Source organism: Pseudomonas sp. FME51 (genome assembly GCF_014897305.1).
The window spans coordinates 286084-343754 of sequence record NZ_JABUYN010000003.1; the positions used below are offsets into that span (position 1 = coordinate 286084).

52 protein-coding genes and 1 pseudogene (1 of these 53 running past the window's edge) are annotated in these 57671 nt (G+C 57.2%); 23 read left to right on the top strand and 30 right to left on the bottom strand.

The window, feature by feature from the left end; genetic code table 11:
* From INT39_RS07900 to INT39_RS07940, 9 genes are all read right to left on the bottom strand, one after another.
* A protein-coding gene (locus tag INT39_RS07900) for an acyl-CoA dehydrogenase family protein (RefSeq protein WP_090274780.1) crosses the window boundary here: on the bottom strand, positions 1-1002 show its 5' portion. The gene continues 150 nt to the left of window position 1, outside the view; 1002 of the gene's 1152 nt are visible here — the first part of the coding sequence; it begins with the start codon at positions 1000-1002; the stop codon falls past the left edge of the window.
* A gap of 110 nt (positions 1003-1112) precedes the next feature.
* Positions 1113-2420, bottom strand: a complete 1308-nt coding sequence (locus INT39_RS07905; RefSeq protein WP_090274782.1) for an amidohydrolase family protein — start codon at positions 2418-2420, stop codon at positions 1113-1115.
* 217 nt (positions 2421-2637) lie between these two features.
* Positions 2638-3912, bottom strand: coding sequence for a cytochrome P450 (locus INT39_RS07910; RefSeq protein WP_090274785.1), 1275 nt, complete (start codon positions 3910-3912; stop codon positions 2638-2640).
* 229 nt (positions 3913-4141) lie between these two features.
* Positions 4142-4651, bottom strand: coding sequence for a carboxymuconolactone decarboxylase family protein (locus INT39_RS07915; protein WP_090274787.1), 510 nt, complete (start codon positions 4649-4651; stop codon positions 4142-4144).
* Between the two features lie 40 nt (positions 4652-4691).
* Positions 4692-5867, bottom strand: a complete 1176-nt coding sequence (locus INT39_RS07920; RefSeq protein WP_090274789.1) for a thiolase family protein — start codon at positions 5865-5867, stop codon at positions 4692-4694.
* Positions 5864-6769, bottom strand: coding sequence for a 3-hydroxyacyl-CoA dehydrogenase (locus INT39_RS07925; RefSeq protein WP_090274791.1), 906 nt, complete (start codon positions 6767-6769; stop codon positions 5864-5866). The genes INT39_RS07920 and INT39_RS07925 overlap by 4 nt, the downstream gene beginning before the upstream one ends.
* A 13-nt stretch (positions 6770-6782) precedes the next feature.
* Positions 6783-7634: a fumarylacetoacetate hydrolase family protein gene (locus INT39_RS07930; RefSeq protein WP_090274793.1), complete on the bottom strand. Its 852-nt coding sequence runs from the start codon at positions 7632-7634 to the stop codon at positions 6783-6785.
* Complete coding sequence (locus INT39_RS07935; protein WP_090274795.1) at positions 7634-8740, bottom strand: amidohydrolase family protein; 1107 nt, start codon at positions 8738-8740, stop codon at positions 7634-7636. The genes INT39_RS07930 and INT39_RS07935 overlap by 1 nt, the downstream gene beginning before the upstream one ends.
* Positions 8741-9176: 436 nt before the next feature.
* Complete coding sequence (locus INT39_RS07940; RefSeq protein WP_090274797.1) at positions 9177-9917, bottom strand: TetR/AcrR family transcriptional regulator; 741 nt, start codon at positions 9915-9917, stop codon at positions 9177-9179.
* Between the two features lie 179 nt (positions 9918-10096).
* On the opposite strand from INT39_RS07940, the gene INT39_RS07945 reads away from it, so the two are divergent.
* A complete protein-coding gene (locus tag INT39_RS07945) occupies positions 10097-11728 on the top strand; it encodes an ATP-dependent acyl-CoA ligase (protein ID WP_090274799.1) in 1632 nt (543 codons plus the stop codon).
* Positions 11729-11930: 202 nt separating this feature from the next.
* Here the strand turns inward: INT39_RS07945 and INT39_RS07950 are convergent, their stop codons facing one another.
* Positions 11931-12731: an SDR family NAD(P)-dependent oxidoreductase gene (locus tag INT39_RS07950; protein WP_090274802.1), complete on the bottom strand. Its 801-nt coding sequence runs from the start codon at positions 12729-12731 to the stop codon at positions 11931-11933.
* A gap of 96 nt (positions 12732-12827) precedes the next feature.
* Here INT39_RS07950 and INT39_RS07955 point away from each other — a divergent pair, with 96 nt between their 5' ends.
* Entirely contained in the window at positions 12828-13580 is a 753-nt protein-coding gene (locus tag INT39_RS07955; protein WP_090274804.1) for a DUF2889 domain-containing protein, read from the top strand.
* Between the two features lie 118 nt (positions 13581-13698).
* Here the strand turns inward: INT39_RS07955 and INT39_RS07960 are convergent, their stop codons facing one another.
* The 4 genes from INT39_RS07960 to INT39_RS07975 all read right to left on the bottom strand — a co-directional run bounded on the left by INT39_RS07960 (position 13699) and on the right by INT39_RS07975 (position 17604).
* On the bottom strand, positions 13699-14259 hold the full coding sequence (locus tag INT39_RS07960) for an aromatic-ring-hydroxylating dioxygenase subunit beta (RefSeq protein ID WP_090274806.1): 561 nt from the start codon (positions 14257-14259) through the stop codon (positions 13699-13701).
* A gap of 34 nt (positions 14260-14293) precedes the next feature.
* On the bottom strand, positions 14294-15700 hold the full coding sequence (locus tag INT39_RS07965; protein ID WP_090274808.1) for an aromatic ring-hydroxylating dioxygenase subunit alpha: 1407 nt from the start codon (positions 15698-15700) through the stop codon (positions 14294-14296).
* A gap of 175 nt (positions 15701-15875) precedes the next feature.
* Complete coding sequence (locus tag INT39_RS07970; RefSeq protein ID WP_193073404.1) at positions 15876-16874, bottom strand: fumarylacetoacetate hydrolase family protein; 999 nt, start codon at positions 16872-16874, stop codon at positions 15876-15878.
* A 28-nt stretch (positions 16875-16902) separates the two neighbouring features.
* Complete coding sequence (locus tag INT39_RS07975; protein ID WP_193073405.1) at positions 16903-17604, bottom strand: SDR family NAD(P)-dependent oxidoreductase; 702 nt, start codon at positions 17602-17604, stop codon at positions 16903-16905.
* A 135-nt stretch (positions 17605-17739) separates the two neighbouring features.
* Here INT39_RS07975 and INT39_RS07980 point away from each other — a divergent pair, with 135 nt between their 5' ends.
* The gene (locus tag INT39_RS07980; RefSeq protein ID WP_193073406.1) at positions 17740-18135 is read left to right on the top strand and encodes a Zn-ribbon domain-containing OB-fold protein; all 396 of its coding nucleotides are present in this window, start codon (positions 17740-17742) and stop codon (positions 18133-18135) included.
* 2 nt (positions 18136-18137) lie between these two features.
* Positions 18138-19328, top strand: coding sequence for a thiolase family protein (locus INT39_RS07985; RefSeq protein WP_090274817.1), 1191 nt, complete (start codon positions 18138-18140; stop codon positions 19326-19328).
* A gap of 3 nt (positions 19329-19331) precedes the next feature.
* Here the strand turns inward: INT39_RS07985 and INT39_RS07990 are convergent, their stop codons facing one another.
* From INT39_RS07990 to INT39_RS08040, 11 genes are all read right to left on the bottom strand, one after another.
* On the bottom strand, positions 19332-20123 hold the full coding sequence (locus INT39_RS07990; RefSeq protein ID WP_090274819.1) for an IclR family transcriptional regulator: 792 nt from the start codon (positions 20121-20123) through the stop codon (positions 19332-19334).
* 106 nt (positions 20124-20229) lie between these two features.
* Positions 20230-21819, bottom strand: a complete 1590-nt coding sequence (locus tag INT39_RS07995) for an MFS transporter (protein ID WP_090274821.1) — start codon at positions 21817-21819, stop codon at positions 20230-20232.
* 33 nt (positions 21820-21852) lie between these two features.
* Positions 21853-22737, bottom strand: coding sequence for a fumarylacetoacetate hydrolase family protein (locus INT39_RS08000; RefSeq protein ID WP_090274823.1), 885 nt, complete (start codon positions 22735-22737; stop codon positions 21853-21855).
* Between the two features lie 2 nt (positions 22738-22739).
* Complete coding sequence (locus INT39_RS08005; protein ID WP_090274825.1) at positions 22740-23681, bottom strand: VOC family protein; 942 nt, start codon at positions 23679-23681, stop codon at positions 22740-22742.
* A gap of 37 nt (positions 23682-23718) precedes the next feature.
* Positions 23719-24477 carry an SDR family NAD(P)-dependent oxidoreductase gene (locus tag INT39_RS08010; protein WP_193073407.1) on the bottom strand — a complete coding sequence of 253 codons (759 nt, stop codon included), beginning with the start codon at positions 24475-24477 and terminating at the stop codon, positions 23719-23721.
* A 50-nt stretch (positions 24478-24527) separates the two neighbouring features.
* Complete coding sequence (locus INT39_RS08015) at positions 24528-24749, bottom strand: ferredoxin (protein WP_090276560.1); 222 nt, start codon at positions 24747-24749, stop codon at positions 24528-24530.
* Between the two features lie 277 nt (positions 24750-25026).
* Positions 25027-26487, bottom strand: coding sequence for an alpha/beta hydrolase domain-containing protein (locus INT39_RS08020; protein WP_197674208.1), 1461 nt, complete (start codon positions 26485-26487; stop codon positions 25027-25029).
* Positions 26488-26593: 106 nt separating this feature from the next.
* Positions 26594-28084, bottom strand: a complete 1491-nt coding sequence (locus INT39_RS08025; protein WP_090274830.1) for an aldehyde dehydrogenase family protein — start codon at positions 28082-28084, stop codon at positions 26594-26596.
* Positions 28081-29709: a GMC family oxidoreductase gene (locus tag INT39_RS08030; RefSeq protein WP_226944611.1), complete on the bottom strand. Its 1629-nt coding sequence runs from the start codon at positions 29707-29709 to the stop codon at positions 28081-28083. Before INT39_RS08030 ends, INT39_RS08025 begins: the two co-directional genes overlap by 4 nt.
* Positions 29710-29721: 12 nt before the next feature.
* Complete coding sequence (locus INT39_RS08035; protein ID WP_193073408.1) at positions 29722-29946, bottom strand: ferredoxin; 225 nt, start codon at positions 29944-29946, stop codon at positions 29722-29724.
* On the bottom strand, positions 29943-31187 hold the full coding sequence (locus INT39_RS08040; RefSeq protein ID WP_193073409.1) for a cytochrome P450: 1245 nt from the start codon (positions 31185-31187) through the stop codon (positions 29943-29945). The genes INT39_RS08035 and INT39_RS08040 overlap by 4 nt, the downstream gene beginning before the upstream one ends.
* A 210-nt stretch (positions 31188-31397) precedes the next feature.
* On the opposite strand from INT39_RS08040, the gene INT39_RS08045 reads away from it, so the two are divergent.
* From INT39_RS08045 to INT39_RS08060, 4 genes are all read left to right on the top strand, one after another.
* A complete protein-coding gene (locus tag INT39_RS08045) occupies positions 31398-32027 on the top strand; it encodes a TetR/AcrR family transcriptional regulator (protein WP_226944612.1) in 630 nt (209 codons plus the stop codon).
* A 224-nt stretch (positions 32028-32251) separates the two neighbouring features.
* Positions 32252-33874 carry a methyl-accepting chemotaxis protein gene (locus INT39_RS08050; protein WP_193073410.1) on the top strand — a complete coding sequence of 541 codons (1623 nt, stop codon included), beginning with the start codon at positions 32252-32254 and terminating at the stop codon, positions 33872-33874.
* A 25-nt stretch (positions 33875-33899) separates the two neighbouring features.
* The gene (locus INT39_RS08055) at positions 33900-34958 is read left to right on the top strand and encodes a porin (RefSeq protein WP_193073411.1); all 1059 of its coding nucleotides are present in this window, start codon (positions 33900-33902) and stop codon (positions 34956-34958) included.
* Between the two features lie 23 nt (positions 34959-34981).
* Positions 34982-35377, top strand: a complete 396-nt coding sequence (locus INT39_RS08060; protein WP_193073412.1) for a phosphate ABC transporter substrate-binding protein — start codon at positions 34982-34984, stop codon at positions 35375-35377.
* A 75-nt stretch (positions 35378-35452) separates the two neighbouring features.
* Here INT39_RS08060 and INT39_RS08065 read toward each other — a convergent pair whose 3' ends face one another.
* Positions 35453-37102, bottom strand: a complete 1650-nt coding sequence (locus INT39_RS08065) for a methyl-accepting chemotaxis protein (RefSeq protein ID WP_193073413.1) — start codon at positions 37100-37102, stop codon at positions 35453-35455.
* Positions 37103-37303: 201 nt separating this feature from the next.
* Between INT39_RS08065 and INT39_RS08070 the strand changes: the two genes are divergently transcribed.
* The 13 genes and pseudogenes from INT39_RS08070 (at position 37304) to INT39_RS08125 (ending at position 50326) form a co-directional block, all read left to right on the top strand.
* Positions 37304-38578, top strand: a complete 1275-nt coding sequence (locus INT39_RS08070) for an MFS transporter (RefSeq protein ID WP_193073414.1) — start codon at positions 37304-37306, stop codon at positions 38576-38578.
* Positions 38579-38601: 23 nt separating this feature from the next.
* Positions 38602-38922 carry a 2Fe-2S iron-sulfur cluster-binding protein gene (locus tag INT39_RS08075; RefSeq protein WP_193073415.1) on the top strand — a complete coding sequence of 107 codons (321 nt, stop codon included), beginning with the start codon at positions 38602-38604 and terminating at the stop codon, positions 38920-38922.
* Positions 38923-38937: 15 nt separating this feature from the next.
* Positions 38938-40173, top strand: coding sequence for an NAD(P)/FAD-dependent oxidoreductase (locus INT39_RS08080; protein ID WP_193073416.1), 1236 nt, complete (start codon positions 38938-38940; stop codon positions 40171-40173).
* 68 nt (positions 40174-40241) lie between these two features.
* On the top strand, positions 40242-41477 hold the full coding sequence (locus INT39_RS08085) for an MFS transporter (RefSeq protein WP_264299094.1): 1236 nt from the start codon (positions 40242-40244) through the stop codon (positions 41475-41477).
* A 267-nt stretch (positions 41478-41744) separates the two neighbouring features.
* On the top strand, positions 41745-42983 hold the full coding sequence (locus tag INT39_RS08090; RefSeq protein WP_193073417.1) for a multidrug effflux MFS transporter: 1239 nt from the start codon (positions 41745-41747) through the stop codon (positions 42981-42983).
* Positions 42984-43207: 224 nt separating this feature from the next.
* Positions 43208-43657, top strand: coding sequence for a CoA transferase (locus INT39_RS08095; RefSeq protein WP_226944613.1), 450 nt, complete (start codon positions 43208-43210; stop codon positions 43655-43657).
* A pseudogene (locus INT39_RS22470) lies at positions 43629-43943 on the top strand (phosphotransferase); the annotation flags it as partial. The gene INT39_RS08095 and the pseudogene INT39_RS22470, both read left to right, overlap by 29 nt.
* A gap of 41 nt (positions 43944-43984) precedes the next feature.
* Positions 43985-44263 (top strand): hypothetical protein, encoded by a 279-nt coding sequence (locus INT39_RS22475; protein ID WP_226944627.1) that lies wholly within the window; start codon positions 43985-43987, stop codon positions 44261-44263.
* A 59-nt stretch (positions 44264-44322) separates the two neighbouring features.
* Positions 44323-45081: an SDR family NAD(P)-dependent oxidoreductase gene (locus tag INT39_RS08105; protein WP_193073418.1), complete on the top strand. Its 759-nt coding sequence runs from the start codon at positions 44323-44325 to the stop codon at positions 45079-45081.
* 616 nt (positions 45082-45697) lie between these two features.
* Positions 45698-47062: a DUF1329 domain-containing protein gene (locus INT39_RS08110; protein WP_193073419.1), complete on the top strand. Its 1365-nt coding sequence runs from the start codon at positions 45698-45700 to the stop codon at positions 47060-47062.
* 35 nt (positions 47063-47097) lie between these two features.
* Positions 47098-48129: a hypothetical protein gene (locus tag INT39_RS08115; protein ID WP_193073420.1), complete on the top strand. Its 1032-nt coding sequence runs from the start codon at positions 47098-47100 to the stop codon at positions 48127-48129.
* 63 nt (positions 48130-48192) lie between these two features.
* Positions 48193-48981, top strand: coding sequence for an SDR family NAD(P)-dependent oxidoreductase (locus INT39_RS08120; protein WP_193073421.1), 789 nt, complete (start codon positions 48193-48195; stop codon positions 48979-48981).
* 61 nt (positions 48982-49042) lie between these two features.
* The gene (locus tag INT39_RS08125; protein ID WP_193073422.1) at positions 49043-50326 is read left to right on the top strand and encodes an MFS transporter; all 1284 of its coding nucleotides are present in this window, start codon (positions 49043-49045) and stop codon (positions 50324-50326) included.
* Positions 50327-50402: 76 nt separating this feature from the next.
* On the opposite strand, the gene INT39_RS08130 is transcribed toward INT39_RS08125, so the two are convergent.
* From INT39_RS08130 to INT39_RS08145, 4 genes are all read right to left on the bottom strand, one after another.
* A complete protein-coding gene (locus INT39_RS08130; protein ID WP_193073423.1) occupies positions 50403-51209 on the bottom strand; it encodes an FkbM family methyltransferase in 807 nt (268 codons plus the stop codon).
* A gap of 208 nt (positions 51210-51417) precedes the next feature.
* A complete protein-coding gene (locus tag INT39_RS08135) occupies positions 51418-51771 on the bottom strand; it encodes a nuclear transport factor 2 family protein (protein WP_193073424.1) in 354 nt (117 codons plus the stop codon).
* 50 nt (positions 51772-51821) lie between these two features.
* Entirely contained in the window at positions 51822-53099 is a 1278-nt protein-coding gene (locus INT39_RS08140; RefSeq protein WP_193073425.1) for a cytochrome P450, read from the bottom strand.
* 41 nt (positions 53100-53140) lie between these two features.
* Positions 53141-54730, bottom strand: a complete 1590-nt coding sequence (locus INT39_RS08145; protein WP_193073426.1) for a phytoene desaturase family protein — start codon at positions 54728-54730, stop codon at positions 53141-53143.
* Positions 54731-55292: 562 nt separating this feature from the next.
* Between INT39_RS08145 and INT39_RS08150 the strand changes: the two genes are divergently transcribed.
* Together INT39_RS08150 and INT39_RS08155 are read left to right on the top strand one after the other, a co-directional pair.
* Positions 55293-56651 carry a DUF1329 domain-containing protein gene (locus tag INT39_RS08150; protein ID WP_193073427.1) on the top strand — a complete coding sequence of 453 codons (1359 nt, stop codon included), beginning with the start codon at positions 55293-55295 and terminating at the stop codon, positions 56649-56651.
* A gap of 71 nt (positions 56652-56722) precedes the next feature.
* Positions 56723-57631 carry an alpha/beta hydrolase gene (locus INT39_RS08155; RefSeq protein ID WP_193073428.1) on the top strand — a complete coding sequence of 303 codons (909 nt, stop codon included), beginning with the start codon at positions 56723-56725 and terminating at the stop codon, positions 57629-57631.
* Positions 57632-57671: the final 40 nt, after the last annotated feature.

Consider the following 57671-nt stretch of genomic DNA (forward strand, 5'->3'; position numbering starts at 1 on the left):
CAATTGCAGCACTTCCGGGAGCTCTTGCTCGAAAACATTGCCCAGATCTTTCACGCAGGAGGCAGCCCATGCCGGGTTCTCACCGTCGCTCAATTGCTTGGTTACCGCCAGCGACATATTGCGCAGCGTCAGCAACCGGGCGGTAATGCGGCCTATTTCCCGAGCCTGGAACGCGTCAGGATCAGGGCCGATAGCCTTGATCGCCGTATGCAGCAAGGCGATGCTGCTGAGAAAACGCTCCGGGCCGCTGCGCTCGAAGGCCAGCTCGGCAGTGACCTGCCCCCAGCCGTTACCCTCTTCACCCACCAGGGCGTCTGCGTCCAGGCGTACGTTATCCAGAAACACTTCATTGAAATGCTCGCCGCCGGCCAGATCGGCGATTGGCCGAATGGTGACGCCGGGCAGACTCAGATCGATGATGAACTGCGACATGCCGCCATGGCGTCCACTTTCTTCCTTCTCACCGGTGCGCAGCAACGCAATCATGTAATGAGAATGCTGGGCATTGGTAGTCCAGACCTTCTGGCCATTGACCAGCCAGCCATTGTCGACGCGCCGAGCGTTCGATTTTATGGATGCCAGGTCGGAGCCGGAATTAGGTTCGCTCATCCCGATACAGAAGTAGCTTTCGCCGCGGCAGATCGGCGGCAGGTATTTTTCTTTCTGAGCTTCGGTGCCAAACCGCAGGATCAGCGGCGCGCTCTGCCGATCGGCGAACCAGTGAGCCGATACCGGAGCACCCGCAGCGAGCAGCTCTTCAATGATCACGTAGCGTGCAAAGGGCGATGCCTCTGCCCCGCCGTACCGTTTCGGTAGCGCCATACCCAGCCAGCCCTTCTGCCCAAGCAGGCGACTGAACTCGGCGTCGAACCCCATCCACGAATAAGCTCGTTTGGCCGCAGGATAATCCTGCAGGGCCTGGTCGATAAAAGCCCTGACGTCAGCACGTAGTGCTTCGGCTTCTGACGGTATGGTGCTGTAGTTAAATTGGGAAATACTCATCAACAAGACACCCTCAACTGCTCGAAGCAATGCAGAAAGCAGGTTTGTTGGTTGGCCCTCGCCTCACCACCGGCGGCAACCGATGGTGAGGCGAGGCGTTAGGTCAAGCGTCAGATAGCCGTTTTGGCGTCTGCACTTTCAAACATCGCGGCGATGTCGCCCGAGGTGATGGGCTTGCCATCTTTACGCGTGACTTCGGCACCGCCAAGACCCAGGGCCGGCTCGGTACTGACATGCGTCGCCTGAGCGCGCAATGCGCCGACGGTGCAGTTCTCACGACCAAAGATCGAGATCGGATCGTAGGAGAACTCACGCATGGCGTTGAGATGCGTCACTTTGTTGATCTGCGTGTCAGTCAGGTTTTTCAGATGTGCCCAGGTCGTTTCCGGAGAATGCGGCCAGGTGCAATCGGAATGCGGATAGTCGCTTTCCCAGGTAACCATGTCTTCGTTCATGAACTTGAGATTCTGCAATCCGAAGTTGTCTTCGATAAAGCAGGTAACGAAGTGCTTGAAGAAGATGTCACTCGGCATTTTTCCGCCGAAATCAGCATTGGTCCATGCGTGGTGATGACGGTGGGTGAAGTCAGCCCGCTCTAGGAGATAAGGTACCCAGCCGATGCTGCCTTCTGAAAGAGCCATGCGCAGGGTCGGAAACTTTTTCCACATGGGAGCCCAGATCCAGTCGGCCGCCGCGTTGGCGATCGAAATCGGCATGGTAGTGATCCAGGCATCGATAGGCGACATGTCAGAAGCGTGTTCTGCCTTACCGCCCGAACCGATATGGCAACAGATCACTACGTTGTTATCGGCGCAAGCCTTCCACATTGGGTCCCAGTATTCGTCGTGAATAGACGGATAGCCCAGGCGGGCCGGGTTGTCCGAAAATGACAACGCGTGCACACCTTGGGCAGATAGACGCTTGATCTCGGCGACTGCAGCCTTCATGTCCCAGTACGGCACCAGCATCAACGGGATAAAACGACCCGGCATGGCGTTACACCAGTCGTACAGGTGCCAGTCGTTGTAGGCCTGGATCGCCGCCAGCGCGATTTCCCGGTTGGCATGGGTCTGGAAGCGCTGGCCGGCAAAGCCAGGGAAGGTCGGGAAGCACAGCGAGCCCAGCACGCCGTTGGCGTTCATGTCATCGACACGCGCCTTCACATCCCAGGTCCCACGACGCATCTGGTCGTAGCCCAGCGGCTCCATCCCGTACTCTTCCTTCGGACGGCCCACTACAGAGTTGAGGCCCATGTAGCCGGTGGCCTCTTCTTCGAATACCCATACATCACGCTCTCCACGCTTTTCAACGTGAGGCTCGCGACCTTTGAATTTTTCAGGCATGTGGTGTTTGAAAGCGTCCGGCGGCTCGATCGCATGGTCGTCCACACTGACGAGAATGAGGTCTTCAAGATTCATGGTGTATTCCCCTTCGCTGTTCGCGGGTTGTGTTTGTTCTATGATATTAGTTCAGAACAGAAGGAATATAAACACATTTATGATTTGTGTTTATATTTTTTTGAATAATCGCGGAAGATCTAACCTGGATTTTTCCCGCTGGCTCGCTGAAGGCAAGGAAACAAGCAGGCCTGCGGCCATTATCCGGCAAGACCTGCTTGATAGTGGTGCGACTAATTCAGTCCCAAAGGACGTGCAGTTTGTGCGGACCTCGCAGCTGCGCGCCGGTAATTTCCGGAGCCGGTTTGGAAGGATCGAGACGGATGTTCGGCAACATGTCCAACACCGCGTTGACGGCGCAATTTATTTCAGTCTTGGCGACGAACTGTCCAATGCACATGTGCGGCCCGAAACCGAAACCGAAGGACGGACGCTGGCGACGGTCGATATCAAAGGTATCGGCGTTATCAAAGAATTCTTCGTCCCGGTTGGCTGAGCTGACGATGCACGACACCATCGCCCCCTTGGGGATCTTGACCCCGCGAATTTCGGTTTCCTCAGCCGTCTGGCGCACCTTGAACGTCGCAACAGGCTCGAAACGAATCGATTCGTCAATCGCCTTATTCACCAGGCTGCGGTCGTTGCGCACGCGATCAAGAAGTTCCGGATTCTCCAGCAGCAGCGTCATCAGCGTGCCGAATGTCCGGGTGGTGGTTTCACCGGCTGCGGGCAGCAACGAGCGCACGAACGTGGTGATTTCATGATCATCAAGCGAGCGGCCTTCATACTCGGCCTTGATCAGACGACTAATCAAATCATCGCCATCCCCACCTTCCGCGCGGCGCTCGGCGACCACTATCTTGATCGCATCATAGAGCGCGACTACCGCTTCCATGGCGGCTTTCTTCGCCGCCTGGGCCTTGGCCGGATCGACCTGGGGACCAGCGAGAATGGCCAGCGCCCAGGCAGCGTACTGCTTGATTTTTTCAGGCTGGTCGTTGGGAAAGCCAATCAATGAATAGATGACGCGGATCGGGAAATACAAGGCAAAATCCATCAGGTCCGCGCCCTTCTGCGGCGCCATCGGAACCAGAAATTCCTCACGAATGACCTTGTCGATGCGATCTTCCTTCCAGCGATTGACCGTGTCCGGCATGAATACCGGTTGCAACAGATTACGCATGTTCTTGTGCTGATCACCGTCCATTGCGGTAAGAATCAACCCATCAAAGAAAGCACCCAGTCCTTCTGCGATGAACCCGCTGGTAAACTGGGTAGCGTCACGCATGACACGCATAACGTCGTCGTATTTGAACAGAGTGAAACAAGGTCGATCAGGGTCGACACCCGCTATCGACGGGACGCCCAGGCGTTCCATGAAATTCCCTTCCAGTACCGGGCTGTTTTTGCGCATCTCTGCATAGGCTGCATGCAAATCAATATCGTTGCCCTGATAATTGCTCGCCACATCGGCGAACACCTGCTCAAGGTTACTTTTGTTTTGTTCAGACATGACGCTATCCTTTTGTTGTTCCTGATATAGCTTCTCAGCTTATGCGTGAACGAGCGAAATTTGAACCCTTTTGGGTTTATTGCTCAATAACCGTCTTCTTAACTTAGCCAACCCCTCGTCGGCAGGCGCCTGCCCTTGGGGCTTGCTCATGTACAGTTCTGGGTCAAGCGCACCATTAGCTGACCGATGCGGTTCAGTAGAAACTTATCGCGATTCCAAGTGTTCATAATCAGGTTTCATAAGCCTGCTGGACATAAGTCATGCGGCCGCCAGCCAGCATAAGCGCGCAATACATGTTGAGCTCGGTGATTTCTGCCAGGCTGAAGAATTCCATCAAGGCGCCATAGTGCTGGTCACCCAATTCCATATAGTCACCGGCAAAAAGCTCGGCGTAGCGCAGGGCAGCCTGCTCGGGCGGAGAAAAGCGGTCGCTGTCTGTTGCCAGGCAGGCGATATCGTCTTCGCTCACTTCATCCGACTTTCTCGCCAACTGACAGGCTTTGCAGGTAGTAATGCTTGCGATCTTCAGGCGAACCAGCTCTTTGAGTCGCTCACCCAGCAAACTCTGTGTATGGAACTGCTCGAGCAACGAAAGCCACACTTGCGCTATCGCTGGGCGATGCGCCCAGACCTGGACAGGCACGCTCGAACTGAGCATTCCTGAAGCCAGGCCTCGATCCAGAGCAGTCGCCAGGCTCTCGGGCAAAGCCGAAAGCGGAACCGGTGTAATCCTAGACATACAAGACCACCCTGCACCGACCTTGATCGACGCTGTCAGGTTAAGGAAGGCGCTCAATCAGGGTCGCGGTGCCCATGCCACCGGCGCAGCAGATGGCTTGCAGGGCATAGCGACCGTTCCGACGTTCGAGCTCACTCAACATAGTCGTCATGATCCGCGCACCGCTGGCACCAAGCGGATGCCCCAGCGCTACGGCACCGCCATTCACGTTCAAGCGGTCCGCCGGAGCACCAGTCTCCTTGAGCCAGGCAATCGGCACCGACGCAAACGCCTCATTGATTTCGAACAGGTCGATGTCCGCAAGCTGCAGGCCTGACTTGGCCAGAATTTTGTAAGTAGCTGAAATCGGACCTGTCAGCATCAGTGTCGGGTCAGCGCCCACTGTTGTGATCGATTTGATCCGTGCCCGTGCCCTCAATCCCAGTCTTGAGGCTGTTTCGGCCGACATCAACAGCAGCGCAGCGGCGCCATCGGAAATCTGCGACGAGTTTCCAGCTGTTACCCGCCCGTTTTCCGGACGGAAGCTGGTTTTCAGCGTGGCCAGCTTTTCCAGGGATGTATCGCGACGAATGGTTTCGTCGGCGGCGAACAGGCCGGTGAACCCCTCGTAACCCTTTTCGCAGTACTCGCCCACCGGCACCGGCACGATCTCCCGATCGAAGTGCCCCGCATCGACGGCAGCCGCAGCACGGCGATGGCTTTCCAGAGCGAAAGCATCCAGTTCTTCGCGGCTGATCTGCCACTTTTCAGCGACGCGCTCTGCCGCTTCGCCCTGCGACGTCAGCTCGTAGTGCTCCGTCGCCTTCCAACCGAAGGCTTCCCCATGAAGGTCTCGGTTGCTGCCCATGGGCACCCGGCTCATGTTCTCCGCCCCGCCCGCCACAACGATATCCGCTGCACCGGCAGCAATAGCGCCCATGGCCGCGTGCACCGCTGCCTCGCCGGAACCACATTTGCGATCCAGCGTCAGGCCCGGCACCGAAGCCGGCCAGCCAGCGCCTAGCAACGCAGTACGCGCTATATTGGCCGACTGTTCACCGATCTGCGTCACGCAACCGAAGATCACGTCATCGATCTGCTCGGCGGACAGGCCCGTACGCTGAAGCAGTTCATTGATGACCAGCGATCCAAGGTGATCGGCCCGCACCCCGGCCAGGCTGCCGCGAAAGCGACCAACTGGGGTCCGTACTGCCTCCACAATGACGATGTCATTCATAACGCGCTAGCCTTGAGCCCGGAAGCCGGAACCCGATTGCCGTCTTCGTATTTGTATACGCCGTGGCCCGTCTTGCGACCGAGGCGCCCTGCTCCCACCATCTTGATGATCAGCGGACACGGGCGGAACTTCTCGCCGAGGGTTTCATGCAGATAGCGCAGCACGGAAAGGCGGGTGTCCCAGCCGGTGAGATCGCCGAGCTCCAGCGGGCCCATCGGGTGATTGAAACCCATGCGCAGCGCCGTATCGATATCCTCAGCGGTAGCCGTGCCTTCCTGAAGCATGTACATCGCCTCGTTGCCCAGCAGCGCAGACATGCGGCTGGTAGTCAGCCCGGGAGATTCGTTCACCGTGATCGAGGTCTTGCCGATGGCATCGCAAAGATCCTTGGTTCTGGCCACTGTTTCATCGCTGGTGGCCAGGCCGCGCACCAGTTCGACCAGTTTCATCTTGTGCACAGGGTTGAAGAAATGCATACCAATGAAACGGTCAGGCACCGGAATCGAGGCAGCAATCTCGGTCACACTCAATGCCGAGGTGTTGCTGGCAATGATCGCGTTATGAGCCATTACTGCCGCAGCCTGGGCAACTACTGCCTTTTTCACCGCCAGCTGCTCGGAAACGGTTTCGACCAGCACGTGGGCGCCGGCGGCGGCCTCCGTCAGATCACCATTGATCGACAGTCTGGCAAATGCGGCCTGCGCGGCTTCAGCGGTGACCTTACCCAGGCGCATGCCATCGCCCAGTATTTTCTCGATGCTACTATAGGCTCGCTTGAGTGACTCGGCGTTGGTATCAACCAAAACGGTCTCGAAGCCCGAGCTCGCGAAAGCGTGAGCGATGCCGGTGCCCATCAGGCCAGCACCGACAACCACAACCTTGTTACTTTTATCAGCACTCATTCGAAGAGCCTCTTTAAACGTTTTTTTCACTGACCACGTTGCGCAGGGTGCCGATGCCCTCTACCGAAGCCTCCACAATATCTCCAGCATTAAGGAAGCGGCCTGTCCCCAATCCCACACCTGCGGGTGAGCCAGTAAACAGGATATCTCCGCAGGCAAAGCTCGACCGGGCCTGGACGAAAGCAATCAACTGCCCTACATCCCAGGTCATATCCTCCGTGGTGCCGTCCTGACGAACTTCGCCATTGACCGCCAGCGTCAGACGCAGCTTGGGTGATCCCTGGGGAAATTCGTCCTTGGTGACGATCCAGGGCCCGACGCCAGTGGTGCGATCTTGACTCTTGGCAGCAAACAGATCCATGCCAATGCCCTTGGGACCACTGCGCTGAAGATCACGCGCGCTGACATCATTGCCCACGGTATAACCGAGCACGCATGCGAGCGGATTCTGCAGATCGATCTGACTGCTGCCGATCACCGCGACAAGCTCAACCTCATGATCCAGCTCCTCAGTAAGCGGAGGAAAACGAATAGGATCGTGGGCGCCGATCAAGGCGCCGTAAGCCTTGAGGAAAGCCACCGGCTGGGCCGGCGCCTCAAGGCCGAAGTCATCCTGCAAATGCTTCAGGTAATTGGCGCCCGCCACCACGACCCGGTTGACCGGATCGATTGGCGGCAAGAGCACAACATCGACCAGTGCCAACGGCGCGGAAGCGAGCGACAGCGCGCTGATTCCCGCACCAGCGGCGACCCGTGGAGCCCACTCCTGAAAGTCGCCCTGAATTGCGTTGACTTCATCGTGCTCCAGATCCACGACCGCCCAGAAAGGCTTACCGCCGTTGAGAGAACAGCGCGCCAGTTTCATCAGGCACCTACCTTACCGGCTGCCTTGGCGGGGTCGCCCACCTTACCTATCTTGGCAGGATCAAGGTGCAGCAGCTCGCAGGCGTTCTTCCAGCGAATCCGGTCCATATCTTCTTGGGACAGCTTCAGGTCGGAGGTCAGATCGTGGCGCACCGCGTCACTGCCGCCAAAGTTCGAGCCGTACAGAACGCGATCAGCACCGATCACCTCGACCATAGCCTGACGCATCGGTACCTCATGCAGCTCAACGTCAAAGTAGAAGTTGCGCAGATATTCCAGGAAAGGCTTCTTATTGTAGGACACGTCAAGATTCGGGTTGGTCTGGGCCATGCGACCAAGCTGGTAAGGCACGAAGCCACCGCCATGAGTGATATAGACTTTCAGATTCGGGAAGCGATCAAACACACCACCGTTGATCATGTACCAGAAACACTTGGTTTCATCGTAATTCATGCCGAGGATTGCGGTGGTTTCGTAGCGATCAGTATTGGCCTCTTTGCCCCAGGTCATTGACTGATTGTAGCCATGCACGAACATAGGCACATCCAGGTCGCACAGCGCTTCCCAGACAGGATCCATTTCCGGCGAATCGAACTCCAGGCCACCAAAGTTCGAACCGCCAGCTACCAGACCTTTGGCGCCAAGCTCGGTGACCGCGCGGCGAATCTCTTTCGCTGCCTCGACAGGCACGTTCAACGGTGCATGGGCCCAGAACATCAGGCGATCCGGTGCGCCGGAGCAATATTTAGCCAGCGAATCGTTTACCGTGCGGGCAAAGGGAACGCCGAACTCAGCTTCAGCCCAGTACATGTAGCAATGGCTTGGCACGGATATGACCTGAGCATTCTGACCAGCCGCATCCATCCCCGCGAGGCGATGCTTGGGGTCGGCCCATTTAGCCATGTATTCAGCAACCTGCAGCGTTTCACCGCGAGCGTGGGCTTCACGCAGAGCGACCTTGCGCTCTGGCGCACCCAGGGACAGGATCCATTCACCCACACGTAGTTTTATATCGCCATCGGGCTGCGATTCAAAGGCAGGGCCCCAGTGGGGATGCTGGTCATAGTATTCGGGATGTGGCGCATGAGCATGAAGATCGATAAGCATGATGTAGACCTCGGTTTTGTTCTATTTGAGTAGAGAGCCAGGCGCTTGCAGCCAAAGCGAGCCGCGCCCCTATGCAGCAGCATAATACAAAATGATCATATATCGCAAAACTGTTCAAATTTTTCATCGAATAAAGCCGATTAAAAGCCTAATCTAGCGACCTTTCAGACAGGCGTCCAGGCTGGGAAATATCATCTATGTAATTGAAAAATAAAAGATATTATTAATATCCTGCACCGTTATGCACATTTGGCCAAGGATTTCAGGCTAATTTTTTATTGGACGATTTTCATGATAGCGACTGATTAACAGCCGAAAAAAAGAAATGAGGCGCTGCGAAACAGCGCTCAAGGATGCAGGAAAACGAACAGGATCAATGCCAGAGAGGGTGGCTCGAGGGAACCCTAACCATGGGAGGAAACGTACCTCCCCAGAGTTAGCGTCGTGTTCGTGAAGTGGAGCCGATGGTAAGGGAAGCGACGAGACGCCTGACACGGGCAGGAAGCAAACGCCGCCCGGAATTTTCCGGCACCAGAATTTCACTCAGAACATAACGAATGATCATTTCGCAAATCAGCTCCCGGTCCAGCTTGACCCCGAGCTTTTCATCCCAGTCGTCAAACACGATGTCCAGCGTATCCTGGAAACGCAATATCGAATCGTGGAATATTCGCCTGAAGAATCCGAGAGCATATTCGGGCGCCACCGTTAGCAGACGCTGAGCTCGGCTTTGTTCGAGGTAATTGTCGATAAATGTGATCAAGGCATTGAGTCGTGCTTCAGGGTCTTCAACTGTACCGATGGTATTCATCAGCACCCGATGAAAGTCATCTCGCTTATGTCGCGAGAAGGTATCCAGCAGATCTTCCTGGGAGGAGAAATAACGATAGAAGGTGCCCCGTGACACGCCCGCTGATTTGCACACATCAAGAATGGATATCCTGTCCGCCCCTGATTGGAGCACCACTTCTTCAGTGGATTGCAGAATACTATTGATGGTTTCTTCTGAACGCTTGTTGGGTTTGACCGCCCGAGTCTTGCCCGAACCGGAAGTCAGCCGTGGCGCAGGCGTCTTTACCTTTGAGCGCTGGACTTTTTTGCCACCCGCTTTAGATGCCGCGCTTCCTTGAACTTCATCAATAGACACCGCTGTATCGTCAAGCTCCTCATTGAGCATACTGCACCCCCTTGTCAATTTCCTGTAAGTGCCATCCTAGCAGGTTAAATAGCCACATCCAGCATTTTCTGTTCAACTCTTGATAGAGACAACAGAAAAAATAAGATATAGAATGCCATTCTCTATCAAAAATAAAGCTGTCTGGCTCCCGCCTGGAGCCGCATTGGAAGGAGATGCGTATGAGCGGTACTGGCAATCCCGAAACCTGGTTCGTGGGAGAACAAGACACAGCTATTGCAGCTTTGGATCGTGCAGTTGCAAGGCATCCAGACCGAGTTCTGCTCGATTTCAGTGGAGATTTATACACTTTCCGAGAAGTTGACTCTCTTTCTACCAAACTGGCGCATTCTTTGGCTTCCCTGGGTGTAACACGCGGCGCTACAGTAGTCACCATGTTGGACAACAACATTGACGCTGTCGTGTGCTGGCTCGCCGTCAACAAGCTCCGCGCAGTGAGCGTACCCATCAATACCGCGCTACGCGGTGAGTTCCTGCGGCACCAGATTGCAGATGCGGACACGCAGCTCCTCATATGCGAAGCTGGTTACATGGACCGTGTTGCTGCCATCAGCGGCCAGCTCACCGTATTGAAGCGCGTCCTTCATCGCGGATCATTGGAATCGGCAGTGGATTGCACAGTGCCCGTTGCGCCCCTAGATGAACACCGCGGTACGGACACGACCGTGATCGAAGACAAGCCCGCCCCCTCCGATCTTGCCTGTCTGATCTACACCTCCGGCACTACCGGACCGTCCAAGGGCTGCATGGTCAGTTACAACTTCATGTGCAACCTGGCGCGCCTGCAATTGCGTTCGGGACCAGCCAATGAAAATGATGTGACAATTACTCCCCTGCCCCTGTTCCATATGAATGCCCTGTGCGTGACCATCATCGCAAGCATTCTTGTGGGCGCACGTGCAGCAATACTGCCCCGCTTCTCGGTTTCCAATTTCTGGCCTGAAGTAGAGCGCAGTGGTGCAACCATCGCGTCTATCCTCGGCGGCATGGGCGGTTTGCTCGCCCAGGCCCCTGACAACGAATCCATGAAACGCTGCTTCGGTCAGATTCATACTGCCCGAGGCAACCCTTACACCGAGGAAACCAAGGAAATCTGGCGCACCCGGTTCGGTACTCCCCTGGTGGGCGGCAATGGTTACGGGTTGACTGAAGCGTGTGTAATCACTTCATTGGCCGCTGGTGAATACGCCAAGCCGGGCTCGTCGGGAAAACGTATTTCTGATTTTGACGTGCGCATCGTGGATGACAATGACCAGGAACTGCCGGCCAACGTAGCTGGCGAGATCGTGGTCCGCCCTCTGCGTCCCGACATCATGTTTCAAGGCTACTGGCAGCGACCGGAAGCTACCCTCAAGCTTATGAACAACATGTGGTTTCATACCGGTGACATCGGCAAATTCGATGAGGACGGTTTCTTCTTTTTTGTAGATCGCAAGAAAGATTACCTGCGCCGTCGAGGCGAGAACATTTCAAGCTTCGAGATGGAATCGGCCTTTGCCGTTCACCCAGCGATATCCGAGGTGGCGGTTCATGCGGTGCTGTCGGACAAAGGCGAAGACGATGTAAAAGTCACTGCTATCCTGCACGAAGGCGCGTTACTGACCGAAGAAGAGCTGTTCCACTGGGCAACCGATGCCGTCCCCTACTACGCACTGCCTCGCTATATTGAGTTCCGCGACACGCTTCCCAAAAACCCTCAGGGGCGCGTGCTCAAGTACGAGCTAAGGGATGAAGGCAAGACAGCCAACACCTGGGATCTGGAAGACACCGATATCAGCGTCAAGAAGCGCTGAGTGGGCTAAAGCCATCAATCACCGCGCGCTTGCGGGTGGTTGATGGCTCCTGAGGATACCGCGCTGGCTGGCAGCCCTTGAGTATCGAGCTGATGCTCGACACTCCCAGGAAGAACCCATCTTAGGACCCTACAGCAAAAAGCCCGCCAACAAGTGCTGGTGAGGCTGTGGACCTCGGCTGATTTTCCGTGATGAAACGACTTCAGTATTCCTTTACCAGAATATCGGCAGGCCTGGAGTTGTAGCCGGGCAAATGCAGCCCGCCGTCCACATGGATGGTCTCGCCAGTGATAAAGCGGGACATTTCCGAGCCAAGAAAGGCCACAACCGGACCGATATCCGCTTCAGGCTCGCCGCAGCGACCCAGCGGGCGCATCGATGCAGAGCGTTCGGCGAAACCGGGATTTTCTGCTGCAAGCTTGTGAAAAGTTGCGCCCATCGCAGTGGGGGCAATGGCATTTACCCTGATATTGAAACGGCCCCACTCGGCGGCCGCACTGCGAGTAAGCCCTATGATTGCGGACTTGGCAGTATTGTAATCGGCATGCAGCCAGGCACCGATCTCGGTGTCGATCGAATAGAAGTTGATCACCGAGCCGCCCCCGCGTTTACGCATGTGTGGCAGAGCGGCGCGCATCGCCCACCAGGCGGCCCAGACGGTGGTGTCGAGAGTCTGCTGCAGCATCTCGTCAGTCTTGTCTTCCATCAGAACATTGGGCGTCGGGGCGAAGGCATTGTTGACCAGGATATCGAGCGCCCCGAACTCATCCACTGCAGCCTGAACAGCGGCAGAGATATTTTCTTTGCTCGATACGTCTGTCTTGAAGAAGATGGCCTGACCGCCCTGCGCGCGTATGTCGGCAGCAACGGCTTCGCCCATTGTTTCGTTCAGCTCTGCTACCACCACCGCAGCGGCCTGTTTGGCGAAATAACGGGCCACGCCTTCACCAATACCACCACCAGCACCTGTTATTAGCCCGACTTTGTTTTCAAGCAGTCTCATATCTGCAGCCTTTTTAATAGACACTTTTTTTGTTAATGTTCATATTATAGACGCCTTTCCTACCTAAATCCATCCTGCTTGCTTAAGGCTATCCATATGCTTTTCCGACGACGAGTAGAGATTCATACCCAGAAAGACGGGGAAATTCGCGCAGCGCTGGAGGATGATTTCCATCATTTCAGGGTCAGCATCCGCCATCACCAGGGAATCGTCACGGCTATTCACGGCTACGCAGTCCGCTTTCCCTATACGGCCTGCCCCGGGGCAGCCAAGCCCCTGCAAGACCTGATCGGCATGCAGTTGTCAGAGGTCGCCCACAGTGTAACCAGGGCCACGGATGGCAGGCATCAGTGTACGCACATGCTGGACCTTGCAGGCCTGGCTATTGCCGCTGCGGCGAGGCGGAACGAGCACCGTACCTACGATGTAGAAATCCCGACACGGGTTGACGGACGCACATCGCCCGTCCTTTTGCGCGATGGCCGGCCGTGTCTGCAGTGGCAGATCAAAGGCACCCTCATAGAACAGCCGGCGCCCTATAGCGGTGTCGATTTGAATCAGGGCATGGCGGGCTGGGCGATCAAGACGCTGGATCCAGAGGACGCGGAAGCCGCCCTACTGTTAAGGCGATGCACGACGATTTCCCGTGGGCGTGAATATGATCTGGACGTGATGCAACATGCGAGGGAGACCAGCCTGTGCTATGCCCAGCAGCCGGTTCGAGCCGCGCACGCCCTGCGCATGAAGGGCTCGACGCTAGATTTTACTGATCGCCCCCGCGCCCTGTGCGCCAGCGATCAGGACTGGTTTGCGGGCAAGGAGCCGAATCTTCCGGTTCAGCAGCTTTAAGCAGGGCAATCAGAGATATTACCGCTCAAACTCCACCGTCAGACAGAACAAAGCCCGCCTTTTTCAAGGCGGGCTTCATCCTCCGCATGGCTGGGTGTGACCGCACCCAACCAAACTCTTACAGGAACACGGCCAGGTTGGCGGTTCCCAAAACGGACTGATCCAGCAAAGCTTCACGCTTAGCCAGTTTGAAACTGCCATCCACCTCCCGGCGAATTACGTCCCTGCGCTCGCAACTGATCACATCGACATGGGACTCGCTGAAGCGGCTGCGAGTCATCAGCAAATAGCTGACCACCTCGAACTCATCGCTTTTGGCCGTTTCCCGAACCATTACATTGGTTACCAGTCGACGAGTACGCGACGGCGGATCTTCCGCCCAGGCGCTTTTGCCCGATAGGCGCAGGATCCGACCCATTACCGAGCGATAATCGTCATGAAAGTGCATGACGGTGCGAACAAAGCTTTTCGCATGATCGACGCCCAGCCGGGTGTGACGCAACGGTGCGGTGTAGACCAGATCCGTCGCCAGTCGCGCGCCCCACTCGTTCAGCCGAAGCTGATCGAGCAGGGCCGCTTCTTCATATAGAAAGGTAAGAATGGCGTTGTATTCCGCCGATCCGACCGGAACAGCCTGACCCTGGGGGGCTTCGGCGCTTTTTTCTTGAACCTGCTGCATGAGAAACTCCTGTTCTTATAATCTGGAGAATGGTTTATTCAGCGCTCATCAGCTCGTTCCAGTAGAGCCACCAGTGCCATTGAGTATCGTCCTTGGTAAACCCTTCATTGACGATTCCCGGTCCGGGCCAGCCTTCAGGCTTGCCTGTTTCATACACGGCCTGATACTTCAAGGTCATGTGCTTGCCCATGGCGCCCTTGGCTGACAGCGTCATGTGCGGCCAGGTATCCGAATCGTCCTGCTCGACCATGCCGGAGGTGCCGAACAGTTGGATGGTCTGTTTGAGCATCTTCTCGCGCAGCTCTTCCGGCGCGTCCTTTTCAGCGAAGATCCAGTTGCAGAACTCCAGCTTGTTCGGGCCTCGGGGGATGTAGGTGTGCAACGTCATCGAGCCAACAACCGAACCATCTGGTTGCGGGATATAGACGAAACCAAACAGGATATTCGGGAACATTCCGCCAACCTGCGGGGGCATCGTGGTCAGAACTTTGAGCTGATCCTCCGACAGGTTGCGTGCCAACTGCTCGACCATGTCCTTGGTCATGCCGGCTGGCGGCAATGCATTGAGCTTTTCCTGAATGCTCAGATCGTCAGGCTCCAGACCGGTCAGGCGACGGATCTTGCGCGCTTGGTCAATACAGCGCAGCGCGTGGCCGTGGGGAGAACTTATCTCGACGCCGTACATTTCGGGGGTCAGATCCGGCTCATCGCTCTCTTCCGCAGCGGCGTCGCCCTTCTTGGCGTAGTTACCTACCTCACCAAGCCAGCGGTGCAGCGTCAGCGTGTGGAAACCGTCTGCAGCTGACTGCTCGCCAGCGGTCTTCCAATTGGCATTGACTATGAAACGCTGCGGTGGCCCAAGCACTTCCATGCCTTTGTCGCTGCGCAGGAAGAGAATGTCGTAGTACCACTTGGCATCGCCGAGAAACTCGTCGAACGAAGGACCGTCAATATTCCAGGTCGCGAAGATCAAGCCGCCATAGAGGACTGAGCGGGCTTTTTTCAGGCCAAGCTCGGATTCTGGAAGAATGCTGCCGTGCATGCACTCACGCTTCACAGGGGAGCCGATAAAGTCGCCGTTCGGGCGGAAAGCCCAGCCGTGATAGATGCACTTGTGGATCTGGGCATTACCACAGTCGGTCAGCGCCACGCGCATGCCCCGGTGCGGACAGACATTAAGGGATACGTGAATGTCATTGTTTTTGTCGCGTGTAACAATGACAGAGTCGCCCCCTATATCGCGAACCATGAAATCGTTGACATTGGGAATCTCGGATTCGTGACCTAGCAATACCCAGGTCTTCCCGAAAATCTTTTCCATTTCCATCTGATAGATTTCCGGGTCCGATAGCACGCGCATCTGCACTTCACGAGTGTCAGGATAAATCAGGTCGGAAATCTTGGTGCCATCAGAAAGCACCTGGCTGGTTTTAGTAAGCATGTTCGCCTCCAGTTTTATTAGGGGTCTTATCAGGCCGCGCTAAACATCAATTTATTGAATCTCTGATAAAGTTTCGCTTCATTGCCAAGCAGATCACATTGAAACGAATTTGTGAACAGATTTTATTGATCTGTATCATTTCAATTGTAGTCTTGGCCAGAACTCTGCTGTTCTTTTAGAACGGATTACCCTTCTCTCCCACCTGAGTCCGCAGCATGCCGATTCCGTCGATTTCGAGCTCAACCACATCGCCAGGCTTCAGATAGCGTAACTGCTCCAGACCACAGCCATTCCCCACCGTGCCTGACCCCAGAAACTCCCCGCTGTGCAGCGTCTCGGACTGAGAAACATGGGCTATCACATCTTCGAACTGCCAGCGCATGTCGCGGGTGTTGCCGCGGCCCCACTCCTCTCCGTTTACCCGGGCGATCATATTCAGATCATAGGGATCTTCAAGCTCATCAGCCGTGACCAGACAGGGGCCCATGATATTGGCAGTATCGAAATCCTTCCCCTTCGCCGGCCCCAACATCCCGCTCATCTCCTTGGCCTGAGCATCGCGCGCACTGATGTCGTTGAAGATCGTGTAGCCGAAGATATGTTGTCTGGCGTTTTCGCGTGTGATGTCTTTGCCGCGCCTGCCGATGTAGCAGCCAAATTCAAGCTCGAAATCCAGCGCCTTGCTGTAGGCAGGCCACTCGAACTGATCGTCCACACCTACCACGGCAAAGCGGTTGCACTTGTAGTAGATAGGTTGGCGGTTGAACGTGTCGATGACACGGTCATCGGCACTGGTGTTCATGGCCTTGAGTGTCGCCTCAGGATCTGGCGTACGCATGGCACGAAAGCGCCGAGCAGCAGCAAAGCTCTGACGCAGATGCAACTCAAAACAGGAGAAATCACGCATTTGTGGCGGCGGCTGAATAGGTGCCCGAAGCCGCACCGAGGCTCGCTCCTGCACAGCGGTAGATGGCGCCTTGGCAACCAGATTCCGGGCGAGCTCCATACCATCTTCCCCAGCTTCGGCTAGCGCCAGAACGCTGGCCAGCGGAGCGGCCCGTCCACCGTGGAGCTCGGTGTAAGCCTGTTGCAGGTCGAGCACCGACTGATCCTGCTCGATCAGGGCGCCAGCCAGCTCCAGGCCTTCGCTATTTACAAAAGTGACCAACCTCATGACAGCAATCTCCAGCTCATTAAGTCATTCATACTCGCCCACTCACTGGCAGGCAGGCACCGGTAATGACCTGCCCTTCGGCAGACAGTAAAAAGGCAATAACGACAGATAACGCTTCGGGTGTCACCCAGGCGGTAAAATCCTGATCAGGCATGTCAGCCCGATTGGTCGGGGTATCGATGATGCTTGGCATCACCGCATTGACCGTCACATCGCGCTGTTTCAGCTCTTCGGCGAGCGACTCGGTAAAGCGCGCCACACCCGCCTTGGAAGCTGCATAGGCAGACACGCCCGGTCCGGCTTTGTTGGCAGCCAAAGCGCTGACGTTGACTACTCGACCATTGCCCGCGCTCAGGATATGCGGCAGCGCTGCCTTGGTACTGACGATGGCGGTACGCACGTTCATCTGATACAGCCGATCCCAGGTGTCCAGGGATCCTGATTCAAAGGTTTCCCAGGCGAAGCCGCCGGCGACATTGACGACCGCATCTATATGGCCAAACGTATCGACCACCCGGATCATCGCTTGTTCTGCAGAAGTCGTTTCGGTCAGATTGACCTTGCCCAGGGGGAGAAAATCAGCGGTAGCAACCAACGAGGCAGGCACCTCATTCAGATCCAGGGCCGCTACTTGGGCGCCCCGCTCAAGCAACAATCTGGTCAGCGCGCTACCGAGCACACCAAAGCCGCCTGTGACGATCACAGCGCGGCCTTGCAGGGAAAGAGTCATCGGAGGACCTCCGCAAGCTAGTCTTATTAGGATGAGCCAGTGAGAGGCCCAGTACAATTAAATTAGAACACTTTTTTAATATATGTACAAATGCTAACCTGACGCTACCTAGGTTGTTGAGACAGGATCTATTCGATGCCGAGAAAGCTGCCAGCCCTCACCGGTGACAATCGCGCCTTTTGGCAAGGCGGTGAAAACAACGAGCTGCTTATCCACCGCTGCAGCGCCTGTAGTCGTTATTTCCACCCCCCCAGCCCCGTTTGCCCTGCTTGCAACAGTTTTGAAGTGGGTCCGCAGGCCGTATCGGGCAAGGGCCAGGTGGCCAGCTTCACGATCAACCATCAGCCCTGGACACCCGAACTGCAGGAACCCTTTGTCATTGCCATCGTGGAACTGGAGGAGCAGACCGATCTTCGCTTTGTCAGCAATATCGAAGGAATTCCAGTGACAGACGTCCATATAGGGATGCCCGTTAGAGTGCACTTCCAGCAGGAAGACGATGTGTGGCTTCCACTATTTGTTAAGGATTGAGCATGTTTGACCGTCTGTATGAAAAAGATGTCGCCATCACCGGTATCGGCCAATCCGAAGTTGGCCGCCCTTCGCAGCTGTCGGCTATGCGCCTGACCGCTAATGCCTGCCTTGAAGCCATTGCGGACGCGGGGCTGACCCGGGACGACATCGATGGCGTAGCTTGCTGGCCAGGCGACAACAACAACGGCGACAGCTTTTCTCCCGTCGGGCCCAATGCGCTGAAGAACGCGCTTGGCTTGAACGTGAACTGGTTTGGCGGCGGCTATGAGGGGCCTGGCCCTCTCGCCGGGATGATCAACGGCGTAATGGCGATAGCCAGCGGCATGTGCCGCAATGTGCTGGTTTTCCGTACTATCACAGAATCCTCCACTCGGCAGCACAACAAGCAAGCCTCAGCCCTGACCAACAAAACCCAGGGGCGGGACAGTAGCTTTGCCTGGCAATGGTATACACCCTTCAATGTGCTCTCGGCCGTGAATCTGATGGCGATGTACGCACAGCGGCATTTCCACGATTACGGCACGACCTCGGAACAGCTGGCGCAAATCGCTCTCACCTGCCGGCGCAATGCCCAGCTCAACCCCAAGGCTGTTTATCGAACGCCAATGAGCATGGACAACTATATGGAATCACGGATGATTTCCACGCCGCTGCGCATGTTCGATTGCGATGTACATTGTGATGCTTCGACAGCGATAGTCCTGTCACGGCGTGATGTCGCAAAAGACGGACGCAACCCGCCCATCCGGATCGAAGCCATGGGTGCAGCCCTGAACCAGCCTTGGTCATGGGATCAGATTTCGCTTACCCAGGGCGCTGCGTTCGATGTAGGTCGCATGATGTGGTCGCGTACCGACCTGAAACCCAAGGACGTCGGCTCCGCCCAGCTTTACGATGGCTTCTCCATACTGACCATGATCTGGCTGGAAGCCCTGGGTCTTTGTCCTGTAGGGGAAAGCGGGCGCTTTGTCGAAGGTGGGCAGCGTATCGCGCTGGATGGCGAACTCCCCCTGAACACCAATGGCGGTCAGCTGTCGGGAGGGCGAACCCATGGTCTGGGGTACGTGCATGAGGCTTGTCTGCAGCTGTGGGGTCGCGCCGACAAACGTCAGGTTGCCGACCACAACGTAGCGGTTACAGCCGCCGGGGGCGGCCCGCTTGGCGGCAGTCTGTTGCTGGTGCGCGACTGAGGGTCAGAACAACACGCTTCTCAACTCATCGCACAAGTTGCGAAGCGACTGACCCAGCTCTGCGATTCCTGTCTCATCACGCTGCCCGCGGAACATGACGGCTGAAACCGTGAATTCGATCGTATCGGATGGAGAATAAACCGGTGCTGCCACAGCCAGGATACCAATCGAGAAATTGCCATCGTCGATCGCCCAGCCCCGCTTGGACGCATCCCTCACCTGATCGCGATATTCTTCATAGGACAGCGTGCCGCCCCAGCGAATCTTGTCAAAAATGGCCTTGGACTGCGGCTGATCAAGGTCGAGCTGAGAAGCATACAAGCGCCCGCTGGCACCCATCAGGATCGGTAGCCGCTGGCCCTCGCTCATATCGATCCGCACGTCGGTAGGGCAGGCTGCGGAACTGACAATGACAATTCGGTCGAGACCCATGCGCCGCCACAAGGTGACGGTCACCTTCGAGCGCGCAGCGAAGCTCTCCAGCAGCGGCTTAGCCAACTGAACCTTCTGCCCTTGGGTCACGAACTGCTCAACCAGGCGGGCCAAGCCCAACCCGGCCGAGTAACGCTTTGACATGGGACTGAAATCAACCATATCTTCCGTGACTAGGGTTCTGAGAATGTTGAAACAAGTGCTCGGGTTGATATCCAGCTTCCTTGCGATATCCACGGAGCGCTCTGGAGCAGCAGCCTGGCTGAGAAAACGGAGAATGCGAACAGCATTGACTACCGGCTTCACGGTAACCAAGGACGACTTGGCCGCGTTTTTGTCATTGATATTGACTTCAGCATCCATTTTTAAGGTTCCTCTTCGGCGCAGGGATCACGGGATTCCAGATTTACGCCCTTATAATGGCCTGCCGACCATTCTATATCAAGAATTGCATTTTTTAATCGAATTTTTACTGCCATTCAGGGTTGGCATTTGGCTGGTGGATGTAGCGTCTGGTTGAATCAGACTCGACCACATAGCGCCCCAGCTCTTTGTCCATAGTCTGGTCGGCCTGAGTAATTCGATCCCTTTGCCGAAGATATCCCAACCAGGACTCTACTATAAAGCGTTCCACAAAGCGGTCCGGATCAGCCAGGTCGCGGTAGAGCCGCCAGTTGCGCGCCCCGTTTCGACGTCGCGACTTGCCCACGGCGTAGGCGCACTTGATGAACTCGTGCTGATTACCGGCCGGTACCCGGTAGCTAATTTCGACGGAGACCGGGCCATCGGAGTGACTGATTTCTCTCGCCACCTCGAGTTTGTCTGTCTGCGGAACGCTTCGGTAATCGGCTTCGCTACCCAGTACGAAAATACCGTTGCGCGTGAACCATAATCCCAAAACGATACACGCAGCGGCGAGCAACAGAGCGTTGGTCGTACCCATATAATCCGCGATCAAGCCCCACACCGCCCCACCTACCGCCATCGCTCCCATATACATGAGCAGATACACCGAAGCGACCCTGGCTCTAACCCAGTCCGCCGCACAGGTCTGCACAATGGTAGCGACCGTGGCGTTCACCGCCATCCAGGCAATCCCGGCGATGACCAGAAACAGCCAGACCAACCAGACGACATCGGTCAGCGATACCGCGGCCGTGACCACAGCGAAGGCAATGGCACCCGCTACAACCACTTTGCGCAGTGCAAAGAGACGGTACAGACGGGTCAGATTTACCGCTGCGATGACGGCTCCCGCACCCAGGGCGCCCATCAACAGGCCATACCCGCCAGCATCCATCTGAAGCTGATCCTTGGCGATCAGCGGCAGTAACGCCCAGAGCGCGCTGGCGCAGCTGGTAAAGATGAATACCTGCTTGAGCGAACTGATCAACGACACCGAATGGCGAATATAACGTAGGCCACTGCGCATACCGCCCAAAAAGGTTTCCGGAGGCAGTACGTCGATGACTCGAGAGGAGCGCCAGCCAAGCAGAAACAGGATCACACCCGCGAAACAGCAGGCGATCAAGAGGAACATCGAAGCCTGACCTGCTACGGCGATCAGCAGACCGGCTATGGCAGGGCCCAACGCCCGAGCGACGTTTGTCGAAATCGCATTGAGCGCGACCGCCGCGGGCACAATTTCACGCGGAACCAGTGTGAGGATCACGGCCATCCACGCCGACATGCTGAGCGCACTTCCCGTGCCCAGCAAGAACGTCAGCGACAACAGAGACCAGGCGTTCAGGCCGCCGGTGGAGACCAGCACAAACAGAGCGGTAGCGGCAACCAACATCACCGACTGGGTGAAGAGCAGCCAGTACTTGCGATTCACCAGATCCGCGATCACGCCGCCCGGCAGGCCGAACAGAAACACTGGCAGCGTCATGGCGGTCTGCACCAGCGACACCATCCAGGCAGACTCAGTGAGTCCGGCCATGATCCAGGCCGCACCTACGGTCTGCATCCAGATAGCAAGATTGATGACAGCGCCCGCGCTCCAGAACATACGAAACTGACGGTGCTTCAACGGATACCAGGTTGCCCCTTGATTCATGGTTGCCTCTTGTCAGGGGACTGGGGCGCAAAGCTAAGTAGCGGGATGACCCAGCCGTCCCGATTGTCGTGCTGTGGCAAGGATACGCTGTGGGCCCACTTCATTTCGCAGTATCCCGACGCCTTCGATGTGTGCCTCCAATACATCGCCAGACTGGAGAAAACGTCCGGTCTCCAGCCCAACTCCGTGTGTCGATCCCGTGAACACCAGGTCCCCCGGCCGCAGGGTGATGCGCGCGTCAAGGTAATTCAGTAGCTCATCGACCGCGAAGATCATCTCCCGGGTGTTGTCCTGCTGGCGAACCTCGCCGTTGATGGTCATGCGCATATCCAGCTGCGGCTGACCACCGCCGCCCAGCTGATCAAGCGTGGCAATCCATGGCCCGACCGGTGTCGTGCCATCCATGCCTTTCTGGGTGAACAGATCCAGCCGCCCCAGCGCACGGCCCGCATCTCGCGCGCTGATATCGTTGCCGACGGTATAACCCATCACGCAGGACGACGCTGCAACGGCGTCGCCAAGCGGCTTGCCAATCACCGCCACCAGCTCGATCTCATAATCCAGCTCGCCCGTCATCGCTGGATAGGAAATCGCCCCGTGGGGATCGACAATCGCAGAGTCCGGTTTGATATAGGCAAGAGGATGAGGAGGCGCGGCACTGCCCAGGCGAGTCAGGTGCGACAAATAATTGAGCCCGACCCCGAATATACGGGCGCCGGGCTCAACGGGCGCTACCAGGCGAAACGTATCTGACTCGAGCGTTGTGGCCGACAGATCGAGCGCCGCAATACTGCCGGTGTTGACCTTGCCTGCCCAATGGGAGAACGGGGCATTGATGCGCTGGCCGGTGCCGGTATCAGGATGCAAAAGAACCCAGAACCGCGCTCCCGTCGCATCTTCTACCCGAGCCAGGCGCATTTCTAGCCCTTCTTGGCGGTGAATTCCGGATCGCCAACCTCTTCCGGGGTTTTGACGCTAGGCCCCAGAATCGGGCCCACCAGCTCGTGGCCCCACACGCTCATCTTCTCCGGATTCAGCTCGAACCCATCGTCATGCCATGGTTCACTTTCAGCGATGCACTCAAAGGCGAAGCCTGACGGATTAAAGTGGTAGAACGAAACATGTGGGTCCTGGGAATGCTGACCCAGTGTCATCATCATCTGCAGCTCGCGCTTCTTCACGATATCGTAGGTCTCGCCCACATCACGCAGGCTGCCGACGAACATGCCGACGTGTTGAATCCCCATACGGCCCGGAGCGTGTCCGTAGGCAATATCATGGCTGGTGGAGGTGTTGAGCTTGGAGCGGAAAAAGCCGGTCTTGCCCTTGCCCGCGCCCGAACCGTACCAGTGAAAGCCCATGATATTGATAAGGAAATGTTCCAGTTCCGGCGGAAACTCGGGAGTCATCAGCACGACGTGGCCAAGGCCTCTCTTGTCGGCCAAGTAACCGCCATGGCGGCGCCCAGGCACAAAAGAATCGGGAAGCCATTTCTGCCCGTAGAACAGCTCATGCCGAAAGCCGACCGGGTCAAAGAAACGGATCAGCTCCTTGACGCCGCGCTTCTCGCACAGCTCCGCGTCGCCGACGGTAAACTCCACGCCAGCATCGCTAAATGTCTGGCAGGCTGCCTTGAACTCCATCCGCCCTTTGGCTTCCCAACCGATGTAGGCCAGCCGGTCAACTTTGCCAGGGTGGAAAGCAAAACGGTGGCGGCGATCATCGATACGAAAATACAACGAACCCGGATCGCTCTCCGGGTTTTGGCCTATCGCAAAACCCATTACCGACGGGCCATAGTCGCGCCAGGCCTCAAGGTCAGTGGCTTCAAAGCCCATGTAACCCAGTCCAATAATATCCATCTGCTTTTCCTCGTTCTATCAGATGCCGGTGGATGGCTTATATAGCCAGCAATCCACCATCAATGACGATATCCGATCCGGTGATGAAGGACGCCTCATCGGATGCCAGGTAAACGGCCAGCGAGACAACCTCTTCGGGCTGTCCGGGCCTGTCCATCAGCACGCCGTCGAGCAGCGCGGCACGCGCTACCGGGTTTTCCATGAACGCGGCGGTACCTGGCGTGGCGACAAAACCAGGACTGATACTGATCGCACGAATGCCCGCGGGCGCGCCTTCGACGGCGAGTTGGCGGGTAAAGGAAACCACGGCTCCCTTGGCTGCCGAATGCGCCGAGATACCGGCTACTTTGGAGCCACCCCAGGCAGCGGTGGACGATACATTCAGAATCACCCCCTTGCGTTCCGCCAGATGATTCCAGGCGTACTTGGTGGTGTAGAAGATCAGATCCACTTCGTTGCGAATAGTGAAGTGCCAGTCTTCGATGGTCATATCCTGAACCGGCGCAAAACGTGCAGCAGATGCGTTGTTATACAGAACGTCAATCCGGCCATGTTCGGCTACGGCAGACTCGACCCAGGCCTTGGCCTGCTCATGGTCGCCAAGATCGACCGGCGCGTACCCGTAGAGAGTGAACCCTTCCTGAGACAGCAGTTCAGCCGTCACCTTGTTTTCGGCTTCGTTGGTATCACAGCCAACCACGATCGCACCCTCACGGGCAAAACGCAGCGCTGCAACCCTGCCTTGCCCACCGCCCGTTCCGGTGATGAGCGTAACCTTGCCTTCCAGACGTCCCATAGCAATCTACCTCGTCAAAATATTTTATTATTTGCTGGAGAGTACGATGCTCAGGGTTTGATTTCTTCCAGCCATAGGGCCTCGGCAGGACAGGCTTCGGCACCTTCACGCGCCGCCTCTTCCAACTCGGGCGTTACTTTGTCGTCTTCAAAGTAGACCAGGCCATCGGCATCAAGCTTGTAAACTTCTGGACAGATCGAAGCGCATAAGCCATACCCACAGCAGCGACCGCGATCAGCAACGGCACGGAAAACAACCTTATCTGAACTCATACTCTTATCCTCTTTGTCAGGCTCAGCTATAGGAAGATAATGAACAAAAAATTCATTTTTGTAAATTTTTAGTTGATGAATCACCATTATTTTCCCTTTAATCAGTGAGCTGCAGCGTAGCACCTGCACCCACTCAACGGATAACTCCTTTAAAATTAGCGAGTAAACGTACATAAAACCTTCTTTACGGCGATATTCTTAATACATACATAAAGTACTTTTATGTTTAATTTACCTCATCACGTGCCGCATATCGGCACGTGATGAAGCGTACATCTCAGGGCAGAATCTGCACCCGGGCCGCCGCATCGATAAGGGCTTGCCCATCCACAGGACGAATATGGCCCCTGTCCACCGCCGCCTCGGTAGCCGTAGTCCACGCCGTTACGAAGGCCTGCTGCGTCGGATACAAGGTGTCGAGCTCACCCGCTCTGAGCGGCTCGGTAGTTCCGAATAGCAAGCAAAAGCCTTCGCCCCCGGTGTTACCCGTGCCACTCAATGCCGCTAGCGGCACGTCGACAAAGGGCGTGCGGATGCCACCCAGGGCATTGCCCTGTGCATCTCGCGCATAGCCAGGGCTATAGAGCGTAAAGTCGGTAGCCTGCAAGATTTCTGCCGAAGCCGGTGGCGTACCGGTTGTGACCCATTCATTGAGTGCATGCACCGCGGCGCTCAGCACAAAACTCATCGGACCGGCATTGATTGGTTTGTCGCAGTTGATGAATCCGAACACCGTGCTCGGCGGGTCGAGCAGTGCTTCAAGGGCGAGTACTGCGCCCTCTTCATCGCCCGTATCAATCAATCCGATGCCGCCGCCGTATACGTCAAAGTGAGCCGTTCCGGCGACTTCCCAGAGCCGGTACGTGGAGGTATCGGCCTGGCGCGTCACCTCGTTGACATCGGTTTCCGACTGGAACATCAGCACCGGTACGCCGAGGTCAGAGCGAATTTCCGTCGAACCGGAGACGTCATCGGCTGTGGCCAGCGGCGCGGCATTGGCCAGGCGGCTTTGCAGCAGGTAACCATCATAGACAGTCACCAACGGGTGGACAGCGTTGGCATAGGAGACCAGCCGGTAGGCGGATTGCGACTCCCCTGCCGCCAGCACCCGCTTGGGTTGCAGTCCATTCAGCAGAACATCAGCATGATCCCGCACAGCCTGCCCAGCTTGCGAGAAAATATCGTACGAATAGTTGTCCCCAGGGTGCAGCAGATTGGCATATCGCTCGGGATCCATCGTTTTGGTGCTGGCCACCCCCGCTGCCTGCGCGGACAGGCTGATCAGTGCATAGCCTTCGCGAATCAACTCGTTGTGCGTATAGGTCCAGACCGGGCTGGAATCGCTCCCGCTGGTCACGTTCATCCACTCGACGATTACAGTGCCATTGAACGCTTCGGCATCCAGTGGCTGGTAGACAACCGCCCGCGTGACATAAGCCGCGCTGTCATTCTTCTCGACGTCCCACTGCCCATCCGTACCGAGCGACTGCCCACCCTTTGGCAGGTAAGAAACAGCAGTCCCAGAGAGGATGAACTCCTGTTCACTGTAGCCAACACTGTCCATCGCAAACTGCAGGTCTGCGGCCAGAGCCGCCTGCCCCGCGCCGCCGGTAGCCGCTTCAATATTCGGCACCTCCGCGCGGCGCTCGTCCTCCTTGCTGTCATCGTTGTCATCACTATTGCAGCCGCCCAAAGCCAGGGTGGCAGCGAGCAGAGTTGCGCCGAATACCTTATGCATGGTGTCTCCTACGAACCTTGTTGTAGTTGTTGTTGGTATGTACACAGCCTGCCCTGGCTCGGTCGCTCGATGGTCGATGCTCACCGCGCCAGGGCTCGTCGAGGGTTCAGCGCCCGATGGGATAGATGATGGATTTTTCTTCGGTGAACTCATTGAGCCAGTCAGGTCCGAACTCACGACCTATACCTGAGCGCTTGAAGCCGCCAATAGGCGCGTAGGGCATGGTTCCGCCACCCCCGTTAAGGTAGACGCTGCCGGCACGGATGCGCCTGGCCATCTTGTACGCAACGGCGGCATCGGCGGTCATTACTCCGCCGTTGAGCCCAAATCGTGAATCATTGGCAATGGCGATAGCCTCTTCGTCGGTGTCGAAACCGATCACTACGCCAACCGGACCGAAGACCTCTTCCTGGGCGATGGTCATGTCATTGGTGACGTCATCAAACAGAGTGATGTCGACAAAAAAACCTTTCTCCTGGCCGGCCGGACGACCGCCCCCGCAGACCAACTTTGCGCCTTGCTCAAGCCCACTGGCAATGAGGCCTTCGACTTTGGCGCGCTGCGACTCTCGAATCAGCGGCCCCATCATCACGCTCGGATCCGCCGGATCACCCACCTTGAACTGGCCGCCAACGGCACGAGCGCATTGCACAAACTGCTCGCGGACCGAGTTGTGCACCACAAAACGCGTCAGTAGCGCACAGCCCTGCCCCGCATTGATCATCAGCCCGGCGACGGCGCCCATGGCAGCCGTCTGAATGTCGGCATCGGCTCGTACGATCAGCGCGGACTTGCCGCCCAGCTCCAAATGCACCCGCTTCAAGGTGGCAGCTGCCTGGGTCATGATGCTGATGCCGACCGCCTCCGAGCCGGTAAACGATACCAAGTCCACCCGCGGATCGCTGCTCAGCAGGCTGCCCACCTCGACACCACCGGTGACGATATTCAATACCCCTTCGGGCAAACCTATTTCCTCGGCAATCTCGCCGAACAGCAAGGCCGAGTAAGGCGTAAAGGGTGACGGCTTGAGCACCAGGGTGTTGCCTGCCAGCAGCGCCGGAAAGACCTTGGCCAGATTCAGCAGGAAGGGAAAATTGTAGCCAGTAATTCCCGACACCACGCCAACCGGTTCGCGCTCAATGCTGCCGCTTCCCAGGATCATCGGGCCACCAGGGTTCATCGGATTGGGCACCGCTTCGACCGGGATCTGCCGGGCCTCGGTCACCAGGGATCGGTCGATGGCCTTCAGGACATGCCCGAGCGGCATATCTACCTGCATGGCCTGGGTGACCATTTGCGAACAGCCGACTTCGGCCACAATAAGCGCAGCGATCTGTTCCCGCCGGCTTACCAGCGCCGCGTGCATGCGCCGCATGTACCCCGCCCGCTCGGCCATGCTCAGCCAGGGCCATGGACCGTGATCAAAGGCCTCGCGGGCGGCTGCAATTGCCGCCTCGGCAGCCGCCAAGTTACCAACCGGGGCATGGCCAATCACCTCTTCAGTGGCCGGGTTGATGATCGCTTCAGCGCCTTCGCTACCCGCTTCCCAGCGGCCGTTTATGTAGAATTTGTTCAGGTGGGTAAATGGGATAGTCATGCTGCGTTCGCTCCTTGCTGATTCGCACCAGCGATGATTTCCGCCGCACGCATGGCGATAGCCATGGCCGGCGCGTTGGTGTTGCCCGATACCAGCGCGGGCATGATCGATGTATCTATCACCCGCAGGCCGTCAACCCCGCGCACCCTGAGCTCGGGGTCCAGCACAGCGTGCTCGTCAGTGCCCATCCGACAGGTTCCTGCCACGTGAAACGCCGTCTGCCCAAAGCGGCGGAAGGCGGCAAGCATTTCCTCGTCACTCTGCACCTGTGGACCGGGGGTCAACTCTTCAACCAGGAAGGGCTTGAGCGACGGTTGCGCCGCCAGCTTGCGGATCCACTTCAGCAGCGAGATTGCGGCCGTCTGGTCCGCTTCGGCGCTGAGGTAATTGGCGACAATTCTTGGCGGCACCGCCGGGTCGGCCGACTCGATGCGTATCTCGCCCTGGCTCTGCGGGTGCATGAAATACCCCCCAAGGGTTATCCCCGGCTGTTTATCAATCGCCACGGTCTTGCCGTCGCCATCCATGGAGAACAGACTCACCCCGATCTGCGCATCAGGGCGCTCCAGTTCAGGCCGAGTTTTTACGAAGCCCCCTGCTTCATGCGCCGCGTGGGTCATGGGGCCTTTCTTGCCGACAAAGTAACTCAGCACCGAGCGGGCCAGCCCCAATCCGGCGAAGCAATGGTTGAAGCTGCCCCGGGTCACCCGGAATTGCGCGGCAATATAGACATGCTCGCGCAGGTTACGCCCTACATCCGGGGCATCCTGGATGACCGGAATTCCCAACGATTGCAACAAATGGGCAGGACCTATGCCGGATAGCTGCAGTAACTTCGGCGACTCGATCGCACCGGCACAAAGCAGCACTTCACGCTGGCAGCGAATGCGTCGCTTGCCTTCCTTTCCACGCACCTGGACCGCGATGGCACGGCGCCCCTCGAACTCAATGCGTTGTACATTAGTGCCCGTCATCACAGTCAGATTGGGCCGCCTACGCACCGGGTCGAGAAACGCCTTGGCGGCGCTGAAGCGTTGACCCTTCCAAGTGTTTTGCGGTTGATAACCGAACCCGCCTTGCGTTACCGAGTCCACATGATTGGTATCCGCGACGGTCGCCGTACCGATATGTGCCGCAGCGTCGATGATCGCATCGCACAACTCATCGCCCGAGGGGTGCACAGTCACCTTCAGTGGTCCGCCCACACCCCGCCACTCGGAGCTGCCCAGCTGATGATCTTCCATGGCGACAAACTGCCGGCCCATATCCTGCCAACCCCAACCGGTACATCCCTGCGCCTCCCAGGCGTTGTAATCGGCAGGTGCCCCACGCACGTAAACCATCCCATTCACCGAACTGGAGCCGCCAATAGCCTTACCCTTCAGCCACAGTTCCGTGGCCATGCCCTCTCCCCGCGAGGCCTGATAATCCCAAACGTGGGGGTTGCCGGGCATCAACAGCTTGCCTATACCTCGCGGCATCGCGATTAACGGGCTGGTGTGCTCCGGGCCGCTCTCGATCAGCAATACCGAGACGCTGGGGTCGGTCGAGAGCCGGTTCGCCATCACGCAGCCGGCCGACCCCGCTCCAACGATAATGTAGTCGTAGCTTTGTTTCATGTTCATTGCTCCTGTCCTTTATTCAGCCCATTGCCTGGGGGGGTTTGCAGGTTCATCCACGACATGGATCACCCGCTCGGGGCAAGCCCTGGCGCCTCGCCGGGCAAGGGCCTGCTGCCCGACCTCGACGTCGAAGCCAGCGGTACTGATGTAGCCGTTGTCGTCGAGCTCATAAAGTCCCGGCGCGACGTCATTGCAGCGCGCGTGTCCGGCACAGGCCTTGTTGTCGACGATGATTTTCATTTGGTTTCCTCCACATCCCATTCCAGATGCAGCTCTTCCATACCGAATATGCCGAAGGCGTTGAAGCGCGGCGTGGTACCGGTTGCGATGCGGAACGGTGGCACCTTGGTTAGCCAGAGTTCCAGCGCAATACGCAACTCGCGACGGGCCAGGTGCGACCCTACACAGCGGTGCACCCCATACGAGAAGGCCATGTGTGGTGCATGCCCGGCGCTACGCAGGAAATCGACCTTTTCCGGCTGGTCAAACACCTCGGGATCGAGGTTGGCCAACTCGGTACTGATCAGCACGATGTCACCCTTCTTCATCGTCGCTTCGCCGATCTGCACATCCCGGGTTACGGTACGGCGCATATTGACGATGGAATAGGAACGCAGCATCTCTTCCACCGCATCGGAGATCAGCGACGGATCGGCGCGCAGTTGCGCCTGCTGCGCCGGATTGCGTGCCAGATGGCGAAAGAACAGTCCGATCGTCGAGGTAACGGTATCCAGCCCACCGATGAATATCAGAAAGTTGATGCCGAGCATTTCATCATCGGTCAACGGGCGGCCGTCAATCTGACTGGCCAGCAGGTAGCTGGTGAAATCATCGCCCGGATTGGCCCCGCATTCGGCGATGCGTGCCCGAATCCAGCCGGTAATTTCCCGTGCGTTTTCCGTCACCACCTGGGGCTCCGAGCTCTTGATCAGCGTCTGGGTCCAATGCTGGAACAGCGGCCGGTCTTCCAGCGGCCAACCCATCAGCTTGAGAAAAATCAACGTCGGGAACGGCTTGGCAAAGTCTTCATTAAAGTCGCAGCGCCCTGTCTGAGCGATGTCGTCTATAAGCTGCCCAGCCAACTGGCGGATGTCCTCTTCCAGAGCATTGACTTTTTTTGGCGTGAACAGAGGATCCAGCAGCGCGCGGTACTTAGCATGGTCCGGCGGATCGACTTCAAGCGGCGCCAGGCGCCAGCTTTCGCCCAGCAGCATGGGGTACGGCGTCAAGCCCGCGCTGCTGAACGTCTCGGGATCCTGGAGGATGCGCCGCAGGTCCTCCGAACGGCGTGGAATCCAAGTGCCTGGCAGAAAGCCCAGACTCGGCACCCAGAAAATGGGTGGCATGCTCTCATGCAACTTGGCGGCCCAGGCGTAGGCGTTTTCGCCCTGGGCAGTAAGCGCAGCCCAGAGGTCGAAATCCTGGACCAGATGAGCAGGCACATTGGACGGTATCGCATTGGTCACGCTATCGGTATTCATTATTATTGTCCGGTTTTTATTGCTGACGCAGATGAGTGTAGAGCCGCACCAATTTGCGCCACAACAGACGGAATCCCGCATCCGTTCGATTTCTAATACAGAATCCGCAATAGGGTTTAACTTGCCCGGTCCACGCTGCCTGTGTCAGTCTCGAACCTGAGCCTCATCTCGCAAGACCCTATCGCTTAAGAGACCAGCAGGAACGCGCCTTTGACAGCCCCCCCGGAACACAGCAACGATGAAGATCAAACCGGTGATCGCCACAAGGCGAGAGCCCGGCGTACGCGGGAGCGGCTGCTCGATTCCATGTACCGACTGGCACTGGAAAAGGACTTCAGAGATATAACCGTGCAGGAGTTGTTCGAGCGCGCCGGGGTTGCGCGATCAACCTTCTACGCTCATTTCCGTGACAAGGAAGATCTCCTGGTAGCGGGTTACGAGAGCATCGGCACGCCTCCTACCCGGGTGGTCGATGTATCAGGCCACAAGCGCGTTGTACTGGATGCATCGACCTGGTTGTTCATAGCCACCGAGCGGCATGCCTCCCTCACCACCTCGTTTTTCAACAGCCCTTCCCAGACCGTTATCCTCGCTCACCTGGAAAACATTCTGCTCATCCAGGTTCGCGAACATTACCGCAAGCAAGGCTTTTACCAAGCTGACGAGCTACGCGGCGAAGTAGCAGTGCGCTGCTTTGTGGGCGCGCTCATCGGGCTCTGGTTATGGTGGGTGCGTCACGACTATCCCAACCCGGCCAGCGACATGACCGAGGCATTCGACGCGCTCATGAACAACGGCACCTGGCCTCGCCCATCGACGCCTCCTGACCACGCCTTCTAACTACGCTGCCGATCACACCTGGCCTACCGACGCGCCATGACTGAAGGCAGCTTTCTGCTCGCCCCTATTCAGATCATCCCCTCCTTGCGACTACAAATTGTCACACGGCGCTAAAGTCCTGCCCCTTTCAGCCGAAACCCCTCAACAGCTTAGTGAACATTTTTGTAATTACTGTTCAACTTCACTTCAGCTTCGCTAGTTCGCATCTCACCTGGGGGCCAGAAATGCTCAAGAATCTGTCACTAAATCTCAAATTGGCCATGCCGCCAGCCGTCGCCATGCTCGGCCTCGTTTTATATGTCGCCTATACGTCGCTGCAATTGTCCGTCACCGATAACCGACTGGAATCGCTGGAGTCCCAAAGCTACCCCACGCTCGAAAAGGCCGATGCGGTGATCTTCCAGTTTTCCCGCCTGCCCGGCTTGCTCAACAACGCTATCGCAGCCGGTGAGCAAACGATTCTCGGCGAAGCGCGCCAGGTTCTCCAGGAGATCGCTACCCAACAAACGGCGCTCGCGAGTTTGCTGCAGAGCCAGCCACAGCGCCTCCAGGACCTGCAGGTCTGGCGCCAAGCCGTGTTGACCTATTCTGATAATGCTCTCAGCGCGTCGGAGCAATTGATCAGTGGCAGCGCCTCCTTTGATGACCTGCGCTCTAGCCTTGACCGCATGGCCTCCGATCTCGCGCAAACCCAGAAGCTCGCTGCCGCGTTCCGCAGCAATGCCTATCAGGACTTCGAACGAACGCTGGCGGAAACACGCCAGAACAATGCCGAGACCACCCGCCTGGGTATCATCCTCAGCCTGGGCTTGCTGGTGCTGGTGTCGCTAGCTGCCTGGACGGTGATCCGCAGCGTGATGGCAAATGTCCGCGGCGTCATCGAGTCGCTGCAGGCCATCGCCAGCGGCGACGGTGACCTGACGCGCCGCGTCAATGTCGAAGCACACGACGAGATTGGCGCCATGATCCATCTGTTCAACGGCTTCCTCGACACCCTGCAGGGCACCATGCGCCAGGTGATCGAGGCGGCCAGCCCGCTGGGTCACGTGTCCAAGGAGCTCTACCGGCTGACCCAGGACTCGGAGGAAAGCGCCAAGTCCCAGCAGCATCACACCAACTCGATCAGCCGCGACATCCTGACCATGACCGACCGTATTCAGGAAGTAGCGCGGCGCTCGAAACAGGCCTCCGAAGAGGCGGGGTCCGCTTCGCGTCAGGCCGTTACGGCGCGCAAACATATCGGCGACCTGTCGATCAGCGTCAGCGACCTGGGCAGCAGCGTGATGGGTGCGGTGCAGGCCATGCAGCAACTGGAAAAGGAAACCCAGGAAGTGGGCTCGGTGCTGACGGTCATTCGCAGCATTGCCGAACAGACCAACCTCCTCGCGCTTAACGCCGCGATAGAAGCCGCCCGTGCCGGTGAACAGGGCCGCGGTTTCGCTGTGGTCGCTGATGAAGTACGCAACCTGGCGCAGAAGACAGCCGTGTCGACGGCAGAAATTCAGCAGATCATCCAGCGCCTGCAAAGCAGCGCCAACACCGTGCTCAACGTTATGCATAACAACAGCGAGAAATCCCGGGAGAGCATCGAGCGTTCGGTCGAAGCCACACAGCTGCTCGACACCATAGCCCGCACCGTCATCCAGATCGACGAACTCAACGCCGGGATTGCCCAGTTCACCCAGGAGCAGATCGGACTGTCGAGTTCCATCCAGCAAGAAACCCAAGTGTTGCAGCAGGACGCACAAGCAACCGCGCACGGCGCCGGGGCCACCGCCCGCCTTGGCGAGCAGTTGGTCTGCACAGGGGATAACCTGCGTTCGGCCACCGCACAATTTCGCACATAACACTATCTTCGGAGCTTGAAGAACCATGAACAAACGCAACCTACTCGGTCTGGCCGTCTGCCTGGCAAGCACCTCCGCCATGGCACTGGAGCCAGGGGAATATCGCTTTAATGGATTCGGTACCGCAGCCATTACGTACCTCGGCGGAGCCGACGATGCCAAGGGCTACGGCATTAAGGGGCAGACCACAGACGCCTGGCGCGGCGACCAGTTGTCAAAACTGGGCGGGCAACTGTCCTACGGCATAGCCGACCAGCTCAGCGCAACCCTCCAGACGGTGGCCAAGGCTGATCAGGACGAGTGGCATCTGGAAGTCGAATGGGCCTATCTGGCCTACCAGGTGAACAATCAGTTGACCCTGCGCGCAGGCCGCCTGCGTCCGGGCGCGTTTATGTTCTCCGAGACGCTTGACGTGGGTTACGCCTACCCCTGGCTACGCCTGCCTGATGAAGTTTATAGCGAGATGCCGGTTAGCAACTATGAGGGCGTCGATGCTCTTTACAGCTTGCCCGTTTCCTTTGGCACACTGAGCTTCCAGGCCAGTTACGGCCAGGCGACCGACCGCGAGGTATTCATTCACAGCCTGGACGGCCCGCTGGACGTGGATTACAAGGAACTGGTTACCGGCAGCGTAAGCCTGGCAACCATGAACTTTGGCACGCTGCGTTACAGCTATACCGAATCCGACCTGAATCTCGAGATATTCGGCAAGTTCAAAGGCAAGTTCGAGTCCCTGGGTCACCAGTACGACAACGGCAGCTGGCTGACCAACGCTGAAGCTATCAAACGCCAGAGCCCGCTCAGCACCATCGAATCCTTCTACCTCATGGCTGGGCACCGCTTTGGTGACTACCTGCCGCATGTAACCTATTCCCAGCGAGATGATAAAGGTGAACCAGGTCGTCAGTCGTCCTGGGCCTATGGCTTGAATTACAGCCTCACTCCCAGCGTGACCCTGAAGGGCGAGTACAAACGTGTGGAATCGACTCGGGGCTTCAGCGCTGGCTTCGTGCCGGACTTCAGCGTGCTCGAGCGTACCTTCGACGGTGACATCGTAAGCATCGGCGCTGACTTCATATTCTAAGGAGAAGTAGAGTGATTTTTTTCATGCACAGAACTTTCGCCATCGCCATGCTGAGTCTGACCGCAACGCTGGTTCATGCCGAGGTGGCCGTCATCGTCAACCCGAGCGCCGCCAACACGCCCTCCCAGGCTGAGGTTGCCAATATTTTTCTAGGCAAGGACAAGTCTCTGTCAGGTGTCGACCAGAAAGACTGGAGCCCTACAAAAGACAAGTTTTACACCTCGGTAACCAAGAAGAACGAATCGCAACTCAAATCGTATTGGTCTGGTTTGATCTTTACCGGCAAAGGCCAGCCGCTTCCCAGCGTCGGTGACGACACTGCCGTGCTGGCAAAGGTAGCGGCTGAAGCCAACGCCATCGGCTATGTGGACAGCTCAATGGTGACGGATCAGGTCAAGGTGCTTTTCACCCTGCCGTAACGCCAACCCTGACGACGGAGTCGAGAACACGCAACGTCCGCTCTCGACTCCTTTGCCTAAGGAAGTACTGGCTCATCATGTCCGGAAATGGCTGACCGACATTTTCAACTCCCCTGCCAGTTCCCGTAGCGACCCCACGGCCGATGTGACCTGATGGGAGACCATGTCGCCCTCCTCCGCCATTTTGGCTATGCGTTCGATACCCAGTGAAATCTCCTTTCCGCCCTCATTCTGAACCTGCACGGCCGACGCGATTTCGCTAACGCCCGAGGTGGATGCACTTACCAGCCTCGCAGCTTCTGACAACACGCTTTCGAGCTCCCCAAGCAGCTTCTGACTGCTGTCGAGCGCGGCAGCCCCCTCATCAAGCACACTGGAAACGCTGTTGGACTGGCTTTCCAGTCCGTGCGTCAGTTCGTTGATCGAATTGGCCGCCGTGGCGGAGCGTTGGGCCAAGTTGCGCACTTCATCGGCAACAACGCTGAACCCGCGGCCACTTTCGCCTGCGCGGGCGGCTTCGATAGCGGCGTTGAGGGCCAACAGATTGGTCTGTGCGGAAAGCTCCTTTACCTGGTTGATACTGGCGGTGATGGCGCTGGTGCTGGCGACGAATTCGCCGACTGAGGCAGTGATTGCAGTAAAGGCATCGCGTACGCGGCGTATCTCGTCCAGCAATCTGGTCAGTGCAAACTGGCCGGCCTGCGCGCCCCGCAGGCTGTCTCCGGCAGAGGACCGCAACGCTTCCGCGTGGGTGGAAATAGAGGCAATACCGACGCTCATCTGCTCCACCGTAGCCGCCGCCTGGGTCGCCGCACTGGCTTGCTCATTGGCGCCCTGCGCGACCTGATTGGAAGCGAACACCAGCTCCTCAGCAGAGGAACCTACCGATACCGCAACCTGGGTGACCTGACGCACCGCAATCTGAAGACTATCTATAAGTGCGTTGAAGGCGCTAGCAGTCTGGGCAATTTCATCTCGCCCGATCACCTGCACCCGATGGGTCAGATCACCATCGCGCAGCTTTACCGCAGCCTGCTCAATGGCCTTTATCGACCTGAGCACCTGATGCCGCATCAGCAAACCGACAATCAAGCCTAGCGCGATGGCCGCAAAGACGGCGACTACCAACGCCTCGGTCACCGACGTGGCGGTTTCGTTGGCCACTTCAAAGGACACACCGGACAGCTCCTGTTGCAGTGTCATGAACTGCGCCAGCAAGCCGAGCACACGGTTATATTCAGCACGCACGTATCCCAGCTGCGAGGTTGCCATGTAGGGGTTGGTTAGCGCGGCCTCGGCCAGATCATCCACCCCTTGGGCGAATGCCTTGGCCTGTTCACCGAAAGTCTGGAAAGTCTCCTGCTCCTGCTCGCTCAGGTCGGCGGTATGGGCCAGCCCTGCGTCGATACCTGCCAGCATATCCCGTACACTCGCCTGCATGTCCTCCACGTAGAACTGCATTTCTTCCTTGGATACCTTGCCCTCGGCTTGAATAAGCTGCACTACTGCGGCATAGGATCCGACCATCGCGGCTTGTGATGCGGATGAGATTTCCAGCGCTCGCTGATACTGACTGAAGCGAACCTGCTCAATCTGATGAAGCACGGTCTGCTGGCGGTTCAATCCGTAATAGGCCACCGCTGACACGAAGACCAGCAGGAGCACAATCAGCGCAGGAGCAAACATGAGCTTTGCGCCCATGGAAAAACGGCTGAGCCATCGCATAGTTATCCCTCGTCTTTTTTATTGTTGTCGTGTGCATGGATCAGTCCCTTGGTCTGGACAATCCTGCCCCCATGCAATATTCTGACTTCAGTATATAGTTCTGAAGCCAGAAACTAAAACCGGTCTTGCGAAAAGTAACCTCCAGAGGGAATGACTGCAGCGCTTAAACTGGTGATATAAAAACAATGAAGGACATTGCACATGAATGTTTCAGTCAATAACGCCTCCATCGACTTTTCAGAGTTCCGAGCCAGTTGGCGTGTACTGATCCTGGCACTGTTAGGTATAGGCATCAGTATTAACTCCTCATTGCTCTACGGCTTCGGAACGCTGGTTGTTCCTCTGGAAGAAGCCTTTGGCTGGAGCAGAAGTGCCCTGCAGGTAGCCGTTACCTTCCTGTTCGTGGGCGCGGTCATCTCGCTGCAGTTGGTAGGCTGGTTCAATTTGCGTTTCGGCATCAAGAAAGTAACCGCAGTCTCCATGTCATTGACGGTGCTGGGTTACTTGGGGGCCACGCAGATAGGCGGGTCGGTCTGGAGCCTTTATCTGGCATTCACCATCATTCCAATATTGAGCATTGGCAACCTGGCGGTCAGCTGGACGCAGTTACTCAACATGTGGTTTGAGAAGAATCGCGGCCTTGCATTGGCCATTGGCCTATCCGGAACCGGGCTGGCCGCCGCGACCATCCCGCCGTTGCTTTCCTGGGGTATTGGCATTTGGGGCTGGCAATCGGCATTTATCATACTGGCCATGCTCAACCTGTTTCTGTTGTTGCCCCTGACCATCTGGTGGTTTTCGGTACCCAAGCCCAAGAGCCATGCCAGCGCAGCTAGCAAGCAGGCTGCCCAGCGCAGCAATGCTGGTATGACCTTCAAGGAAGGTTTCACCTCGAAAAAATTCTGGATCTGCAATATCGCCCTGGTACTGGTAATTTCGGTAGTTATCGGCATGGTTACCAACACCGTACCAATTTTGCGCGACATGGGACTGTCTGCAGAAGAAGCCGGTCTGATTTTCGGTGGCTTTGGCATTTCACTGGTTTTTGGCCGGATTCTGGTCGGTTATTTACTGGATCGCGTCTGGCCTCCAGGCATATCGGCCCTGAGTCTAGCCATGCCAGCCCTTGGCTGCGTCATTCTGCTCAGTGGCACCACCGACTTTACCCTACTCCTGCTGGCAGCGATTTCGTTTGGCTTTGGCGCAGGCGCCGAATTTGATATTGCCGCCTTTCTAATTGCGCGCTATTTCGGACTTAAAGAATACGGTCGCCTGTTCGGATTCCACATCGGCCTGCTGACCGCCACCTCGGCCGCTTCACCTTTGCTGTTTGCAGCATTCCTGAGCCAGACAGGCTCCTATACGGCCATGCTTATCTATTGCGCGGTCTGCTCCATCGTAGGGCCGTTAATGCTCCTCACGCTGGGCCGGCCTCCTGTATTTGAAGTATCCCCACCCAAGGCTGCAGTGGCCTAAATCTGTTCACGGAGACGTTTACAATGCCAACAATTACGCTTATCGAACACAACGGCACCCAGCACTCAGTCATGGGTGAGGTCGGCCAATCCGTTATGCAAGCTGCCATGAACGCCATGGTGCCGGGCATTCAAGCCGATTGCGGCGGCGCTTGCAGCTGCGCCACCTGTCACGCCTTCGTCGAAGACGCCTGGACGGACGTCGTTCCGGCGGCGGAGGACGCAGAGCTGGACATGCTGGAGTTCGCCAACGAACGCCAGGAAACCAGCCGCCTGACCTGCCAGTTGACCATTCAGGAAAATATGGACGGCATGGTGCTGCGTTTGCCTGAGTCCCAGTACTGAGCCCCAGGAGCAGATATGACGCTTTCGTCAGTTGTAATTGTCGGTGCCGGCCAAGCCGGATTTCAGGTCGCTGCGTCGCTGCGCCAAGGCGGATTCGCCGGAAGGATTTCCCTGGTGGGAGATGAGCCTGGCCTGCCTTATCAGCGTCCGCCCTTGTCCAAGGCCTACCTGCTGGGCAAGATCAAGTCAGAAAACCTGGTCTTCCGGCCTGCCGCGTTTTTTGATCAACAGCAGATCGAACTGATTCAAGGTAAAGCGGTGATTATTGATCGCCAGAATCAGCGGGTGGTACTGGAAAGCGAAAAGGCACTGGAATATGACCATCTGGTTCTGGCAACCGGAGCCCACAACCGGCCGCTTTCGATCCCGGGGGAACACCTTGAAGGCGTGTTCGGTATCAAAACCCTCGCGGATGCCGACGCATTGGCGCCCAGGGCCAAGGACGCCAAGAATGTAGTAGTGATCGGCTGCGGGTTTATCGGACTGGAATTCGCCGCGGTAGCCGCAGCGCAAGGTGCCAGCGTGCAGGTAATCGACCGCGGTGACCGTCTCATGGCGAGAGCGATTTCTCCGCAGATGTCCGACTTGTTCCTCAAGGCGCACGAGTCCTGGGGCGTCAAATTTCACTTCAGCCAGGCGGTCGATCAAATCATCGGAGAGAACGGCAAGGCCATCGGCGTGGAAAAGGCGGACGGCGAAGTACTTCCCGCCGATCTGGTGGTTTACGGCATAGGCGTTATCCCGAATATCACTCTTGCCACCGAAGCTGGATTGGAAATAGAAAACGGTATAAAGGTCGACGCTGACCTTTTGACTAATGACCCGCACATTTCCGCCATTGGCGACGTAGCCTGTTTTCCCTGTGTTCATAATCATGGCGAGCATACCCGTATCGAGTCGGTTCCAAACGCCATGGACCAGGCGAGAGCGGTATCGGCAAGGCTGCTGGGTAAAGCCGCCCCGTTTGTCGCAACGCCCTGGTTCTGGACCGATCAGGGCAATCTGAAACTGCAGATTGTCGGTCTGTCCACCGGATACGACAGTACCGTGACCCTGGGATCGATGGAGTCGAACCAGTTCTCTGTGCTGTGCTTTCGCAGGGATCATCTGGTCGCTGTCGAATCGTGCAACCGCTCCGGAGATCACCTGGCAGGCAAGAAGATTCTTTCTCGTCCGCCGGAGCTCACAGCTGCCGAAGCCAGTGCATCTGACTTCGATCTGAAAGCCTGGGAAATGGCTCATCGTCTTTAATCATTGATTGTTTAACCCCGGATACTCAAAAGGTTGAAGGGGTTTTTCAATTCAGGAGCCAGCACGCTTTGGACACCAGCACCACAGCCCCCATGCGGCTCACGCTGTCAATCACCTTTATCGTCTGCTTCAACTTCATGTCTTACGTGGCCAATGGACTGCCTTTGGCGGTACTGCCCGGCTTCGTCCTCAACGAATTGGAATTCAACACTGTCTGGGCTGGCATCGTAATCGGTACGCAATATGTGTCGACTCTACTGTCTCGACCACTGGCCGGCGTGCTGGCCGATCGCTTGGGCGCCAAATGTGCAGTCATCATTGGACTAACTGGCCTTACTGTTTGCGGAATGCTGACCACATTGGCGATTGTGATGTATGCCTCGCCTTGGCTCAGTGTCTCGATCCTGCTCGGCGCCCGCGTAATTCAAGGCATCGCTTCAGCGATGATCTCCACTCCCTGCTGTACCTGGGCCATCGGATTGCACGGCAAGCCGCATACCGCGCGAGTAATGTCCTGGAACGGCATTGCCGCCTATGGCGGTATCGCCGTCGGCGCGCCCTTGGGGGTGCTGATCAGCGACCGATTCAGCCTGGCCAGCATCGGGTTGTGCATCGTATTGCTCGGCTTGCTTGCGCTACTCTTGGCGGTAGTCAGACGCCCCGCGCCGCTGTTGCGCGGCGAGCGGCTGCCCTTTATCGATGTATTCTGTTCGGTATTGCCCAACGGCTTGGCACTGGCCTGCAGCTCGGCCGGTTTCGGCAGCCTGACCGCCTTCATCGCGCTGTATTTTGACAGCCTCGGCTGGGTGAACGCCGCCTGGTGCCTGACCGGCTTCGGCATAGCCTTTATTCTCGCCAGGCTCGCGACGCCCAATGTGGTGCTACGTTTCGGTGGCTACCCGGTCGTAACCCTGTGCCTGTTGATACAAGGGCTGGGGCTGTTGTTCGTCTGGCTGGCGCCTTCGCCCGAGATCGCGATTCTCGGTGCCTCCCTGACCGGGCTGGGGGTGTCTTGGGTGTATCCCGGACTGGCGGTGGAAACCCTTGCGCGTACCCCGGACGCTAATCGCAACTCCGCGCTGAGCGCGCTTTCGCTGTTCTTCGATCTGGCGGTGGGGTTGGCAGGTCCCTTGATGGGGCTGCTCGCTGCGAGCTTGGGACTTGCCCAAGTGTTTCTTGCCTCAGCGTTGCTGTCAGGCATTGGTTTTATACTGGTGCTGGCCCTGCGCAGAGCGGCACGCCCGCCAGTTCAGAACCGCTATCCAGCCGCATCACTGCCATCTCGCCCGCATCGATCAGAGTAATGGGTGAATCGGAGATCGCCGCACCAGTTATCCGGCGACAACGCCTGCTCGCCGCCGGAGGCACCTGTTCCATGACCGTCACGCTATAGAAGCATGGTGGGCAGGAGCGCTCCTGAGCCGTATAAATTTTATTCTGCAGGAAAAATACGATTCTCTATCTGGATTTAAAGGAGCTGCTCTGCTACCTTGGCCAGCCTGTTTTTGCTGCCCAGGCACGCGCAAAGCTCCGGAGTTGGCCCTTGATCTTTTCATGCTGATCGTCTTTTCATGACACATTCCGAACCAAGGCCTTTCTTCCCCGGCTGGTTGTTCCTGCTCGCCATGATGACCGCCCTGTCGCCGTTGTCCGTTGACCTGTACCTGCCCGCTTTTCCGGCCATAGCTCAAAGTCTCGGTGTCCAGTCAGCGGATGTGCAGATAACCCTTGCCGTTTTTCTGTTCGGGATGTCCCTCGGGCAACTAATTTACGGCCCCTTGAGTGATCGCTACGGGCGCAAGCCACCTCTGTATTTCGGCCTGACGCTGTTTATTCTCGCTTCCGTCGGCTGCATGTTGGCCACAGATCTGACCACTCTGACGGTGGCCCGGTTTCTCCAGGCCCTGGGCGGCAGCGCGGGCGTGGTCGTCGGTCGCGCTGTGATCCGCGACCGCACCACTACAGCGCAGGCTGCCTGGGCTTTCTCGATGTTGATGCTGGCGCTTGGGTTGGCCCCTATCCTCGCCCCGGTGCTCGGCAGCCTGCTGTTGGAAATCATGGGCTGGCGAGAGATATTCGCCATTTTGGCGATTGCCGGCTCGATTCTGATCCTGGCCATGCATTTCACCATGCGCGAAACACTGTCCAGACATGCCGCCGAGCGCCTTGGTGTGGCGGGCACGTTCAAGCGCTACGCCGATCTACTCCGAGACCGGCAGTTCATCATGTATGTGCTTATCGGTGCCCTGCCATTCGGCGGGATGTTTGCTTACGTCGCAGGCTCTCCGTACGTCATCATTGAACTCTATGAGGTGCCCGCCGTGCATTTTGGATGGTTCTTCGGGATGAACGCGTTCGGCATGATCGCAGGCTCCCAGGTCAACGCGCGGCTGGTAGCACGCTTCGGCCCGGCTGCGCTATTGAATGCCATGCTCTGGCCGCCATTCCTGGCGGCGTCAGTCGCTCTTCTGGCAACTCTGTTGGGGTTTGCCTCCCTGCCGCTGCTGATGGCCTGCTTCTTCGTCTACATGACCTCCATGGGCTTGTTATCGCCGAACGCGGTAGCGCTGGCCATGGCAAGCCAGGGCCAGCGCGCCGGATCGGCGTCAGCGGTCATAGGCGCCATACAGTTCTTCCTCGGTACGCTGGGCGCCATCGCAGTGAGCGTCTGGATCATGCCCAGCGCCGTTCCGTTAACAGCGGTCATGGTGACACTGACGGGCTTCAGTCTGCTTATCCATCAATTCGGCCATCGCCGCAATATTCTCATTCTGCATGGCTCGGACATCGAACAACCTACCCAGCAATAGTGGATCAGTTGATGGCACTTGCAGCCAGCAGCACTTCACGGATAGATCAATTCAGGCGAGCTGTAAAAGAGCGCAAGCAGCTCACCCAAAAAATTCCGTATAAGAAATATACGTCTGAATCTAGAACAACTTCGGTTTCTGCGCTAGGTTTGTGATGATCAAGCGGCTTTAGCCGTCCGTCCGAACTTTCTTCACGGGCAACAACAAGACACCCAGAGGTGCTTATGAGTGAGTCAACATTGCACGGCCTGCGCGTCGTCAGCCTGGGTTCTAGCATCGCGAGCGCTGCAGCGGGTTTGCAGCTGTGCGAAGCGGGCGCCGAGGTGATTCTGGTCGAGCCGCCCGGCAACCCGGCTCGGAGACACGAGGCGCTGTTCGCGGTGCTTAATCGGGGCAAGCGCAGTGTCACGCTGGATATCGACGTGTCGGACGGGCAGCAGCAACTCGAACAGCTGCTGGCCGCCGCCGACGTATTCATCCACGAGTTCACCCCGAAACAGGCCGCGACCCTGACGCTTGACGATGCACAGCTGGCGCAGCGCTTTCCTGATGGAGCCGGTAGATGGCTTCAATCCCAATTGCGCAGCTGGTTTGCCGCTGCCACATGGCGGCGACTGCGACATGCGCCGGCGCATGGGACTGGCCATGGTCGACGCGCTGCTCTGCCTGCATGATCTGGATTATCGAGCCATCGGTCTCGACGACTTCGGGCGCCCCGACGGCTTTCATCAGCGGCAGGTATCCCGCTGGCTGCATCAGCTTGAAAGCGTCGCCGGCTACGCCGGTTGGCCGGGCGCGGGCAGCCTTCCCGGGCTCGACCGGCTGGCGCGCTGGCTGAATGACAACTGCCCGCAACAGTTCAGCTCCGGCATCCTGCACGGCGACTATCACCTTTCCAATGTGATGTTCAGTCGCAAAGGGCCAGAGCTCAGTGCGATCGTTGACTGGGAACTGGCCACCATCGGCGATCCACTACTGGATCTGGCCTGGCTGGTGGTGACATGGCCGGACGCCAGCGGCCGTGGCGCCGGAAGATCGAGGTGCATCCCTGGGAGGGCTTCCCCGCAGCGGACGAGCTGGTGTCGCGCTACGTGGCCGGCAGCTCCCGCAGCTTCGAAGCCCTTACCTGGTATATGGTACTCGCGGCTTTCAAGCTTGGCATTTTTCTTGAAGTCAGCTACGCGCGGGCCTGCGCGGGCAAGGCGTCGATGGAGCACGGCAGAAAACACCACGCCTCGGCACTGCGGCTGTTTGAGGGCGCACTGTCGCGGATCGAGTAACCCTAACCGTTTCCTATCCCGCAGCGGCAGACGGCGCTGCACCACACGAGGGCAGATCCATGCAACTGGCTGGCAAACGCATCATTGTTACCGGCGGCGCGCGCGGCATTGGCGCAGCGATCGTTGAGGCATACATCTCCGAAGGCGCCCATGTGATCAGTCTTGATGTGGGCACTTCGCAAGAGTCGGTGACCGATAAAGAAAGCGGTTGGATGAAAAGCCGGATCTGCGATATCTCCGATTCCCAGTCGGTGGACGAAGCGTTCGACTGGGCCACGGAGCAGTTGGCCGGGCTGGACGTGCTGGTGAATGCTGCCGGAATAGCGCCCAACGCCACTGCTGATGAAATCACTCTGGATGAGTGGGAAAAAGTGTTCGCAGTAAACACCCGCGGCACCTTTCTGACCAACCGCGCGGCCTTCGAGCGTATGCGACAAGATGGCGGGCGGATCATCAATTTCGCCTCGGCCGCCGGCGTGGGCGGCCAGCCTGGCAAGGCGCACTATGCCGCCAGCAAAGGCGCGGTCTTGGCATGGACGCGTACCGTCGCACGCGAGTGGGGTCCGCACGGCATAACCGTTAACGCCATCGCCCCAGCGATATGGACGCCGATGTACGAGGCCACCCGCGCCAGCATGAGCGAGGCCCAGCTTAAGCAGCACGATGCATTCATGGCCAGTCAGATTCCGCTTGGAGGTCGGCTTGGCGATGCCACGCAGGATCTTGCGCCCGTTCTGGTTTTTCTGGCCGGTGAGGGTTCGCGCTTCGTGACGGGCCAGACCCTGATGATTGACGGTGGAATGTTGATGCTGAGTTGAGATAGGGGCCGGGCCGCTAAGTTGCCACGGAGCGGCTTTGACGTTCAGCGGCATCGGTGTATTTTCATCTCATAACCCCTCTCAGAAGGGGTTTTGTTTTACTTGGAGTAAAACGATTCATTCAGCCCTCCTGGCGCATCGTCCACCGCCCCGAAAAACGCACATGGGGCGCGCCACCTCCCGCCGTGCTTGACCTGCAACAACTATCAGCCACCGCCTGAAAAACCTTCATACTAGTCTCTTACATAATTCTTCAATTAGAACCAGATTCTCTATCGTAGATTTATTAGAATTGCTCTGCTAGGTTCAATGCATGGTCAAGGCGCGTGCATATAGCGCTCGTCAATTTAGTTTCAATAATAAAAACAAAAGGTTGTTCGATGAACCATCCAGAATGGCCTTGCACGGCCAGCTCACATTCCCGTGTCATGTATCGATTGCCGGAAAGCTCAACGCTAGAGGGCATTCGTTTCTGTGAACAGCTCCTTCATACCCTGCAGAACGCTTTTCAAGCGCGCCTGAAAAATGCCCTGCCGTCCAGCTGCAGAGCCCTGTTGCTATTCCGGACAGACGTAAAGCGGAGCCATCGTTCAAATAAAAACAATTGGAGAACCATATGAAGCATCGACTGGTGTTACTCGCCGCACTCAGCGGCCTCTCGACATTCTCGCTGGCAGCGGTCAGCCCGCAGGAAGCTGCCGAACTGGGCGAAAGTCTGACACCTTGGGGCGCCGTGAAGGACGGCAATACCGAAGGAACCATCCCCGCTTATACCGGCGGCCTGACCACTGCGCCCGAAGGATTTGAGGCTGGCTCAGGATTCTGGATCGATCCGTTCAAGGACGAAACGCCACTTTTTCGCATCGACGGCAGTAACGTGGGTGAATATGCGGACAAGCTCAGTGAGGGCCAGCAGCGGCTGCTGCGTGACAACCCCGATTACTACCTGGATATTTATCCCAGCCACCGCACCGCCGCGTATCCCCAGGAAGTGATAGACGCAACGATACGTAACGCCACTGAATGCACCATCGAGCAGGATGGATTGGCGGTTGATCCCGCTTGCCGCGGCGGCCTGCCCTTCCCCATTCCACAATCGGGCAATGAGGTTATCTGGAACCAGCAGCTGCGTTACAAGATCGGCTCCGGGTACTCCACAACTGCTTCGTCCAACAGCTGGATCGTGGATTCCAACGGCAGCATTACCAAGGCAGCGGAACAACAAACCTTTGAGGAAATGCCCTATTACCAGATAGACCAGGCAGACCGTAACCCCGAAATGTATGCCCGCGTTTTTTCCCTCAACAGATACCCTGCTCGGCGCGCCGGGGAAGTGACTGTCATGGCAGATTTCCTAAACCCTATCAAACAACCGCGCCGAGCCTGGAGTTATTCACCAGGGCAGCGCCGCATAAAGCTGGCTCCCGAGTTTGCCTTCGATACGCCGGTTGCTAGCCAGGGTGGTGTCACTCTGTTTGATGAACTGCAAATGTTCTCCGGCAGCCAGGAACGCTTCGATTACAAGCTGATTGGCCGCAAGGAAATGTTCATTCCCTATAACGCGTACAACTTTTATTTCGATTGCGACCAGGACGAGCAGATGCTTAAAAATCATGCCAATCCTGAATGCGAGCGCTGGGAACTGCATCGTGTCTGGGTAGTGGAAGCCACCATCAAGCCAGACAGCAGACATGTGTATGCCAAGCGTACCTACTATCTGGATGAAGACACCTTCGGTGTCGGCTTGTACGACGCATGGGACCAACAGGGGAATCTGTACCGGTCGATGTTCCTGAGCGGCGTTCAACTCTACGACCTGGACATTCCCTATAACGTCAAAAACGTAATCTACGACTTCAACAAGGGAATGTACGGCGTGATCAACGATGGGCTGAAGGGCGGTTACAAGTTTGTTTCCACCCCGCTAGCCGAACGGAACATGGCGCCGGAAGCAATCGTATCCCGGAATAGCCAGCGATAACCCACCCCCGACCATCCAATAACAATGAGAATGCTATGCGAACTTTTACAACGATTCCTGAACGTGGCGATTTTGGTTATCAGCAATTGGTTGGCCCCCACAAAGTAACCGGGCCAGCGATGGCCGGTGAACGGGGCTTCTTCGGGTTGCAGTTGAGCAAGAGCTCTCCCTTTGGCTCGGTGCGCGACGAAGAGGGCAACATCTACTCCTTCGTGCGCTCCGTCCTAGCGCCCAACGGCACACCCAATCCGACCAAGTTCATCTATCAGACCAATCATATCGATGGTAAGCATCTGCGCATGGATCATGAGCGTATGGCCGCCCAAGCACCTACGCCCATCCCGGTGCAGACACTGGAAGGCGACACCGTCACCTGGACCAATCAGCCCGACGAGCCCGGCAATTCATGGCAGATCACCGCGTCCAGCGAAAGGCTGACCTGGAAGGAGGAAGGTCTGTTTGAACTTGAAGGCAAATTGCTTGGGCCCGGATTGCAATGGTACTTGCCAGGCGTCGAATGGGGAACCTTTTATGTCTCCCAGCTCTGGGATATCTCGGGAACCTGCGAAGGCCGCCCAGTAAAGGGCGCGATGGCGCTGGATCAGATGTACATGGCCGAAGGCGGCGCCATCCACTTCAAGAAGGACCTGGTGGTAAACAACAAGATGCACGTTATCTGGTGGTCGTTCGTGACGATCTACAAGGATGGTACCTGGGACGCCGGCTCCTTTATGGTCGGCCACGAGAATCTGGGCTACGCCATCTTCATGAATGAAAAAGGCGAGATACGCACCACCACGGACATCGAAGGGACAACGGTTCACAAGGACGGAAGTTACTTCCTGGAATCGGCCCGCATCGTTCTCGAAGGCGAGGAGGAATGGGAATTCCTGCCCGACCCCAAGGGTGAGATGATCGACTTCGTCGGCGGTTTTCCTATCACTGCCCAGCAGGAAGGGCGCTGGCGTCGAGTTGGCGACGATCGCGAACCAGACCGCTGGCTGGCCTGGGGCGAATCGGACCGTCGCAACGGCACAGCCCGCAATGTGCGGGGCGCTGATCTGTAACGCTGCTTCATGCTTGCCTGCTTTGCAGGCAGGCAACTCGATTCGACACTGCGGGAGCAACACATGAGATTCAAAGACAAGGTCGTTCTGGTCACAGGCGCCGGGCGTGGCATGGGCAGAGCCATCGCTTTGGCCTACGCTGCGGAAGGCGCCAAGGTTGTGGTGTCAGCAAGAACCCCGAAATACGGGCAAGAGACGGTCGAGCAGATAAAAGCGCTGAACCGTGAAGCGGCTCTTGTCGGCGGCGATATAGCCGACCGGACAGCGATAAGGTCCATGGTAGAAGGTGCCATCGATCACTTCGCCAAGCTGGATATTGTGGTCCACTGCGCAGCGGATACGGCCCACGGGCTGATCACCGAGATGCCGGACGAGACCTTCGATCATCTGGTACGCAGCAATATACAGTCCCTGTTCTGGCTGGCCAAGGATGCCGCCCCGCACCTCACCAAGGCGGAGGACAAGGGACGCATCATTTTCATTTCCTCCGGCGAGGCCAACCGCAAGTACACCCCAACGCTGATCCCCTACGGTTCGAGCAAAGCCTTCATGAACGCCTTCGCCCGCGGGCTCGCCGTCGAATTCGGTGCACTGAACATTCTAGTCAACGTGGTGGAACCTGGCCTGATCGGTACGGACCATATGTTGAGCACCCTGGGTGACGAGCTACCCCACCTGCTGGCGGAACATTTTCCGGTTCCCCGATTGGGGCAATCGACTGATATCGCTGCGGCGGTGTTGTTCCTGACCTCAAGCGAGGCGGGTTACATCACCGGCACCTCTTTGCTGGTGGATGGCGGAGCCACCATGGTCGCTTTACCCAAGGTCGAAGAATTACTTAAAAAACCATAAAAACAATGCTGATCTCATGCGCCGGCTTTCATGCAGACGCAGGTGCCGCAGGAGTTGCAAAATGTCCGACCATGATCTGTCCCGTCAACCAAGGCTGGATCTCACCGAATTCCGTCTGGGTTGGCGGTTTCTGATTCTCGGCGTGTTTGGCGTTGTTACCAGCATGAGTGCGGCCCTGCTCTATGGCTTCGGCACTATGGTCATCCCGCTTCAGGAGGCCTTTGGCTGGAGCCGCGGCGAATTGCAGGCATCCATTACCTTTCTTTTTGCCGGCGTGGCCGTCGCGTCGCAGTTGCTCGGATGGCTGTACGCCCGATTCGGCTTGCGGCGTGTAGCCATTGTCTCCCTGATTCTGCAGGTTCTGTGCTACGCCGCCCTGACCCAGCTCAATGGCAATATCGCGTGGCTGTATGTCGCGTTCTTCGCCATGCCGCTGCTTTGCCTGGGAACCATTGCCATCACCTGGACCCAACTCATCAGCTTGTGGTACGAGCGCAACCGTGGGTTGGCGCTGGCGATAATCCTGAGCGGGACCGGTGTGGCGGCGTTAATCGTTCCGCCCCTGCTGGCCTGGTGCATGGAACGCTGGGGCTGGCAGGCAGGCTTTGTACTGCTCGCGATCATGCCCCTGGTAACCACGCTCCCGATGGCACTGCTGTGGCTGCACATCCCGACAGCCGAGCCCCGGAGCGTTCAAGGCAAAGCCCACACTGCCCCTCTGGCGGCGACCGGATTCAGCTTTGCCGAAGCGCGCAAATCAAGGATCTTCTGGATGTGCAACGTATCGCTCATTCTGTCCGTATCGCTTATCGTCGCCATGGTCACGGTGATGGTGCCTTACCTGCAGGACAAAGGCGTACCAGCACTTACCGCCAGCCAGATCTTCAGTGCCTTCGGCGCATCAATCATTGTCGGGCGGTTGTTTGTTGGGTACCTGCTCGATCATTACTCGCCCATCGTCATTTCCGCCGCTGCGCTGTTCACCCCGGCCATAGGTTGCCTTATCTTGCTGGTGACGGGGCCCGAGTCTACCGCCCTGCTGGTGCTGGCTACTGTCTGCATAGGTTTAAGCGCGGGCGCGGAATTTGATATAGCCGCTTTTCTCATGGCTCGTTATTTTGGCATGAAGGACTATGCACGCATCTTCGGATTGCACCTGGGTCTGGTCACTATCGTGGCGGGTATGTCTCCGGCTTTTTTCGGCTACATCCATACCCAGTACGGAAACTACGACCCCGTCATCATGTATTCGCTGGTCGCGGCAATGGTGGCATCCTTGACCCTGTTGACGCTGCGCTCGGCTAGCGCATTCCAACCCAAGCCCTATCAAGCCGAAATGGCTTGAGACCGCTCAGGAGCTGGCCTGAAAAGTGCTCGTTGCGGGCCAGCCTCGATCATTGGAACGCCGATGCCGAGCCGGCTCAGACAGTCCGCTCGAACACCCAGGTCTGGGACCTGACATGACAGAGCCGGAAACCCTGACCCATTATCGTGTTGACCACCCTGACGGTGGCCTCATCGCCTATATCCGGTGTATGCAACTCGACCATGATCAGTCGCAGATCATCGGGCAGCTTATCGGGCAACAGCCCTACTTCCGCGCCCTCGATATCCAGCACCAGGACGCTGGGACAGATGCTGGCCAGCAAATCTGAAATCCTTGCGACCGCAGTCTGAACCGGCTCTCCCGAACCATGATCCAGCACCGAACTCCACCAGTATTCATCCTGCACGCGAAGCGTCAGCGTATCGCCTGAATAGTCGTCGGCCACCACGGCCGCCGCAATCAGCCGGCATTTCTGGTCATTAAGCTGGACGTTCTGTCGGATGATCCCATGCATTACCTCGTTGGGCTCGACGATGGTGACCGGATTACCCGAACAGCGAGCCGCCAGCGAACCGGTTATACCCGCACCGCCGCCGCACTCCAGTACACTGTCCCCCGGCCTGACCATTTTCTCGATCAGCTCGAGGTCCGCTTCTTCGTAATCACCGATGGCAAAATAGTAAGCCATGCGCGGACTGAAACCCCTGGCCACCAGCATCTTCAAAGGGTGCAGCGGGTGCTGCAGCACTACAGGCTCCGGCTCGCTGTCGAGCCATTCACGGATTTGTTCGATTTGCTCCAGATCGTCCGGCTGATCATGCGGCCAGACGTTCAAGCCTCGCTGAGAAACGATTTGCCGACGCTCTTCGATGCGCCAGCTCTCCACGAGTTGTTTGCTCATAGGGGATATCCTGGATGGGAATTGCTCGGCCTGGATGGGATTGGCTCGAGTAGAAACGCTAGCGCCAATCATAGCAGAGCTGAGCTGTGCATTTGCACGCAGGCATCGCGCAGGCGTCACGCGCCAACACGCACCAGACGCCGAAAAACCGCAGCGTTACCTGCGGTTGTTTTGAGGGCCAGACTAAAGGGTCAGACTGGTCTGCCCATCACTGCTTGATGAAGTAGCGTACCAGCGTCCTGCCCTGCTCGAACTTGTACAGCTCAATGGTCTCGATAACACCGCTACCGTCGCGCATCACATTCTTGTGGTGGCAGGCGGCTTCGTTGGCGGCGATGATCGACAACTCGACCTCCACGCTGAACTTGCTGTTCTGCTGATCCCACATGCCTTCCAGCACCGCGAAACCTTCCACCACGGGTCGGCCCAGATATTCGATATCCAGCCCGTTGGGGGAAACGTTTCGGTAGTGTTCAAAAAAACCGTCCCGGTCACCGGCGTTCCAGCATTCCAGCTGACCATGCAAAAACTTCTCTATCTGTTTACTATCGACGTTGCTCATTTATCTTCACCTTGTAGGCTAACCCATCGTGGCTTGGCTTGTGCCGCACTTCAGCCCCAGATCGCATGAATGGACTTCGCGCCACGCAGCTGCGCCCCGGCGATCTTCGGCGCGGGCATATCCGGATCCAACCGGATGTTGGGGAGAAGGTCCAGAATGCCGTTGATTGCACAGGTCAGCTCCACCTTGGCAACGAACTGGCCAATGCACATATGCGGACCAAACCCAAACCCCAGCGAAGGACGGGATTTGCGATCCAGGTCGAAAACATCCGGATTGTCGAACGCCTCGTCATCCCGGTTGGCGGAAATCACCATGCACTGGACCATCGAGCCCTTCGGCACCATAACACCCCCAATCTCGACGTCCTTGGAGGCCTGGCGGACCTTGAAGGTCGAAACCGGCTCGTAACGCACGGATTCGTCGATCAACTTGCCTATCAGGCTGCGATCATTGCGGACTCGCTCCAGCAACTCAGGCCGCTCCAGCAGCAGCGTCATCACCGAGCTGAACGTCCGGGTAGTGGTTTCCCCTGCGGCGGGTAGCAGCGAACGGACGAAGGTGGTCACCTCATGATCATCCAGTGCCCGTCCCTCATATTCCGCGTTGATCAGCCTACTAATCAAATCTTGACCTTGAGAGCCCTCGGCACGCTTGGAGATGACGACCTCTTTGATTGCATCGTAAAGGCTCTTCACTGCCTGGCCAGCCAGAGCACCATAAATTTTGGCTTTTTCCGGGTCGATCTGGTTGGCCGCCACAATCGCAAGGGCCCAACTGGCGTATTTCTTGAATTTTTCTGGGTCATCGGCTGGAAAGCCCATCAGCTCATACATGACGCGGATCGGGAAATAGAGGCCAAAGTCCATTAAATTGGCTTTCTTGTTCGCCACCATGGGCAGCAAAAAATCTTCGCGGATGACCCGGTCAATCTCGGGTCGCCATTCATTTACGGTTTGTGGCATGAACACCGGCTGGAGTAGCGCTCGCGTGCGACGGTGCTGCTCACCATCCATCGCCAGGACTATCAAGCCGTCAAAAAAAGCGCCCAGCCCTTCGGCAATAAAGCCGCTGGTGAAAGTATCAGCGTCGCGCAGTACCGCTATCACGTCCTTGTACCGGAATAGTGTCACTGCGCACCTGGGCGCCTTGGCGCTCGCATTGGTCGGCACCTTGAGGTAGGTATCGACGAAGTCCCCCTGCATTACCGGTTCGTTACGGCGCTTTTCTCTGCAAAGGCCATGGATATCGACGTCCGAGCCAAGATAGGTGTCCGAGACCGCATGGTAGGCGGCTTCGATATCAAATTCCTGAGTTGCGAGTGACATAGGTTGTCTCCTGGTAAGAGTGAGTTTCTTGTTATGGACCGCTAGGGGTTCTTCGCCAGATAACTGGCCACGCGCTTGGCTGCCAGCCGGCCAGCCATGCCATTCACGCCGCCACCGGGGTGGATGCCGGCACTGCCCAGATACAGTCCCGCCACCGGCAGAGTGTCGCCACCCAGTCCGTGAGCCGGGCGCATAGTGCTGGAGCGCATGGAAGTGGTGTCAATATGTACGACACAGCCATTCACTGTGTTCAAACGGGCGGTAAAGTCGGGTGCGGCTTCGATCCGCCGTCCTATGACATGTCCCTTGATACCCTCTACATAGGCCGAGAGCTGATCGATTACCTGATCCGCCACGGCTTCCCTGATGTTATCCCACCCTTCCTTCGGATTGACCGGCATGACCGGAGGATAGATATAGATCACGTCCTGGCCGACCGGAGCCTGGGAAGGGTCTGCCGCGCTGGGAACCGCCAGGGTGATGTACGGGAGAGTGGGCACTTCGCCCCGGGCGCAGGCCGCAAAGTTTTCCAGCACGGCTTCTTCGGTGCCGATCAGTAGGCAGGTCTTGCGCAGATCAATGCCGTCGCCCCGGGCTGCTTCGAAGCGCGGCACAGAAATCTGACCGTCCAGCGCCACATCAACCTTGAGCGGTCCGGAGCCTTTGGCGTTGGCCGGCGCCATGGCGATACGGGTGAGCAGGTGCCTTGGCATCTCGCCAGCAGTCACCATTTCCAAAGCCACCTTGGGATGGCAGCCGGCGATCACTGAACGAGCCGTGAATTCGCGCCCATCGGCCAGCTTAACGCCCTTCACCATACCCTGGCTGGAGACGATTTCCGTCACGGTTGCAGAGGTGATGACCTGTCCGCCCAGCTCTTCGAGCCTGGCGCGCATGGCATTGCTCAGTTGCTGCATGCCGCCGAGCACACGACCCACACCAAAGCGGTGAAGAAAGCCCAGCAAGGCATAGTAGATGCCGCCGCCGTCAGCAGTGATATCACCGGCCAGGCCGGTCAAGGCGCACATCGCGGAAATGGTTACAGGATGTTCAAAGCGTTCACGCGCAGCCTGGTGAGCGGAGCCTGTCATCAAAGCCATCAATTCAGGCTTGAGTTTGCGATTTTTCAGGGCGCTGCCCACGATTTTCAGCTTGGCACTCAGGTTCAGTTTGGCCGGATCAACACGCATCATTGGAAGCGCAATTTCGAGAAACATGTCAATAACGTTCATGAACTCCAGAAATGCCTCGGCATCTTTCTTACTGTAGCGCCTGATCTCCGCAGCGGTTTTCAGGCGGTCTCGCCAGAACACCAGCGAGCTCCCATCCGGGTGGAGATACACATACCCTGGCGCCAGTTCGATCGCCTTGAATCCGTGGCGCTCAAGGTCCAGTTCCTGGGGCACGTGAGAGTGAACACGCATCGACATCATGTCCAAAGCACAAGGGTGTACCAGATGCTCGGGCGCTTCAGGGATTAGATATCCCGACGATGCCATGCCACCCACTTTGTCGAGCGCCTCAAGCACCAGGGTTTTTTTCCCTTCAAGGCCGAGGTAACAGCCCGCCGACAGCCCGTTGGTGCCGCCACCAACAATAATCACGTCAAAATCAATCTTGTTGTTATTCATGGTTGTATCCCTTTCAAGCCTCTGCGCTGAGTCATGGCATGACCACACACCTGAGAATGATGAGCACCCTATAACAAGGTCCGATCAGGTGCTGCGCAACCGTTTTACTCTGAGTAAAACGATTAGCGCTGCACAAGAGGTCCCCATCAAAAGTGCCTTTACCATAGCACCTGCAATTCTTGTTGCAGAATTTTAATCTGCATATGGAATTATAAAAAAATCTCTGATAGGGTCTACCCAGGCATTGCTAACAGTCCGAACGAGCTATCCGATGTTCTTCGAGGCTGCGCAACAGGCAATCAGCCGCTAGAAAATAAAAATAACAGGACAGAACAATGAGAGCAGATCTGGATCATTCCGGACGGTCATCATGGTCAGTTGATTTATCAGCGCTTTTTCAAGTGCTAGTGGATCAATGCAGCCCGCGCTTTCCCCACACTATCTCAAATCAGACATTTCCCATCTGCAGTGGTAGCGGAGCTATGGGTCCTTCGATCGCTGTCGGCGATGGGCTTGGATCCAGCAATACTCCCTCTAACAACATCAATAACGGAGAACTCTCATGAAACTGAAGATCGCTATCGGCCTCTTACTGAGCGGGATATCTGCTGCCTCCTTCGCGGCCGTCAGCCCTGAAGAGGCACAAAAACTCGGACAAAGCCTGACACCTCTCGGGGCAATCCAGGCGGGCAACGCCGACGGAAGTATTCCTGCTTATGAAGGCGGACTGCGCACCGCCCCTGAAGGCTTCCAGCCAGACAGCGGTTTCTGGGTGGATCCGTTCAAAGACGAAGAGCCCCTGTATCGCATTACTTCGGCCAACATGGCTGAGTATGCCGATCTGCTGAGCGCAGGGCAGAAGGAAGTGCTGCAGCGAAATCCCGAATATTACATGGATATCTTTCCTACCCATCGGACAGCGGCCTATCCGAAGGAAGTGATGGAAGCGAGCATCCGTAACGCCACTACCTGCGAAACCTACAAGGAAGGTCTGGCACTTGAAACCGACTGCCGCGGAGGGATTCCCTTCCCAATTGCGAATACCGGCAACGAGATGATGTGGAACCTGTTGGTGCGATACAACGACGGTAAATACGGAACCACTACCTCCGCTTCCAATACTTGGGTAGTAGACCGCAACGGCACCGTTACTCGTACAGCTACCCAGTCGACCTTCGTCGAGCGCCCTTATTACCAGATCGACGTTCCCGGTCGCGATCCGGAATTGTTCTACCGTGTCTATTCCCTAACCAAAGCGCCTGCGCGCAAGGCCGGAGAACTGACAGGCCTGATGGACTTCCTTGACCCGACCCAGCAGCCACGTCGTGCGTGGAGCTACACGCCAGGCCAGCGCCGCGTGAAATTGGCCCCGGAATTCAATTACGACACGCCGGTCGGTAGCATGGGTGGTCTGGAGCTGTTCGACGAACTCTTCATGTTCTCTGGCGTGCAGGACCGGTTTGATTTCAAACTGGTTGGCAGAAAAGAGATGCTGATTCCTTACAACGCCTACAAGTTCTACTTCAACTGCGATGATCAGTTCAAGACCTCACATGCTAATCCGGAATGCGAGCGCTGGGAGAAGCATCGCGTCTGGGAAGTTGAAGCAACGCTCAAGCCTGGCATGCGTCACGTTTACAGCAAGCGCACTTACTATCTTGACGAAGACACCTATGGAGCCGGCCTGTACGACGCATGGGACCAGAATGGTGAGCTGTACCGCTCGATGATGATGGGCGGTGTGCAGTTCTATGACCACGACATTCCCTATATCGTTAAACACACCATATTTGATTTCAACAAGGGCATGTACGGGATCATCAACGACGGCATGGACGGCGGTTATCGTGTGCTGACAGAAGCCAGAAGCGAGCGAGAGCTGAATCCGGAAGCGATCGTGTCCCGTGAATCACAGCGCTAATTGAACGACCCGAGAGCCCTTCAGTTGCATTCGCAGCTGAAGGGCTTTTTCTTTGCAATAAGGAATCAACTATGCGGCAAATCAAACTGACGTGGAATGTCAGCCATCTCACGCCCTATTCCGTACCCGTTACCCTGTCGGGTTCATTGTTCGCCCCAGACGAAGCAATAGCGACCGAACGCCCGGTTGACCTGCTGGTGTGCCTGCATGGCGGCAGCTGTTCCGGTGAGTACTACCATCCGAGCTATCTGGACCACTCCTACAGTTTCGCCAGATTCATGACCGAACGCGGCTATCTGGTGTTGGCGCTGGACACCCTCGGAATGGGCAACAGCAGCAAACCCGAACCTGAAAAACAACTGACGCTGGAGGTGATTGCCGCTGCCAGCGACTTTGCGGCACGGCAAACCGCTGTCGCCCTGCTGGACGGTGAATGGCTGCAACTGCCACCGCATAGCAAGCTGCGTGTGTCCGGCCTGGGCCATTCGATGGGCGGGATGCTGTCGGTTTATCAACAAGGGCGCTTCCAAAGCTTTGAGCGACTGATCGTTGCTGGGTGGAGCAACCTGCCTCTGGAGCTTGGTGACACTGACGTAGCCAGCGTGCAGGCGAGCCTTTCCGATGGTGGCTACATTCCGACTGATCGGCAGACAATGCGTGGATTCTTTCACCTGTCTGATGTGCCGGAGGACCTGATAGCGCGCGACGACCAGCACGCCGGCCTCACGCCCGTGACGCTCGCTCTGGCGGCGCTTACCCCTGGTGCGGTGGAGGACCAAGCTGGTGCCATCGAGTGTCCGGTGCTGCTGCTTTACGGCGAAGTGGATGTCAGCCCTGACCCGCAACGCGAAGCCTCATTCTACCCCCATACCAGTGACCGAACGGTCACTCTCATCGGACATGCGGCTCATATGCATAACATGGCCTCCTCACGATTGCAGATATGGCAGGCAATGGATACCTGGCTGCAGGCGCACTGAGCCGCCGACTGTTCTATGGTCCCGGCCAGGTTGGTCCGGC

What these genes read in the sequence shown, in the direction of transcription:
- INT39_RS07905 (WP_090274782.1), bottom strand. Translation starts at nt 2,420, where the DNA reads ATGAATCTTGAAGACCTCATTCTCGTCAGTGTGGACGACCATGCGATC.
- INT39_RS07910 (WP_090274785.1), bottom strand. Translation starts at nt 3,912, where the DNA reads ATGTCTGAACAAAACAAAAGTAACCTTGAGCAGGTGTTCGCCGATGTG.
- INT39_RS07915 (WP_090274787.1), bottom strand. Translation starts at nt 4,651, where the DNA reads ATGTCTAGGATTACACCGGTTCCGCTTTCGGCTTTGCCCGAGAGCCTG.
- INT39_RS07920 (WP_090274789.1), bottom strand. Translation starts at nt 5,867, where the DNA reads ATGAATGACATCGTCATTGTGGAGGCAGTACGGACCCCAGTTGGTCGC.
- INT39_RS07925 (WP_090274791.1), bottom strand. Translation starts at nt 6,769, where the DNA reads ATGAGTGCTGATAAAAGTAACAAGGTTGTGGTTGTCGGTGCTGGCCTG.
- INT39_RS07930 (WP_090274793.1), bottom strand. Translation starts at nt 7,634, where the DNA reads ATGAAACTGGCGCGCTGTTCTCTCAACGGCGGTAAGCCTTTCTGGGCG.
- INT39_RS07935 (WP_090274795.1), bottom strand. Translation starts at nt 8,740, where the DNA reads ATGCTTATCGATCTTCATGCTCATGCGCCACATCCCGAATACTATGAC.
- INT39_RS07940 (WP_090274797.1), bottom strand. Translation starts at nt 9,917, where the DNA reads ATGCTCAATGAGGAGCTTGACGATACAGCGGTGTCTATTGATGAAGTT.
- INT39_RS07945 (WP_090274799.1), top strand. Translation starts at nt 10,097, where the DNA reads ATGAGCGGTACTGGCAATCCCGAAACCTGGTTCGTGGGAGAACAAGAC.
- INT39_RS07950 (WP_090274802.1), bottom strand. Translation starts at nt 12,731, where the DNA reads ATGAGACTGCTTGAAAACAAAGTCGGGCTAATAACAGGTGCTGGTGGT.
- INT39_RS07955 (WP_090274804.1), top strand. Translation starts at nt 12,828, where the DNA reads ATGCTTTTCCGACGACGAGTAGAGATTCATACCCAGAAAGACGGGGAA.
- INT39_RS07960 (WP_090274806.1), bottom strand. Translation starts at nt 14,259, where the DNA reads ATGCAGCAGGTTCAAGAAAAAAGCGCCGAAGCCCCCCAGGGTCAGGCT.
- INT39_RS07965 (WP_090274808.1), bottom strand. Translation starts at nt 15,700, where the DNA reads ATGCTTACTAAAACCAGCCAGGTGCTTTCTGATGGCACCAAGATTTCC.
- INT39_RS07970 (WP_193073404.1), bottom strand. Translation starts at nt 16,874, where the DNA reads ATGAGGTTGGTCACTTTTGTAAATAGCGAAGGCCTGGAGCTGGCTGGC.
- INT39_RS07975 (WP_193073405.1), bottom strand. Translation starts at nt 17,604, where the DNA reads ATGACTCTTTCCCTGCAAGGCCGCGCTGTGATCGTCACAGGCGGCTTT.
- INT39_RS07980 (WP_193073406.1), top strand. Translation starts at nt 17,740, where the DNA reads ATGCCGAGAAAGCTGCCAGCCCTCACCGGTGACAATCGCGCCTTTTGG.
- INT39_RS07985 (WP_090274817.1), top strand. Translation starts at nt 18,138, where the DNA reads ATGTTTGACCGTCTGTATGAAAAAGATGTCGCCATCACCGGTATCGGC.
- INT39_RS07990 (WP_090274819.1), bottom strand. Translation starts at nt 20,123, where the DNA reads ATGGATGCTGAAGTCAATATCAATGACAAAAACGCGGCCAAGTCGTCC.
- INT39_RS07995 (WP_090274821.1), bottom strand. Translation starts at nt 21,819, where the DNA reads ATGAATCAAGGGGCAACCTGGTATCCGTTGAAGCACCGTCAGTTTCGT.
- INT39_RS08000 (WP_090274823.1), bottom strand. Translation starts at nt 22,737, where the DNA reads ATGCGCCTGGCTCGGGTAGAAGATGCGACGGGAGCGCGGTTCTGGGTT.
- INT39_RS08005 (WP_090274825.1), bottom strand. Translation starts at nt 23,681, where the DNA reads ATGGATATTATTGGACTGGGTTACATGGGCTTTGAAGCCACTGACCTT.
- INT39_RS08010 (WP_193073407.1), bottom strand. Translation starts at nt 24,477, where the DNA reads ATGGGACGTCTGGAAGGCAAGGTTACGCTCATCACCGGAACGGGCGGT.
- INT39_RS08015 (WP_090276560.1), bottom strand. Translation starts at nt 24,749, where the DNA reads ATGAGTTCAGATAAGGTTGTTTTCCGTGCCGTTGCTGATCGCGGTCGC.
- INT39_RS08020 (WP_197674208.1), bottom strand. Translation starts at nt 26,487, where the DNA reads ATGCATAAGGTATTCGGCGCAACTCTGCTCGCTGCCACCCTGGCTTTG.
- INT39_RS08025 (WP_090274830.1), bottom strand. Translation starts at nt 28,084, where the DNA reads ATGACTATCCCATTTACCCACCTGAACAAATTCTACATAAACGGCCGC.
- INT39_RS08030 (WP_226944611.1), bottom strand. Translation starts at nt 29,709, where the DNA reads ATGAACATGAAACAAAGCTACGACTACATTATCGTTGGAGCGGGGTCG.
- INT39_RS08035 (WP_193073408.1), bottom strand. Translation starts at nt 29,946, where the DNA reads ATGAAAATCATCGTCGACAACAAGGCCTGTGCCGGACACGCGCGCTGC.
- INT39_RS08040 (WP_193073409.1), bottom strand. Translation starts at nt 31,187, where the DNA reads ATGAATACCGATAGCGTGACCAATGCGATACCGTCCAATGTGCCTGCT.
- INT39_RS08050 (WP_193073410.1), top strand. Translation starts at nt 32,252, where the DNA reads ATGCTCAAGAATCTGTCACTAAATCTCAAATTGGCCATGCCGCCAGCC.
- INT39_RS08055 (WP_193073411.1), top strand. Translation starts at nt 33,900, where the DNA reads ATGAACAAACGCAACCTACTCGGTCTGGCCGTCTGCCTGGCAAGCACC.
- INT39_RS08060 (WP_193073412.1), top strand. Translation starts at nt 34,982, where the DNA reads ATGCACAGAACTTTCGCCATCGCCATGCTGAGTCTGACCGCAACGCTG.
- INT39_RS08065 (WP_193073413.1), bottom strand. Translation starts at nt 37,102, where the DNA reads ATGCGATGGCTCAGCCGTTTTTCCATGGGCGCAAAGCTCATGTTTGCT.
- INT39_RS08070 (WP_193073414.1), top strand. Translation starts at nt 37,304, where the DNA reads ATGAATGTTTCAGTCAATAACGCCTCCATCGACTTTTCAGAGTTCCGA.
- INT39_RS08075 (WP_193073415.1), top strand. Translation starts at nt 38,602, where the DNA reads ATGCCAACAATTACGCTTATCGAACACAACGGCACCCAGCACTCAGTC.
- INT39_RS08080 (WP_193073416.1), top strand. Translation starts at nt 38,938, where the DNA reads ATGACGCTTTCGTCAGTTGTAATTGTCGGTGCCGGCCAAGCCGGATTT.
- INT39_RS08090 (WP_193073417.1), top strand. Translation starts at nt 41,745, where the DNA reads ATGACACATTCCGAACCAAGGCCTTTCTTCCCCGGCTGGTTGTTCCTG.
- INT39_RS08095 (WP_226944613.1), top strand. Translation starts at nt 43,208, where the DNA reads ATGAGTGAGTCAACATTGCACGGCCTGCGCGTCGTCAGCCTGGGTTCT.
- INT39_RS22475 (WP_226944627.1), top strand. Translation starts at nt 43,985, where the DNA reads ATGGCCGGACGCCAGCGGCCGTGGCGCCGGAAGATCGAGGTGCATCCC.
- INT39_RS08105 (WP_193073418.1), top strand. Translation starts at nt 44,323, where the DNA reads ATGCAACTGGCTGGCAAACGCATCATTGTTACCGGCGGCGCGCGCGGC.
- INT39_RS08110 (WP_193073419.1), top strand. Translation starts at nt 45,698, where the DNA reads ATGAAGCATCGACTGGTGTTACTCGCCGCACTCAGCGGCCTCTCGACA.
- INT39_RS08115 (WP_193073420.1), top strand. Translation starts at nt 47,098, where the DNA reads ATGCGAACTTTTACAACGATTCCTGAACGTGGCGATTTTGGTTATCAG.
- INT39_RS08120 (WP_193073421.1), top strand. Translation starts at nt 48,193, where the DNA reads ATGAGATTCAAAGACAAGGTCGTTCTGGTCACAGGCGCCGGGCGTGGC.
- INT39_RS08125 (WP_193073422.1), top strand. Translation starts at nt 49,043, where the DNA reads ATGTCCGACCATGATCTGTCCCGTCAACCAAGGCTGGATCTCACCGAA.
- INT39_RS08130 (WP_193073423.1), bottom strand. Translation starts at nt 51,209, where the DNA reads ATGAGCAAACAACTCGTGGAGAGCTGGCGCATCGAAGAGCGTCGGCAA.
- INT39_RS08135 (WP_193073424.1), bottom strand. Translation starts at nt 51,771, where the DNA reads ATGAGCAACGTCGATAGTAAACAGATAGAGAAGTTTTTGCATGGTCAG.
- INT39_RS08140 (WP_193073425.1), bottom strand. Translation starts at nt 53,099, where the DNA reads ATGTCACTCGCAACTCAGGAATTTGATATCGAAGCCGCCTACCATGCG.
- INT39_RS08145 (WP_193073426.1), bottom strand. Translation starts at nt 54,730, where the DNA reads ATGAATAACAACAAGATTGATTTTGACGTGATTATTGTTGGTGGCGGC.
- INT39_RS08150 (WP_193073427.1), top strand. Translation starts at nt 55,293, where the DNA reads ATGAAACTGAAGATCGCTATCGGCCTCTTACTGAGCGGGATATCTGCT.
- INT39_RS08155 (WP_193073428.1), top strand. Translation starts at nt 56,723, where the DNA reads ATGCGGCAAATCAAACTGACGTGGAATGTCAGCCATCTCACGCCCTAT.